The organism is Pelagibacterium mangrovi (assembly GCF_036662815.1).
In the GTDB taxonomy this organism is placed as follows: domain Bacteria; phylum Pseudomonadota; class Alphaproteobacteria; order Rhizobiales; family Devosiaceae; genus Pelagibacterium; species Pelagibacterium mangrovi.
In genome coordinates this window covers 165,588-222,426 of sequence record NZ_JBAFXA010000007.1, presented here as the reverse complement: position 1 = coordinate 222,426, position 56,839 = coordinate 165,588, and the positions used below count along the sequence as shown (strand labels likewise).

Sequence of the window (56,839 nt, the reverse complement as noted above, 5' to 3'; positions counted from 1 at the left end):
CCATTCGTCGCGCCCTGCGTATTGCTTTCGGGCGGGGAAACCACGGTGACGCTCAGGCCCGAAGCGATCGGGCGGGGTGGGCGCAACACGGAATTCCTGCTCGCACTCTATCTGGCCCTCAAATCGCACAGCGAAGTGGCGGCCATTGCCTGCGATACCGACGGCATCGACGGCACCGAGGACAATGCCGGGGCGTGGTTCGACCTTTCGCAGGGTGCTATCGGCAATTCCGACGTCGCGTCCTTTCTGGATCGCAACGACGCCTACAGCTATTTCCGGCAGACCGAGCGGCTTGTGGTGACGGGCCCCACCTATACCAACGTCAATGATTTCCGGGCGATATTCGTGCGCTGATCGGTCGTGCTTTGCACCTTTCACTCTCGTGATATGCCAACAGCCGCCAAATCTGATAAATTCCAAAAAACCGGCATTTCGGGGGTTTGATGACGGATATCGATCCGCGGACGTTTCTGACCGCTTTGTTTAGCTGTGCCGTCAAGGCGGCCGATCCGCGCGACGCCATCGCCGCCCATCTTCCCGAACGGCCGAAGGGACGTACTGTCGTCATCGGTGCCGGCAAGGCGGCCAGCCGCATGGCGGCGGCGCTCGAAAGCCTCTGGGATGGTCCGCTCGAAGGCGTCGTCGTCGATCGGCACGGCAAGATCACGCCTACCGAAAAGATCAAGGTTCTCCAGGCGGCCCATCCGGTGCCTGACAGGGCCGGACTTCTGGGCTCGCGCGCCCTGCTCGATGCCGTTGGCGGCCTGATCGCCGACGATCTGGTGATCGCGCTCATCTCGGGCGGCGGCTCGGCGCTTCTACCATTGCCGGGCGGCGATTTGAGCTTTGACGACGAGATCGCCGTCAACCGCGCGCTGCTGAGTTCGGGCGCGCCTATCCAGGCGATGAACACCGTCCGCAAGCACGTTTCCGGCATCAAGGGTGGACGGCTGGCCAAGGCGGCCGCGCCGGCGCGGGTGGTGTCGCTGCTGGTTTCCGACGTGGCCGGAGACAACCCGGCCATGGTCGCCTCGGGTCCCACGGTTCCCGACGCCATGACTCCCCAGGATGCTCTCGATATCATCGCCGAATACCGGATGACTTTGCCTCCTGCAGTAATGGCGCATCTGGCGTCGCCGGCCGCGATTGCCCCCAAGCCCGACGACCCGGACCTTGCGCGCAACAGCGCCGTCATCATCGCCTCGGCGCGCACATCGCTGCACGCCGCCGCCGATCTGGCACGCTCGATGGGGATCACCCCCGTGGTGCTTTCAGATGCCATCGAGGGGGAAGCCAAGGATATCGGGCGCATGCACGCCGCCATTGCGCGCGAAGTCGTCCGTTTCGACCAGCCGTTCGCAAAACCGGTCGTTGTCCTTTCGGGCGGGGAGACCACGGTGACGCTGGCAGAAGGACCATATGGCCGTGGCGGCCGCAACGGGGAGTTCCTTTTGTCGCTAGCGCGCGGCATAGAAGGCTGCGAGGGAATTCATGCCCTTTCCGCCGATACCGATGGGATCGACGGATCCGAGGACAATGCCGGCGCCTTCGCCGATGGGCAGAGCTTTTCGCGCATGCGGGCAGCGGGTATCGATCCCAAGAAGGCACTTTGCCAGCATGATGCATGGACGGCGTTTTCGGCCATAGGCGATCTGTTCGTGACCGGCCAGACGGGGACCAATGTCAACGACTTCCGGGCCATACTGATCCGCTAGGGTGAGGCTTTGACCGAGCGGTCTCCGCGCGCCCAGGGTTCGAGCACCTCGCGGGCGGCCTGTCGTCCTTTTTCGGTCAGCGTTAGTCTTTCGCCCGAGCGCGTGACGAGGCCATCGGAAAGACTTTTGGCGAGTATCGTCCGGGATTTCGCCTCGCTCCAATGCAGATGCTCGCGTAGCGCATCGGCGACGTTTTCCTCGCTGGCTTGGGGATCGTCCTCGTGGTTGAAAAGGTGTACCGCCAGCGTCCGCGCCGCGTTGTCGCCCAACCGGGCGCGGCGCCGCGCCCATTGGGCCAGAATGCCATAGCGCGGCCCCAAGGCCAGGGCGAGCGTGAAGCATATGCCCGTCATCACCGCCATCATGCCGCCGATTGAAACGTTGAGCCACACCGCGCCCCAATACCCGGCGACCGCCGATACGATCGAAATAACAACACCGATCACCAACATGACCGAGAGCCTGTCGGTCAACAGATAAGCGGCCGAAGGCGGGACGATGACGAAGGCGATGAAAAGGATTGCCCCCACAGAGTCGAACGCCGCTACCGCAGTGCCACTCAAAAGCGCCAGCAGGCCGTAAGAGAGCAGGGCCGGCGCGAAACCCAGCGCGCGCGCAAGCGCGGCGTCGAAGGTCGCAAGCTTCAATTCCTTGAAGAACAGCGTGACGAAAGCCAGGTTAAGCAGCGCCATCGCCCCCATCCAGATCACAGCCTGGGGCACCAGATAGCCGCCGATCTCATAGGTATCGAGCCAGACGAAGCCGATCTCGCCCAGAAGCACCGTGTGCTGGTCGATATGCACGTCACGGGCGAAGAGATTGATGAGCAGCACGCCGATGGAAAACAGCGCCGGGAATACCAGCCCGATCGCCGCATCGGCCTTGACGCGGCGGGTTGCGGTGAGCAGTTCGGTCAGGAACACCGTCAAAAGCCCGGTCAGCGCAGCCCCGATGATCTGCACAGGTCCCGAGGCCTGCCCGGTCAGCATCCAGACCACGATGATGCCGAAGACGATGGAATGGGAAATGGCGTCCGAAAGCATCGAGGCGCCGCGCAGGATGAGGAAGGTGCCCAGCAGCGATGCGGCGATGCCGACGAGCGCACCGGTGAGCATGATCATCGCGTCGGGGCTGTTAAAGAAGGCCGAGAGCATGGCGATCATTGGGCACTTCCTCCGGGAATGCGATCGGCCTCGGCTGCTGTGATGCCCTTTTCGGTCAGCACCCAATGCGGTGTCGGCTCGGGATGGTGGTGCGTCGCTGTGACGAGCCCACGATCAGCCAGCCGCCTCAACGCGCCGGCGGTGCCTGCCCCGTGATAGGCGTCCAGCATCGTCTGCTCGGCGGGATAGGCGGGGTCGTTATGCTCGGCGGCGAGGCGGTAGAGCGTCGAGAGCACGCGGCGGCCGCGCAATTGGCGCGAATTCTCGCGTTGGCGCAGTGCGGCAAACACCAGTCCGCGTCCCGGAGCGAACAGCAGGGAAAAGGCGACGATGGCCGAAACGGCGAGAACGATCAAAGGCCCGGTAGCCAACCCACGTCCCGTCGCGCTGATCAGGGCTCCGAACAGGCCCGAGATCATCCCGAAGAGAGCCGCGAGCCCCACCATCACGCCCAGCCGGTTCGTCCATTGCCGGGCGGCGACGGCAGGGGCGATGATCATCGCCGCCATCAGCACGACGCCCACCATCTGCAGGCCCACGACGACGGCGAGCGCGATCATCGTCGTCAACGCCGCTTCCAGCGCCAGCACGGGCAGGCCCATGGTGCGCGCGTAAGCGGGGTCGAAGGTCACGAGCTTGAATTCCTTCCAGAACAGGCAAACCAGTGCCAGCGCGACCAGGGCGATCGCGCCCATGACGTAGAGGTCCGAGCGCAGGATGGCGGCAGCCTGCCCGAAAAGGAAGGATTCGAGCCCGCCTTGCGCGGCGCTGCCGGCGTTCTGGATGTGGGTGAGCAACACGATACCGAGAGCAAAGAAGATCGAAAGCGCGATCCCGAGGCTCGCGTCGGTCTTGAGGCGTGTGGTGCGCGTCAGCGCCAGAACGATCAGCGCCGCCAGCGCGCCGGTGAGCAGCGCGCCGATGAGAATGGCCGGCAGGCTCCGCGTGCCGGCAACGAGAAACCCGATGCAGATGCCGGGCAGGGCGGCGTGGGAGAGCGTGTCTCCCAAAAGCGATTGCTTGCGCAAAACGGCAAAGCTGCCCAGGACGCCCGAGACGATGCCGAGCAGCGCCGCGCCGATCATCACGTTCTGGATGGTATAGTCTGCGAGCAGGGCGAACATGGTCAGTCCGCCGCTTGAAGGGTGGCGTCGCTGTCGATCAGCGCGATCTGTCCACCATAGGCCCGGCGCAGGTTTTCGGGCGTATAGACCTCCGAGACCGGTCCCTGCGCGATCACCCGCACGTTGAGGATCACCATCCAGTCGAAATAATCGCGCACCGTCTGGAGGTCATGGTGCACGACGATCACCGTCTTGCCCGCGTCGCGCAGCGCGTGGAGGATCTTGACTATGGCCCGTTCGGTGGTGGCGTCCACCCCCGCCATGGGTTCGTCGAGGAAATAAACGTCGGCGTCCTGCACCAGCGCGCGGGCGATAAACACCCGCTGCTGCTGGCCGCCCGAGAGCTGGCTGATCTGGCGGTCGGCGAAATCGTCCATTCCGACGCGTTCCAGAGCCGCCATAGCGCGTTCGCGCTCTGCTTTTCCGGGCCGACGCAGCCAGCCGAGCTGGCCGTAGAGCCCCATGGTTACCACGTCGAGCGCGGTGGTGGGGAAATCCCAGTCGACACTGGAGCGCTGGGGCACATAGCCCACCTTGCGCCGTTGACGCGCGTAGGGGCGGCCATGGATGGTGACATGCCCGGCGGTGGGTTTGACCAGATCGAGGATCGATTTGATGAGGGTGGATTTCCCCGCCCCATTCGGCCCGACAATCGCTGCCATGACACCGGGCGGGATATCAAAATCGATATCCCAGAGCACCGGGTTCGATTGGTAGGAAACCGTCAGGTCCTCGACATGGACCGCAAGGCCCGGCTCGTGCAAACCGTTCTCAATCTGGGGAACCATTTCTGCGCCTATCGGTCGAGTTCTGCCGGCAGATCGGGCAGCGTACCGCCCAAGGCCGAGGTGATGGAAGCGGTGTTGGAATGGATCATGCCGATATAGGTTCCCCCCGGCGTCCCCGGATCGCCCATGGCATCGGAAAAAAGCTGGCCGCCGATCTCGACGTCCTGCCCGGCCTGCCGCGCCGCCTCGATCACCGCCTGGATGGTGCGCGGATTGATCGTGGATTCAACGAAGATTGCCGGCACGCGCCGCTCGACGATCAGATCGGCCGTCTGCCGGATATCGGCGATCGCCGCTTCCGACTGGGTGGATATCCCTTGGATGCCGGCGACTTCGATGCCATAGGCGCGGCCGTAATAGGCAAAGGCGTCGTGGGCGGTGACCAGAATGCGCTGATCCTCGGGGATCGATGCTATCGCATCCTGCGCCCAGCCATGCAGCGCTGCCAGCTCGGCCTCGTAAGCTTTGGCATTGGCCGCGATGGTAGGCCCGCAATCGGGGAGCAGGGCTACGAGTTGATCGGCAATCGCCGGAACCGTCTGGGCCCAGAGCGAAACGTCCATCCACAGATGCGGATCGACCCCATAGGCATCGTCTGTCGCAATGAGATCGTCCTGGGCGATGCCCGCTTCGGCCACGGCCAGCGTCGGCACGCGTTCGGCATAGCGGGCGAAGACGTCGCCGAGCTGACCTTCGAGGCCATAGCCGGAATAAAGGATCAGGTCGGCGTGGTTGAGCGTCTGAACGTCGCGGGCCGTCGCCTGATAGAGGTGAGGATCGATCCCTGGCCCCATCATAGTCTCCACCGCTATGCAATCGCCTCCCACTGTCTGGGCTATGTTGCCGATCATGCCTACGGTGGCGACGACCGTAAGCGGGTCCTGAGCCTGGGCGGGCATGGCGATGATCAGGGCTAGGCCGGCGGAGAGGAGGGGTCTGACTGTCATGGGACTTTCACGGTCGGTGGGATATTGGGTTGAATATGACAATCATTCGCAAATGCGTCAAGCTAGTTGCGAATGATTTGCAATAAGTACGAACCAACCGCCCAAGTTCTTGGCCATGCGACGATTTCGCTTATCGTGGCGCCGTCGGCACGCGCCTATTTACGAAAGGAAGCGAGAGGTCACGCATGGGCAGACAGGACATCCACAATTCCGACGTGCCGGTTCTGTGCCGCAGTTGCGAGGTTCGCCATCGCGGGCTGTGTGGCGCGCTGGACCCCGACCAATTGCTGACGCTTTCCAGGCACACCCGCATGGTGCGCCGCCCGGCCGGCGACGAATTGATTGCCGACGACACCGAGGTCACCCGCTATGCCAATGTCATGCGCGGCGTCGTCAAGCTCTCGAAAATGCTCGAAGACGGGCGCCAGCAGGTGGTAGGGCTGCAATTCGCGCCTGATTTCCTGGGCCGTCTTTACGGCGAGCAGAGCCGGATCACCGCCGAGGCGGCGTCCGAGGTGGAACTGTGCATGGTGCCGCGCGAGGCCCTCGAAAAGCTCGTTGCCGAGCATCCGGCTCTCGAGCGTCGTCTGTTGGAACAAACGCTGCGCGAACTTGACGACGCGCGCGAATGGATGGTGACGCTCGGCCGCAAGACGGCGGCAGAGAAGGTCGCGAGCTTCCTCCATATGGTGGCGCTGCATATCGAGCCGGAAGTCGGACCCGGCGAAAAAACGCGGGCCGAATTCGATTTGCCGCTCAGCCGGGCCGATATCGCCGATTTCCTCGGCCTCACCATCGAAACCGTCTCGCGCCAGATCACGCGGTTGCGCAAGGATGGGGTGATCTCGGTCGAAAGCTACCGCAGCTTCGCCATCCCCGATCTCAAGCGTCTCGAAGCCCGCTGCGGCTGACCTCTGTAAGCCTGCCCGAGACCAGTTCGAGTTCGCGCGCCACCGCCCCTTTGGGCAGCACCGCATGGGTTGCCAGCAACACCGTGCGCCCGGCCAGTGCGTTGGGCATGTCGGAAAGAAACGCCGCTTCTGTTTCCCGGTCCAGTCCCGCCGTCGGCTCGTCGAGCAGCACGATTTGAGCAGGCGAGAGTAGCGTGCGGGCGAGGCACAGCCGCCGGGCCTGTCCGGCCGAAAGCGTCGCCCCGGTTTCCCCCACAACCGTATCGAGCCCCGCCGACAGGCCGCGCACTGTCGCTTCCAGCTTCGCCTTGGCGAGCGCGGCATAGAGCTCGGCATCACTCGCCTCGGGTCGGGCGATCAGCAGATTGTTGCGGATCGTATCGAGAAACACCGAGCTTTGCTGGCCCAGCAATGCCACATGGGCGTGGAGATCGGCCTGGGTCATGTCGCGGATATCGACATCGCCGATGCGGATCGCGCCCGCTTTTGGATCGGCGAGACGCAACAGCAGATGCAGCAGGCTCGATTTACCCACTCCGCTCACCCCGGAAATCGCGACGTGCTCGCCGGGCGCAACCGAAAGATTGAGTCCGGTCAGCACCGGCTCCCCATCGCCATAGGCGAAAACCACGCCTTCGAAAGCGACGGTGCCGTCATTGGGGCAGGGCACCGGGCGAACGGGGTCGCGCACCAAAATGGGCGTCGTCGCGATTTGCCTTAGCCGTTCGGCCGAGGCCAGCGCCGACCCCAGCTTGCCGATCGAGCGGATGATCACGGCGGTCGCCTCGAAACTTCCCAGCGCTGCGAAGACGATGCCCGCAAGGATCGGTCCTTCGATGGCACCAGCCTCATGGGCATCCAGCCCGACAAGAACAATGGCGATCAAGGCAATGCCGGTCAGCGCCTGTACGCAGGCCGCGGCAACCGATGTCGCAAGCCCTTGTCGCCGGCGCAGGCGCGAGAGCGTTTCGCTGGCCGCCTCGAAACGGCGGGAGACGAAGGCGGTTTGCCCGAAGGTGACGATATCGTCGTGGCCGGCCACCGCGTCGAGGACATGAGCCCGCAGTTCCGCAGCGGCTTCGACGGTTTCGATACCCGCCCTGCGGGTGGAAAAGGCAAGGATCGCGGGGACCACGAGCACCGACAGGACGATTGCGCAAAGATAGATCCACCCCGCCTGCGGCAGCAGCACCAGCAAAACCGCCGTTACGGCGCCGCCCAGCACCAGCGCGGCAACCAGCGGCCCGATGGCGATCAGAAACAGCGTATCGAGCGCATCGATATCGGAGGTCAGCCGCGTCACCAGATCGCCATGGCGCATCGAGCGGTCGGGCAGGGGGAGGCGCGGGAAGAGGGCGGAAAACAGCCAGCGCCGCAAATCGGACAGCAGGCGCAGCGTCGCGTTGTGACCCACCAGCTTTTCGAAATAGCGCGCGAGGATGCGGATGAAGGAAAAGCCGCGCACCGCAGCGGACGGGGCAAAGAGGTTGAACGAAACGCCCAGCGCGGTCAGCGCCGTCGCCGTCAGGAACCAGCCGGAAACGCCGAGCAGTGCCGTTCCGGCGGCCAGCGTCACCAGCGAGAGCACCAGCGCGAGCAGCAGCCCCCGCCAGTGCGGCCGGAACAGCGGGGCAAAGAACGCCAGCGCCTTCATGCCCGATCCTCCTTGCGTGTGCTGGCCGAGGCGGCGCGACGCGGCGTCGGCAGTAGCTTGCCGCCCGCCATGCGCATCACCTTATCCGCCCGCGCCGCGACGGTGCGCGAATGGGTCATGAGGATCAGCGTCCGGCCGGCGCTGAAGGCGAGCACCGCGTCGAGCGCCCCCGCTTCGGTCGTCGGATCGAGATGGGCGGTGGGTTCGTCGAGGATCACCAGCGCCGGGTCGGTAAGGAACAACCGTGCCAATCCGATCCTCTGGATCTGGCCGCCGGACAATCCATAGCCACCTTCGCCCACTAGCGTATCCAGCCCCTCGGGCATTGCATCGGCGAAGGCGTTGACCTGCGCGAGTTCCGCCGCCTTGCGGATACCCTTACGGCTGGCTGTGGGATCGGCAAGGGCGATGTTTTCGGCAATCGTGCCGGCAAAGATGTGTGGCTTCTGGCCGATTAACGCCACGCCGCCGCGCAGTTCCGCCTCGCGCCATTCGGCGAGCGGTGTGCCCCCAAGCCTGATTTCGCCCTCGAACGGAACGAGCCTTGCGATAGCGCGGGCCAGGGTGGATTTCCCGATGCCGCTCGGCCCCATGATGGCAAGGCTTTCCCCCGCCCCAAGCGCGAGATCGAGCCGGTCGAGCACCGGTTCGCCCTGCGCCATGACCGACAGGCCGTCGATGACGAGCGGCAATTGGCGCTTGCCTGGCTTGGTCTGGGCCTGCTCGGGCGCCGCCAGTGCATCGGGGTCGGCGACGATGGCCTCGATCTCGGCAAGCGCCGATTTGGCGGCGGCGCGGTCGTGATAATGGGCGGCCAACTGGCGCAGCGGAGCATAGACCTCCGGAGCCATGATCAGCGCGAACAGCCCGGCGGTGAGCGTCAGCCCCGGATTGATGCCGAGGAAACCCAGAAAGGTGAGGCCCACATAAAGCGCGACGCCGGCCACCCCAAGGGCGGCGAAGAATTCAAGGATCGCCGAGGACAGAAAGGCTATGCGCAAAACCGCGTTGGTGCGCCGGCGCAGAGCCTCACTGGCCGCATGGACTTCGCTCACCGCGTCGGCCTCGCGCCCGAACAGTTTGAGCGTCAGCAGTCCGCGCAGCCGGTCGGCGAAATGGGCCGATAGCCGCGAGAGCGCGGTTGCCTGCCTGTCGGTCGCTGCCTGCGCGCCCCAGCCGGCCAGCGCCATGAACAGCGGTATCAATGGCGCGGTGACGATGAACAGCAGCCCCACCACCCAATCGACGGGGAACAATACGACGGCAAAGGCGATGGGCAGGATAGTGGCCGAGATCATCGCGGGGAGATAACGGGCAAAGAAATTTTCCAGCCCTTCGACCTGATCGATCAGCGCGGCGCCCACAGCGCCCGATGCCGGCTTGAGATCGAGCGGATGTCGCTGGGCCAGGAGGTGCCCGAACAATCCATCGCGCAAACCCGATTTGATGCGCTCGGCCCCGATCGTTCCCGCCTGTTCGCCCAGCAATGCCAGCAACGCCCGAACGAGAACGATCGCGGCGAGAACGCCGATCAGCGGCATCACGGCGCCAAGCGATTCGCCCCCTTCGATCGTCCTCCCCAGCACCTGCGCCAGAAGCGCGGCATAGACGACGAGCATCACGCCCGAAACCAGCGGCGCGCCGATCGCGACGATCAGCGCGCGCCCGCCCATGCGCCGCAATCCCATGAGCTTGCGGGAGTTGGCGCGGTCGGCGATGGGGTCGATGGAAGAGGCCATGAGTTTACATTACCGCAAAGTGTAACGATCAGAGTGCGATATCCGGACGCGCGGCGCCTTGATCCAGGTCAAGTCAATCGCGCTATGATAGGGTATAGATCGAGAACTGTGTCGTCCTATGGCCGTGGCGTTCGACCCGGGCGACTTCATTGACCCAGGGGCAGATCACCGATGATCGACGAAACCGTCGTAAACCTCTCACGGCTGCAATTCGCTGCGACCGCGCTTTACCACTTCCTGTTCGTCCCGCTCACGCTCGGGCTCTCGTTCATGATGGCCATCATGGAGAGCACCTATGTGATGACCGGGCGCGAGATCTGGCGCAAGATGACCCTGTTCTGGGGCACACTGTTCGGCATCAATTTCGCCATGGGGGTCGCCACCGGCATCGTCATGGAATTCCAGTTCGGCATGAACTGGTCTTATTACAGCCATTACGTTGGCGACGTGTTCGGGGCCCCGCTGGCCATCGAAGGGCTGATGGCGTTCTTTCTCGAAGCCACCTTCATCGGGCTGTTCTTTTTCGGCTGGGACCGGCTTTCGAAAGTCGGTCATCTGGCCGTCACCTGGCTCGTGGCACTGGGGGCCAATTTCTCGGCGCTGTGGATTCTGATCGCCAATGGCTGGATGCAGTATCCGGTCGGGGCCGTCTTCAACCCCGATACGATGCGCATGGAAATCACCGATTTCATGGCGGTGATTTTCAATCCCGTGGCGCAGGCCAAGTTCGTCCATACGGTATCGGCGGGCTATGTCACCGGCGCGGTCTTCGTCTTCGGGGTCAGCGCGCTCTTCATGCTCAAGGGCAAGCACCAGGAGCTCGCCAAGCGCTCGATGGTGGTCGCGGCAAGCTTTGGCCTTGCCTCGGCACTGTCCGTCGTGGTCCTGGGCGACGAAAGCGGATATGCGGCCACTGAGCACCAGGTGATGAAGATCGCGGCCATCGAGGCGATGTACGAGACAGAAGCGGCTCCGGCCGGGCTCAGCCTCGTGGCCTTCCCGCTGCCCAATGGCGAGCGGTTCGATATCAAAGTTCCCTGGGTTCTGGGGCTCATCACCACCCGCTCGTTCGATACCGAAGTCCCCGGCATCCACGAGCTGGTCGAACACGCTGAGGTCCGCATCGCCAATGGGCTGCGCGCCTATGAAGCAGTGGCCGCGCTCGAAGAGAACCGGCAGGACCAGGAAGCCCGCGCGGTGATCGCCGAGGCCTGGCCCGATCTTGGCTATGCGCTCCTCCTCAAGCGCTATCGCACCGATATCGAAAACGCGACGCCCGAGGAAATCTCCATGGCCGCCGCCGATACGGTGCCCGATGTCTGGCCGTTGTTCTGGGCGTTCCGGCTCATGGTCGGGGTGGGCTTCTTCTTCATCGCCTTCTTCGCCCTGGCGTTCTGGAAGGCGTCGCGCGGCACGCTCGAGACGCACCGCTGGTTCCTCTGGGGTGCGGTGGCCGCGCTGCCACTGCCATGGCTGGCCATCGAAGCGGGCTGGATCATCGCCGAATACGGCCGACAACCATGGGCGATCGAGGGCGTCCTGCCGACCTTCTATGCGGCGTCGGGCCTGACGGTCATGGATCTGGTCCTCAGCCTCACCTTCTACGTCAGCCTCTATACGGTTCTGGCGGTCATCATGGTGTTCCTGATGGTCAAGGCCATCAAGGCCGGCCCCAAGGATTACGTCGCCCTGCTCAATGGCGAGCCCGATCCGCTCGCCACTCCCGAGCCGATGTCGGGTCGGCCCCCATCGACCGAATCCGAAGCGCACCCTCGGCCCGCCGAATAAGGAGAGCGGAAATGGATTACATTCCCATCGATTATGAAACCCTGCGGCTCATCTGGTGGGCGCTGCTCGGCATCATCCTCATCGGCTTCGCCATCCTGGGCGGCCGGGATCTGGGCATCGGCGCGATGCTGCCGGCGGTCGCCCGCACCGACGACGAGCGCCGGGTGCTGCTCAACCTCGTCGGGCCGACCTGGGAGGGCAATCAGGTTTGGCTGGTTCTGGGGGGCGGCGCGATCTTTGCGGCATGGCCACCGCTCTATGCTGTGAGCTTTTCGGGCTTCTACCTCGCCATGATCGTCATCCTTTTTGCCCTGATCCTGCGACCCGTGGGTTTCAAATATCGCGGCAAGGTCACCGATCCGCGCTGGCGCTCGACCTGGGATTGGGTGCTGTTCATCGGCGGCTTCGTGCCCGCTCTCATCTTCGGCGTGGCGATGGGCAACGCTCTCCTGGGCGCGCCGTTTAATCTCGACACCACTCTGCGCCCCTCATATCTGGGCAATTTCTTTGGGCTCCTGACCCCGTTTGCCCTGCTGTGCGGGCTCGTCAGCCTTTCTATGGTGGTCACCATGGGCGCGGCGGTCATCGCCGCGCGCACCGAGGGCGAGATTGCCGCCCGCGCCAAGCGCTATGGGGAATGGGCTGCGCTCGCCTCCATCGTGCTCTTTGCGCTGGGCGGTGTCTGGATTGCCTATGGCATTGAAGGCTATGTGGTCACCAGCACCGTCGAAACCGCGCTCCCCTCCAACCCGCTCTCCAAAACCGTCGAGCGCGAGGTCGGCGCGTGGCTGGCCAATTACGCCGCGCAGCCATGGACGATGATCGCGCCGATCCTGGGCTTTGCCGGCATGGCGGGGGCGTTTTTCGGGCTGCGGATGAAGCTCAAGACGCTCGGCGTCCTTTCGGCCGGGGTCGGGATATTCGGCATCGTCGCCACTGCTGGCGTTTCGATGTTCCCGTTCCTCCTGCCGTCCTCGCACAATCCCGGCGTCAGCCTCACGGTCTGGGATGCCTCATCGAGCCATCTCACGCTGTTCATCATGCTTGTCGTGACCGCATTCTTCCTGCCCATCATCCTGGCCTATACCGGCTGGGTCTATAAGGTGATGAGCGGGCCGGTCACCGGCAAATCGCTGTCCAAGAACCCCAACGCTTATTAGGAGGCTGACCCCGATGTGGTATTTTTCCTGGATACTCGGCGTCGGCCTCGCCTGCGCCTTCGCCATCCTCAACGCCATGTGGTTCGAGATGCGCGAAGACCGGCGTGAGGCGGAGAAGACCGACTAGGCCCCCGACATGCGCTCTGAAAAGCGGATGGTGTTGCCGAACGGATCGATGACCGTCACGGTCCATGCGTTCCACGGTGCTTCCTCGATGCCGGGGCGCAGGTTCGGATAGGCCTTGCCCGACAGCTCGGCATGAAACTCGCGCAGTCCGGTCGTTTCGACGAAGATCGCCGAGCCCGGCGTTCCGTCGCCGTGATGCTCGCTGATGTGCAGCACGAGCCCGTCGCGCGAGACCTGCATGTAGAGCGGCATGCCGGGCTCGAACCGATGCTCCCAGTCCACTGCGAAACCGAGATAGTCGATATAGAACTCGCGCGCCTTGGCTTCGCTGAACGAGCGCAGAATCGGAACCGTCCCGATAAATCGCGTCATGAATTCTCTCCCCGGTCGGATGTTTGACCGAGGTTATAGCAGGTGGGCGCCGTCAGGCGAACTTCTTGCGCGCCAGATGCACCGATGGCGGCGGAGGAACCTCACCCGGCGTCTTGCCGTCTCCCATCGGCGCGCCGAGCCCGGTGACGATGGGGATCACTCCTGCCCAGATCGGCAGGGCGTGATCCTCCTCCTCATCGACGGGCGGCCCCTGCCGCACCTTGGCCGAAGCCGCCTCGATCTCGAGCGCCAGAACGCCCGTGCCCTTGCGCTCCTTGTCGTGCATGGGCCGCACTTCCCCCCAGCGAAACGGCAGCAGGTGCTCGGTGATCAGCTTGAGCGCCTCCTCGACCTCGCCCAGATCGTCCACCATTCGCGCGTGACCATGCACGATGGCCGCGCGATAGTTCATCGAGTGATGGAACCCCGACCGCGCCGCGACGATCCCCTCGAGCAGGGTCACCGTCATGGTCAGCGGGTCGCCTTCCGCGTGCATGGCGACGATCCGCGCCTTTGACGAGCCGTGCAGGTAGATAGTCCTGCCCGATCGCGCATAGGCCATCGGGATGACCATGGGCCGCCCATCGGCGATGAATCCCACATGCCCCACCAGCCCGCAATCGAGGATGTCGTTGATGGTTTCCTCATCATAACGGGCGCGCTTGGGGTTGCGGGCCTTGGCATAGGGCGGGGGCGTGTGGATGGTCATGGCAGGTGTTCCCGGTTGCGATGAGGCCAGTATGCGCATAAACTGGTCCTTCAAAAGTTCCACTTTATTGAAAAAGAACAGTTCCAGATGATCGAAGGACTGATCGTTCTCGAACCCGGAGCCGGGCCGCTGCCGGAACAGATCTATCGCGCCATCGGAGATGCGGCGCGATCGGGGCGGCTCAAGCCGGGCACCGCGCTGCCCAGTTCCCGGCAAATGGCGGAGGGGCTGGGCATTTCACGCAACAGTGTTAATGCGGGGTATGAACTGCTGCGCGCCGATGGCGTGGTGGCGGTCAGGCAGGGCGCCGTGCCGCGTATCGTCGCGCGCGGCGAACTTGAAAGCGCCAATCTGGGCGGCGGTGCCGCCGAAGGGTGCCTTTCGGAGCGCGGCAAGGCGATCGCAGTCAATTTGCGGCCCGCGCTCGGGGGGCGCCATAGCGGCCATCTCGAGCCGGGCGCCCCCGATGAGGCGCTGTTTCCCGCCGATCTCTGGGCGCGCACTCTTCGGCGGGCGGCGCGGCTCAAATTCGGGGCCTCGGCTATTTACGGTTCAACGGAAGGGCTGCCCAAGCTCAGAACCGTGCTCGCCGATTATCTGGCGCGTCAGCGCGGCGTCAACGCCGATCCGGATCAGATCCTCATCATTCCCTCGACGCAATCAGGGCTGGCTCTGGCGGCGCGATGCCTCGCCGATCCGGGCGACACGGCGCTTGTCGAATCCCCGGGATATTTCGGTGCGCGAACGGCGTTTGCCGGAGCGGGGCTGGCGGTCCAGCCTCTCGAAGTCGATGCCCAGGGCGCCGATCCGGCGGCGATCGGCCAAGGCGCGCCGCCCCGTCTCATCTATGTCACCCCATCGCACCAATATCCCACTGGCGCCCGCATGCCGCTGCAACGGCGCATGGACTTGCTCAAGGCTGCCCGCCGGGCGGGTGCGCTGGTCCTCGAGGATGATTACGACAGCGAATTTCTCTGGCAGGGCAGGGGCATCGCCGCTCTGCAGGGGATAAGCGAGGGTTCGGAAGTGATCTATATGGGCACCACTGCCAAGAGCCTGCTGCCCGGCCTCCGCCTCGCCTATATGGTGGTGCCCCGCGCGCTTTCGGCGCCACTTGTGCAGGCCCAGCGCAATCTCGGGCTCAGGGTCAATATTCATACGCAGGCCGCTTTTGCCGAACTGATTGAAAGTGGCGCGCTCCTCACCCATTTGAAACGGATTGCGCGGATATATGAACAGCGTGGCAGACTGCTTGTCGAAACGCTGCGCGATCGGCTTTCCGGCGCCGTCGCGGCGGATATGCCCATGGGCGGGCTGCAAGCGGTCGCGCGCTTCGTCCAACCCCGCGACGATGTGGCGATTGCCGCAGCGCTCACTGCGGAAGGCTTTGAAACGCCTTCGCTTTCGAGTTATTGCGCTGGGGAGAAGCGCTTGGGCCTGATCATCGGCTTCGCCGATGCGACAGAGAAGCGCGTTACCCGTTTCGCTGATCGGTTGGAACGGCTTCTGGTTTGACATAAAGATATCTTTATGTCTTTGTATTTCTCTTCTGCGCGGTTTGATTGGAAACGCTATGTGCAACGCTCCCGGATGTACCCACGGCCACACTCATGCTCCCGCCGACGGACGCATGGGCGGCATGGCGGGTGAAGCGATTGCCGTCGAGGCCCTTCGACCCGGCAGTGGCCCCGTCCGCACCGCCAGGGAAGGCGATGAAATCCTCGCCGCGCTGACCGAAGCGGCGCGCCAGCGCATCCTCATTCTCGACGGCGCCATGGGCACCATGATCCAGCGCGAAAAGCTCACGGAAGAAAATTTCCGGGGGCAGCGCTTTGCCGATTGGCCCAAGCCCCTCCAGGGCAATAACGACCTTCTGGTTATCACCGAGCCGAAAATCATCGAGGACATCCACTACGCCTATGCCATGGCCGGCGCCGATATTCTCGAAACCAACACGTTTTCGGGCACGACCATCGCCCAGGCCGATTACGGCATGGAGGCACTCGCCTATGAGCTGAACGTCGCAGGGGCACAGGCTGCCAAGCGGGCCGCTGTTCGCGCCGAAGCGGAGGATGGCAAGCGCCGGTTCGTCGCCGGCGCGGTGGGGCCGACCAACCGCACCGCTTCGATTTCGCCCGACGTCAACAATCCCGGCTATCGTGCCACCAGCTTCGACGATCTGCGCATCGCCTATGGCGAGCAGATCGAGGGGCTGATCGATGGTGGCTCGGACATCATCCTGATCGAAACCATCTTCGATACCCTCAACGCCAAGGCCGCCGTCTTTGCCATCGAGGAGGTGTTCGAAAAGAAGGGCATCCGTCTGCCGGTGATGATTTCAGGCACCATCACTGACCTTTCGGGCCGCACCCTTTCGGGCCAGACGCCCACGGCTTTCTGGTATTCCCTGCGCCACGCCAAGCCCTTCACCATCGGGCTCAACTGCGCACTGGGCGCCAACGCCATGCGCGCGCATCTCGCCGAAATCTCCGACATCGCCGACACCTTCGTCTGCGTCTATCCCAACGCCGGCCTGCCCAATGCGTTCGGCGGTTATGACGAGACGGCCGAATTCATGGCCGAGCAGCTCGAAGGCTTTGCGCGCGACGGGTTTTTGAACGTCGTCGGCGGCTGCTGCGGCTCGACTCCCGATCACATCGCGGCCATCGTTGCGGCGGTCTCCAAATATCCGCCGCGTGCCATCCCCGAAATCGAGCCGCGCCTGCGCCTATCGGGCCTCGAACCCTTCACGCTCACCGACGATATTCCTTTCGTCAACGTGGGCGAGCGCACCAACGTCACCGGTTCGGCGCGCTTTAAAAAGCTCATCAAGTCGGGCGATTACGCCGCGGCCCTCGATGTGGCTCGCGATCAGGTCGAAAACGGCGCGCAGGTCATCGACATCAACATGGACGAGGGCCTGATCGACAGCCAACAGGTGATCGTCGAGTACCTCAACCTCGTCGCCTCCGAGCCCGATATCGCGCGCGTGCCCATCATGGTCGACTCCTCGAAATGGGAGGTGATCGAGGCGGGGCTCAAGTGCATCCAAGGCAAAGCTATCGTCAACTCGATCTCGATGAAGGAGGGCGAGGACAAGTTCCGCGAGCAAGCCCGCCTCTGCCGCCTCTATGGCGCCGCCGTGGTCGTCATGGCGTTCGACGAGACCGGGCAGGCCGACACCCAGCAGCGCAAGGTGGAAATCTGCACCCGCGCCTATCGTATCCTTGTCGATGAAGTGGGCTTTCCGCCCGAGGACATCATCTTCGATCCGAACATCTTCGCCATCGCGACGGGTATAGAAGAGCACGACAATTACGGTGTCGATTTCATCGAGGCGACCCGCGAGATCGTTGCCACCCTGCCGCACGTCCACATTTCGGGCGGCGTTTCGAACCTCTCGTTCTCGTTCAGGGGCAATGAGCCGGTGCGCGAGGCGATGCACGCGGTGTTCCTCTACCACGCCATCAAGGCGGGTATGGACATGGGCATCGTCAACGCCGGCCAGCTTGCGGTTTACGAATCCATCGATCCCGAACTGCGCGAGACCTGCGAGGACGTGGTCCTCAACCGCCGGTCCGACGCCACCGAACGCATGCTCGACCTTGCCGAACGCTACAAGGGGCAGGGCGGCAAGGAAGCGAAAGCCAAGGACCTCTCCTGGCGCGAAAAGCCGGTGGGCGAGCGCATTTCGCATGCGCTGGTCAACGGCATCACCGAATATATTGTTGCCGATACCGAGGAAGCTCGCCAGAGCTTCCCCCGCCCGCTTCACGTCATCGAAGGCCCATTGATGGACGGCATGAATATCGTGGGCGAGCTGTTCGGCTCGGGCAAGATGTTCCTGCCCCAGGTGGTCAAATCGGCCCGCGTTATGAAGCAGGCCGTCGCCTATCTCCTTCCCTTCATGGAGGCGGAGGCCGATGGCGCGCGCCAGAGCGCGGGCAAGATCCTTATGGCAACCGTCAAGGGCGACGTGCACGATATCGGCAAGAACATCGTCGGCGTGGTCCTCGCCTGCAACAATTACGAGATCATCGATCTGGGCGTCATGGTGCCCAGCCAGAAGATTCTCGAAATCGCGCGCGAAGAAAAGGTCGATGTGATCGGGCTGTCCGGCCTCATCACCCCCTCGCTCGACGAGATGGCCCATGTCGCCGCCGAAATGGAGCGCGAAGGCTTCGATATTCCCCTGCTGATCGGCGGGGCGACGACCTCGCGTGTCCACACGGCGGTCAAGATCAACCCGCGCTACAATCGCGGCACCACGGTTTACGTCAAGGACGCTTCGCTGGCCGTCAACGTGGTCTCCAAGCTGCTCTCGAAAGAAGCGGCCAATGATTACGTCAAGACCATCAAGCAGGAATACGAAACCGTCGCCGAAAAGCACAGAAAGGGCGAAGCCGCCAAGCAGCGCACGAGTCTGCAAGCGGCGCGCGACAATTCCTACAAGCCCGATTGGTCTGGCTATACGCCCAAGGCGCCGAGCTTTCTGGGCACGAAAGCCTATCAGGATTGGGATTTGGCCGAGCTGGCCCGCTATATCGACTGGACTCCGTTCTTCCAGGCCTGGGAGTTCAAGGGCACCTATCCCAAAATCCTCGACGATCCCCGTCAGGGTGAGGCTGTGCGCCAATTGTTCACCGACGCGCAGGCCATGCTCAAGCGCATCATCGATGAAAAGTGGTTCACGCCCAAGGCGGTGGTCGGCTTCTGGCCCGCCAACCGGTCGGGCGACGATATCGCGCTGTTTACCGACGAAACCCGCACCGAAGAACTGGCCAAATTCTTCACCCTGCGCCAGCAGCTTTCCAAATCCGGCGACAAGCCCAATGTCGCGCTTGCCGATTTCATGGCCGAGGCTGGCATGCCCGACTATCTGGGCGGCTTCTGCGTCACCGCCGGTTTCGAGGAAATCGAGATCGCCGACCGGTTCGACCAGGAGAACGACAATTACTCCTCGATCCTGGTCAAGGCTCTGGCAGACCGCTTCGCGGAAGCCTTTGCCGAGCGGCTGCACGAAGTGGTGCGCACCGAACTCTGGGGCTATTCGCACGAAGCCTACGCCCCCGAGGAGCTGATCGCCGAACCCTATGACGGCATCCGCCCCGCGCCCGGCTATCCCGCCCAGCCCGACCACACCGAAAAGACCACGCTCTTCAAGCTGCTCGACGCCGAAAAGGAAATCGGCGTCAAGCTCACCGAAAGCTACGCCATGTGGCCGGGCTCCTCGGTTTCCGGGCTCTATCTTGCCCATCCCGAGAGCTATTATTTCGGCGTCGCCAAGGTCGAACGCGATCAGGTTGAGGACTACGCCGCCCGCAAGGGCATGGTCATCGAAGAGATCGAACGCTGGCTCGGCCCGGTGCTCAACTATATCCCGGGCGCGGAAAAGGCGGCGGGGTAGGGGAGTAACCTTTGCCCCAAACCGAGTGTCATTCCGGGACTTGTTCCCGGAATCCAGCCCTAGCGCCTGCCAGGGCAACCAACCTCCGCGCCCATCTCGACATCGCCCGTCCAACTCACTATGAAGCCATGTATATTTACATGACCTCATGGTTGATATGCCCAGTTTCATCCTGACCCTGTCCTGCGCCGACAAGCCCGGGATCGTTGCCGGCGTGACCAGCGAATTGTTCTCCCTTGGCGCCAACATCGCCGAATCCAACCAGTTCTGGGACCGCGACACCGGCAAGTTCTTCATGCGCATCGCCTTTACCGCCCCCGAAGGCGTGGATAAGGACGCTATCGAACGCGCGCTCAAGCCCGTCACCGCGCGCTTCGATATGAAGACCGCCATCGCCGACGAAAGTCGTCCGCCGCGCATGGTGATCATGGTCTCCAAATTCGACCACGCGCTGCGGCATCTGCTCTACCAGATCAAGGTGGGCTGGCTGCATGCCGAGGTTGCCGCGATCATTTCCAATCATGAAGAGGCCCGCGCCATTGCCGAGGCCGACGGTATCCCGTTCCATTACCTGCCCATGGCCAAGGGCGAGAAGGCCGCGCAGGAAGCGCAGGTGCTGGGCATCGTTAAGGCCGCCGATGCCGATCTCGTGGTCCTAGCGCGCTACATGCAAATCCTCTCAGACCAGCTCTCGACGCGCCTGTTCGGCAAGGTGATCAACATCCACCATTCCTTCCTGCCGAGCTTCAAGGGCGCCAAACCCTATCACCAGGCGCATGAGCGGGGCGTCAAGATCATCGGCGCGACGGCCCATTACGTGACGCCCGATCTCGATGAAGGCCCGATCATCGAGCAGGAAACGGCGCGCGTCACTCACGCCATGAGTCCTGATGACCTGATCGCCGTCGGCCGCGACATCGAAAGCCGGGTCCTGGCCCGCGCCGTGAAATCGCATCTGGAAAACCGCGTCATGCTCAACGGCCACAAGACGGTGGTTTTCGCCTAAAGGAACTCGCCATGACCGCAAAAATCATCGACGGCAAGGCCGTCGCCGCTTCGGCCATCGAACGGATCAAGGCTGGCTCTGCCGCCTTCACCGCCACAAACGGCACCCCGCCGGGTCTTGCCGTGGTGCTGGTGGGCGAAGACCCCGCCAGCCAGGTCTATGTCGCTTCCAAGGGCAAGATGGCCAAGGAATGCGGCTTCCACTCGGTCCAGCACACATTGCCCGCCGATACCACGCAAGCCGATCTCCTGGCTCTCATCGCGCAATTGAACGCCGATCCCGCCATTCACGGCATCCTCGTCCAGCTCCCACTGCCCGCCCATCTTGATGAGCGTACCACAATCAGCGCGCTCGATCCCGCCAAGGATGTGGACGGGTTGCACGATATCTCCATCGGCCGGCTCGCCTCGGGCCAGATTGACCGCACGTTGGTGCCCTGCACGCCCAAGGGCTGCATGGAACTGCTGGCCACAATCCACCCCGAAGGCCTGTCCGGTCTCGACGCAGTGGTCATCGGCCGCTCAAATCTGGTCGGTCGCCCCGTTGCTGCGCTGCTCCAGCACGCCAATGCTACGGTCACCGTCGCCCATTCGCGCACCCGCGACCTGCCGGCTCTCGTCGGCCGCGCCGATCTCGTCGTTGCCGCCATCGGCCGTCCCGAATTCATCAAGGGCGAGTGGGTCAAGCCCGGCGCAACGGTGATCGATGTGGGGATCAACCGTATCCCGGCGCCCGAAAAGGGCGAGGGCAAGACCCGGCTGGTGGGCGATGTCGAATTCGCAACCGCCGAAATGCGGGCAGGGGCCATTACCCCGGTTCCCGGCGGCGTCGGCCCCATGACCATCGCCATGCTCATGGATAACACGCTGCTTGCCGCCCGCCATGGCGACAAAAGCTGAATCGTTTGATCTGGATCAAATTCGTCCAGCCGAAACAGGAGCATAACGGTCCCGTCAATCAGTGATGGAGACCCAAATGCCTGTTGAAACAATCATCGCGGTCGTCGGCGTCATCGCCATTTTCGGTCTCTTCGGCGTGGCCGTGGGCTATGCCAGCATCGTCGGCAACGATAGGGCGATCACGCTCGAAGAGGAACGCGCCGCGCGCGTTTAGGAACGGCCTATTCGCGCGCCGGCCGGCTCATCGCCATCGGCGTGCGCAATCCGATACGCTGGGCAACATAAAGGTGCTCGATATCTGGCGCCGCGATCTGGGCTTGAGAAGGTGGTCGCGAAGCGGTCGGATGAGGGGTGCGCAGCCTTTGCAAAACCCGCCAGAGCCGGCGAAGCACCCTCTACCGCCCCAACCCCGCCCCCGGCATCAGCGTCTGTATCGCCATGAACCGCCCGAAATCCTTATCCTCCCGCCGCGACCACGCCGTTTCCGCGATCGCCGACAGCCTCGGATAGACCAGATGGTCGAACAGCTTCCGGTCGGCCAGATTTTCGCTCCACAGACACGATTGCACGCCCATCAGCTTGTCCTGCACCGTCGCCGGCCAGTCATGGGCTGGATCGAACGCATAGCAGGTCTCGACGCTCACCGTCCCCGCCCAACTCGCGCCCGGCTCCCACCATTCGTCCGATTGCGCCATGTCGAAATATGCGTATTCCGCCGGGGCTAACACCACGTCATATCCGGCCAGAGCCAGATCGCGCCCGCTTTCCGATTTCTTCCACGCCACGAGATAGGAGCGTTCCGCATTGACCCCGCCGCCCAGCGCCGCCTCTTCCCAGGCCCCGGTCTGCTTGCCGTATTTTTCCAGCAGCGACTGAATGCGCTTCAAGAAATACGATTGCAGTTCGAACGTCCCCTGCCACCCATTTGGCCCCTGCATGGATTTGGCTTGCGGCGAGCCAGACCACGCGTTGTCGGCCACCTCGTCGCCCCCGATATGGATCCACGGCGCAGGAAACAAATCCACCAGCGTCCGGATCACCGCATCGAGAAACCGATAGGTTTCCTCGAGCGCCGGGTTGAGCGCGTTGTTGGGAAAATACTGCACTGAACGGTAGATGCCGGTTTCCTCTGGGTCGGCCAGTTGCGGCAGCGCCTTGATCACGCAATAGCAATGGCCCGGAATGTCGATTTCCGGGATGGTCTCAATCCCCAGCGCCAGCCCGTATTCGACAAACTCCCGCATGTCGTCGGCCCGATAGACCATCCCGTGCTTTTCGAACGGGCTGCCCAGCAGCGGCGGCAGCAATTCGCCCGGCCCGCGCCAAGCGGCCTTTTCCGCCAGCTCGGGATATTCGAGCACGTCGAGCCGCCAGCCCTCGTCGTCATTGAGATGGATATGGAAACGGTTGAGCTTGTTCCACGCCATGGTGTCGAGGAATGCCTCGATCTCAGCGACCGTATAAACCTGCCGCGCCACGTCGAGATGGCTGCCCCGCCAGCCAAAACGTGGCGCGTCTGTGATCGTGCCCCCGGCTGGAAACACGAAATCTTCGGGATGCTCCCGCGCGCCCCGCAGCATCTGTGCGAGCGTGATGAAGCCATGCCGAAACCCATGCTTATCGCCGGCCGAAAGCGTCACGTTCTCCCCGAACGCAATCTCGTAACCACCCGCCATCAGTCCGGTCTTTTGGGTGCAGGCAACGTCCAATCCCTCACCCAGCAATTTCTCTCCGGGGAACAGTCTGCCGGCCAGCGCCGAAACCGTTTCATAGGCCGTTCGCGCCATATCCGGCCCGCTGCCGAACCCGATCGCCTCCGGCAGGTCGCGACTGCCTGTAACGCTGATCCCGGCGGGAAAGGGGATGACGCTCACCGTCGTTTCCCCGTCAGGCAATGGCCGGCGTTCAGGATGCGCGATGGTCGGGTTTCCCGCCTCGCCCCTCAGCGTCATCGGCGTGTTTTCCGGGATCACCATCGTCCCATCGTCCAGCGTCACCGCCGCCGATTTCGGCCCATAGGTGTAGTGCCGCAGCGTATGGCTGATCTGGGTCGCGACGATTTCCCACCGCCCGCCCGGCTCCAGCACGAACCCATTCTCGGGCGCCAGCACATGGTTGTTGGAAAGCTGATCGACCAGACGCGCGCCCTCGATGGGACTGCCGGGTTTGATCCTGAACAGCGAGGTCACGGTGAGCGTAAAGCCGGAAACCGGCACCTCCCCGGTATTGACCAGCGTGATCGCCAGCCGTCCGGGCGTCGCGATTTCGGGGTTCCAATCCGCTTGGAGGCGGAACGAGGGCGTGGGCATGGTTGAGCAACCTTGATTTTGGTGTTCGGAAATTTGGAGAAAAGTCAGGCGTCCTGGACGTCCGAAGGTTCGGTTTCGCCGCGTGGCTTGGGCAAGATGTGCTCGCGTACCAGATCGCGCAGTCTCTGCGCGGCGGTGCGCAACTCGGCGTATTGCGCCGCCAGCTCCGCATTGCCCGCTACGGCGTCTTCCTCGTCAGCCAAGACGAATTCCGCCGTCTGCACCACGTCGCGCCAGCGCGGATTGGCGGGCAGGGTCTCGATCAGCAGATATTTGTCCAGTGTCCGCGCCTGCAGAGAAGAACGATCCAGATTGACGCGCCAGACCCCGCTCTGCTCGGCAAAATCGATCTTGGACCCGCCCTTGACCCGCCGCCAGAGCGCCATCGATTGCGTCATCACGCCGACGATCGTCTCGCGATAGGCTTCCTTGCCGGGTGCCGGCTCCGCCCCGACGTCCTCGGCCTGGGGCAGGGCGGCGCGCTGTTCCACCAACGCGGGCCCGACAGTGTCGAGCACGCCGCGCACCGAGCGCACCAGACCGTCGCTCGATTGTCGCGTCTGGGCCGTGTCGGGGGTGATGACCAGAGCGAACCCGCCCCCCGCATCGGCTTCCAGCTCGAACCCGTTGAGCAACACCGGGCTTGCCGTCCGCCCCAGCGGAACCTCGTCGAGCGACACGCGCCCCTCATCGCCAATGGTCCGCATCATCGCATCGACGATGGTCGGCGTCAGAAGGTCGGAGAGCAGTGTCGTCCCCGGATCGATCACCCGCCCGGCCAGCAAGGATGCTGCCTGATTGGCATAGGTGATCTTGCCCGTATCGCTGACGCATACCAACCCAGCCTCCAGCGTATCGAGCAGCCGCGTCATGCGTTGCTGGGACAGCCGCAACGCATCCTCGACCTGCACTCGCCGCTCGATCTCGGATTTGAGCTCGATATTCTCCCGCGCCGTCCCCCGCGCACGCCCGGCTTCGAGCAGGGTCGCGATCCGCGCCAGCAATTCGTCCTTCACGAAGGGCTTGACCACATAGTCATTTGCCCCATGCTCGAACCCGGCGATCACGTCGCGGGTCCGCGAGCGGGCCGTCACCATGATGATCGGCAGCTCCAGCAGCCCGAACCGGTCTCGCAACCGCCGCGCGACCTCCAGTCCACCCATATGCGGCATCATCACGTCGAGCACCACCAGATCGGGCTTGTTCTTTTCGATTGCGGCCAGCGCATCCATTCCGTTCTCCGCCGCCTTGATGACGTAGCCCTGCGGTGCCAGCACGTTGCGCAGCACCTGGATGTTGATCGGTTCGTCATCGACCACCAAAATCACCGGCGCATCGCTGCCGGTCGGCAAGACCATCTCTGTCGCCTCGCCAACCATCATGCCCACGGTTTCGCGCAGCCCCTCGGTCCGTTCGCCATAGGTCAGAAGCTCGGCCTCGGCCGCCTCTGTCTCGGCCACCGGCACCGCGAAGACGAAGCGCGATCCCCGACCCAGCTCCGATTGCGCCGAGAGTTTCCCATGCATGGCGCTCGCCAATTGCCGCGCAATGGTCAGCCCCAGTCCCGCACCGCCCGGCTTGGCGATCACTTCGGGGCTTTCCCCGCGTTCGAGCGGTTGGAAAATGCGTTCGAGGCTGTCGGGCGCGATCCCCACGCCGGTGTCGGTCACCGCCACCGCCACCGCATCGCCGGCCCGCCATGCGGTGATCGCGATCGAACCCTGGTCGGTATATTTGATGGCGTTGCCCAGCAGATTATAAAGCACCTGCTCGAACCGCACCGGATCGGCCATCACATAGGGCAGCGTCTCGGGAATATCGACGTCCAGCGTCACCGGCTCGCCGCGCAGCAGCGGTTCGGAGAGCTGCATGACGTTGCGGATCGAGGTCGCCACATGCACCGGGTGGATGTCGAGCCGCATGCGCCCCTGCCGGATGCGGTAGATATCGATCAGATCGTCCACCAGCCGGCTCAACCGCCGCGCCGAAAAAGTGATGAGATCGAGCTGGCTGCGCTGCGGCGGCGTCAATTCCCCCACGGCCCCCGCCGACAATGTCTCGGAAATCCCGATGATTCCGTTGAGCGGCGTCCTCAATTCGTGGCTCGTATTGGCCACGAACGTATCCTTGAGCCTGTCCGCCTCCTCCAGCGCGGCGTTCTTTTCCTCGATCAGCTTCACGTGCCGTTCGAGCTCGACATTCTTCTGCCCGATCAGCGTCAACTGCGCCCGCACCGCGTCGCGCATGCGCTTGAAGCTCTCGGCCAGCCGCCCCAGTTCTGTGGGCTTTTCCACCGCCGGGATCGTGCGTTCGAGATCGCCGGCCGCTATCGATTCGGCCACATCGGTCAGCTTTTGCAGCGGCGCCGTCATCGTGCGCGAGAGAAGATAGGCCACCCAGGCCAGGATCGGCAGCGCGATTGCCGCAAGCATCAGGACGAATCGCGTCAATGCTTCTGAATTGGCGAAGGCCACACGCGTGGGCACTTCGGCGGCCAGCGTCCATTGCGTATCGCCGAAAGCCACCGGCCCCCAGGCCGCCAGCACCGTCTCGTCCGAAAATCCGCCCTCGATCAGTGCCGTGTCGATCGCCTCGCGTTCGATCTGTGACGCGGGCATCTGGCTTCCGATCGGTTGCGGGAAACCGGCCGGCGCCGAAACCAGCCGCCCATTGCCCGCGATCATGTAGAAATTGCCGGTTTCCTCTTCTTGCGCCTGGACGATGGAATCGATCCCAGCCGCCGGCAGGCGAAAGATCGCCACGCCGCGCGGCCGTTGGTAGAATTCGACCCGCACTGCGACATAGGCCGAAAAGGCGCCCGAAACCGGGTCGGTGGTGAAATCGGAAACCCGGATGGCTTCGCCCCCGGCCATGGTTTCGGCGGCGAGGCGCCCCAGCGCCGTATCGGCCATTTCGCCATCCAGATCACCGCCCAGATAGGCGTCCTTTTCCACCGAATAGACAACGCGCCTCTCGGTGTTGACGAGGTAGAGATTGTCGAATTCGGCCGAATGGATGAAGCGCCGGTATTCCTCCTGGAAGCGCTGGTGCGCGTTGGAATATTCGAGCGCGTTGGCGAACATCGCGTCGGTATCGGGCGAAAACTCGCCGTCGCTGGCCGGCGCCTGCCCGTTGATGCCGAAGATGCGGTGGAGAACGTTGCGCGCCTCTTCCGGATCGGGATCGATCCGCCGGAAGGCATAGGAAAAGCCGTAGAAATCGCCGATCGAGTAGCGCACGGCGTTCGATTTCGCCAGCGAATCCGCCTGCCGGAAGGCAAAGGACAAATACTGCTCGACTTCCGAGCGTTTCGCATCGCGCACGAAGGTGAGCCGCGCGAACGTCTCGTCCTCGACATTGGCGTTGAGGATGGAAAAGAACGCATAGGCCGTCAGCACAAGCGGCAGGGTGGTGATGGCGATGAGGATCAGGAACAGCCGGCTGCGGAAGCCCTTCGGCGCAAGCCCGGTCGGCACCATGAGCGTTCTCCCTCCTCAAGGCCGCGCCCCTCGCGCCGCCCATCGTCAAGCAATATTCATATGCCCATGATAGGCTGCAGAAAACCGGCCCTACGCTTTATCGCCGATTTTGACGGTTTTGCCGGTTTTGGGTGCGCATTTGACGGAAAAGCACCCGTGACGCCCAATCCCTCTCCTCCCACAATGCCCGCTACGCTCGGCGTCTATCTTGGCCGGGCATTGGGAACATCCCGCAGCGAAGGGGCTGCGGGTCAAACGGAGGGAGTCCAACCACCATGTGCACCAGATTGATCAAGGGCGCGCTTCTGGCTAGCGCCCTGGCGTTGCCGGCCATCGCCACGGCGACCGCGCAGGACGATCGCGCCATTCTCACGGCCGTGCCGCAGCAATTGACCGCTTGGGTCGAAAACTACAATCCGTTCAATTCGACCACCGTGCTGCCCACCATCATCGATTTCATGTACGAGCCGCTGGTGGTTTTCAACGCGCTCCAAGCTGGCGAACCCGCCTATCGCCTCGCTGAATCCTACGAATATTCCGACGATCTGCTCTCGCTGACCTTCGTGCTGCGCGAGGGCCTCACCTGGTCGGATGGCGAACCGATCACCGCCGACGACGTGGTCTTCACCTTCAATCTCATCAAGGAATTCCCTGCGCTCGACACCCGCGCCGTGTGGCCCAAGCTCGCCGGCGTCGAAGCGGTGGACGAGCGCACCGTCCGCCTCGATATGACCGAGGTCGATGCCGGCCTCATCTATCAGCTCGTCCAGGTCTATCCCGTCCCCGAGCACATCTGGGCCGATGTGACAGACCCCGTGACCTTCACCAATCCAGGCCCGGTCGGTTCGGGCCCGCTCACCGAAATCGAGCGGTTCACGCCGCAGGAATATATCCAGTGCCGCAATCCCAATTACTGGGATGCGGAAAACCTGCACGTCGATTGCATGCGCATGCCCCAGCTAGCCAACAATGATCAGGTGCTGACGGCGGCCGCCAACGGCGAGCTCGACTGGTTCGGCTCGTTCCTGCCCGATATCGAGCGCACCTATGTGGGCACCGATCCGGACAATCACGGCTATTGGTTCCCCTCGGGCTCGCCGGTCTATTTCTCGCTCAATATGCAGACCGAGGAACCCGGCCTCGCCGAAGCTTTCAACGACGTCAATTTCCGCCGCGCCTTCTCAATGGCGATGGATCGCGACGCGATGGTCGATATCGCAGGCTACGGCTACCCGACCGCCAATGATTATCCCTCCGGCCTTGGCCGTGCCTATCACTCCTGGAACAATCCGGAAGTGGAAGCCCAATACGGCCAATACACCGAATTCGATATCGAAGGCGCCCGCGCGCTTCTTGAGGAGGCCGGCTATTCGGACGCCAACGGCGACGGCTTCATCGAGAGCCCGAGCGGGGAGCCGATCGCTTTCGACATCATCGTCCCCAATGGGTGGACCGATTGGGTCAACACCGTCCAACTCGGCGTTGAAGGGCTCAACGAACTGGGCATCAACGCCACCATGCAGACCCCGGAAAGCCCGGCCTGGACCGACCAGTTGATCGCCGGCGATTACCAGGCCGCCATCAATTCGGTGACCACCGGCGTTAGCCCGCACTATTTCCTCGATCAGGCGCTGCATTCGCGCCATATCGGCCAGTCGCGCTTCCAGTCGGCGCGCTATTCCAATCCAGCGCTTGATGAAGCGCTCGATGCGTTCAACACCACCATCGATCCGGACGAACAGCAGCAATACATGAACGAGATCCAGATGTTGGTGGCCGAGGATATGCCGGTGATCTGGGTGTTCGATAACCCGCTCTGGTACGAGTACAACACCTCGCGCTTCACGGGCTTCTTTAACGCCGACAACCCCGTGGCGCGCCCGGTGGTCTACTCCGGCGTCCCCGAACGCCTGCTGCACCTGCTCGCCCTGCGGCCGGTGGAAGAGTAACACTTGAACGCGGTGCTTCTGGCGTCCGCTGCACTGGACCCCGGGAATAAATCCCGGGGTGACAGGCTGGTGGGTAAAGCAAGCCTTTCCTCATAATCCCCCTGTCATTCCGGGACTTGTTCCCGGAATCCAGCAGCAGCTTTTCCGCGAGCGCTGCTTCGGCAAGGAGAAAACAATGGCCTTCGTCCTGCGCCGTCTGGGCTTTTACATCGTCGCCTTCTTCGTGGCCGCGACGATCAATTTCATCCTGCCGCGTCTGATGCCCGGCAATCCCATCGACATGATGTTCGCCCAGTCGCAAACCACGATCCCGCCAGAAGCCCGCGCCGCGCTGATCGAAACTTTCGGCTTTGCCACCGGCCCGCTGCACGAGCAATATTTCGCCTATCTCAAATCGGTCTTCACAGGCGATCTGGGCTATTCGATCCGCTTCTATCCCCAGACGGTCAACGACCGGCTCGGCTATGCGCTCCCCTGGACGCTGCTGCTGGCCGGCTGTGCCACGGTCCTGGCATTCGCCATCGGAACCTTCATGGGCGTCTTTGCCGCCTGGAAGCGCGGCGGCGCGTTCGATGCCGTAATCACGCCCACTTCGCTGGCGCTCCAAGCCATTCCCCCCGTGGTCATCGCGCTGGTTTCACTCTTCGTCTTTGGCGTTGCCCTGCGCTGGCTGCCCACCGGATACGCCTTCAATCCAAGCCTCGATGCGGCGTTTTCATGGGCTTATCTCAGTTCGGTCGTCCTACACGCCCTGATGCCCGTCTGCTCGCTGATGGTGGTTTTCGTCGGCGGCTATCTCGTCACCATGCGCAACAACATGATCGGCCAGTTGGGCGAAGATCACGTCATCATGGGGCTGGCCAAGGGCCTTTCCGAACGCCGGGTCAAGTTCAACTATGCCGCCCGCAACGCGCTGCTGCCCTCGGTCACCTCGCTTGGCCTCACGCTCGGTGCCATCCTGGGCGGTTCGCTCGTCACCGAAGTGGTCTTCAACTATCCCGGCCTGGGCCAAACCCTCTATATCGGCATTGTCACCCGCGACTATCCGCTGATCCAGGGCCAGTTGCTGATCATGACGCTGGCCATCCTCACCGCCAATCTCATCGTCGACCTGCTCTACGTGCTGCTCGACCCCCGGCTGCGGAGGGCTTGATCCATGGTTGAAACGCTCAAGGTTTTCCTGCGCAACCGCAAGGCCGCCTTCGGGCTCGCCATCGTGCTGTTTTATGTGGCCGTCGCCATCTTTGGCCCGATGCTGCTTGGCGTCGATCCCATGGATCGTGTCGGTCGCCCGCATGTGGCGCCTGATGGGGAAACCATCCTGGGCACCACCCGCATGGGCCGCGACGTCTTCGCCCAATTGATCTACGGCACGCGCACCTCGCTCGCGGTGGGCTTCTTCGCCGGGCTGCTCGTCGTCCTGATCGGCACGGTGCTCGGCATTACGGCGGGCTATCTCGGCGGCATTGTCGATGAGATCATCAATTTCTGCACCAATATCGTCCTGGTCATCCCCCAGCTTCCGCTGCTGCTGGTGATCGCCGCTTTCGTCGGCCAGACCTCCCCAGTGGTCATCGCCATGATCATCGGCGTCACCTCATGGGCCTGGGGCGCCCGCGTCACCCGCGCCCAGACTATGACGCTGCGGCAGCGCGAATATATCCAGGCCTCTGAGCTGATCGGAGAGCCCGCCCACCGGATGATCTTCGTCGAGCTGTTGCCCAATTTGCTCTCGATCATCGGCTTCAATTTCATCGGCTCGGTGACCTATACGATCATCACCCAGGCCACCCTCGAGTTCCTCGGCCTGGGCAATCCCATGTCGGTTTCCTGGGGCACCATGCTCTATCACGCGCAGAATTCCTCTGCGATCACGGTCGGGGCATGGTGGGAAGTTCTTGCCCCCGCACTCGCCGTGGCCGGGATCGGCATCGGGCTGTCGCTTCTGAATTTCGGCGTCGATGAAATCTCCAACCCACGCCTCAGGACGCTGGGTACCATCGCCGCCGCGGCAAAGGCGCAGGAAAAGCTCGACCGCCAGCGCGCCGCCGGCAAGCTCAGGGAGGCTGCTCAATGACCGCACTCGTTTCCGTCCGGGGCTTGCAGGTCGATTACCTTACCGGAAAGGGCCTGTTTACCGCCGTCAAGGGCGTCGATTTCGATATCGGGCAGGGCGAGATCATGGGGCTGGCCGGGGAGTCCGGCTGCGGCAAGTCCACCATCGCTTTTTCGCTCATGCGCCTGCACCGCCCGCCGGCCATCATCTCGAAGGGCTCGATCATTGTTGATGGCGAGGACGTGTTGGCCATGCCGCCCGCGCGGCTGGAAAAATGGCGCTGGTCCACGGTTTCAATGGTGTTCCAGAGCGCCATGAATTCGCTCAATCCGGTTTTGACCCTGTTCGAGCAGTTCCGCGACATGCTGGTGCGCCATACCTCCATGAGCAAACCTGAAGCCCGGGCTCGCGCCGAAGAACTCCTCAAACTCGTCGGCATTCCGGCCGCCCGGCTCGACGATTATCCGCACCAGCTTTCGGGCGGCATGCGCCAGCGCGTGGTCCTCGCCATGGCGCTGGCGCTCAATCCCAAGCTCATCATCATGGACGAACCGACCACCGCGCTGGATGTCGTCGTTCAGCGTGAGATCTTGCAGGAGATCATGGTGTTGAAGGCAAGGTTTAGTTTCTCGATTCTGTTCATCACCCACGATCTGGCGCTGATGAGCCAGTTCGCCGATAGGATCGCGGTGATGCTCGAAGGCCGCATCGTCGAGCACGCGCCCACCGCCGAGATCGTCTCCGATCCGAGCCATGCGTACACTCGGAAACTCTGGGGCGCCATGCCTCGTCTCGGCCCGGCATAGGAGGAAGACATGTCCGATATTCCGCTTCTCGAAATCGACAACGCCAGCAAGATATTCCATCTCAAGCCCATGCTTGGCGCGGCCAAGGAAGTGGTCGCCATGCGCAATGTCTCCCTCTCGGTCAAAAAGGGCAGGGCGCTTGCCATCGTGGGTGAATCGGGCTCAGGAAAATCCACCATCGGCCGCTCGGTCACGCGCCTGTTCCAGCTTTCGGAAGGCGAAATCCGCTTCAAGGGCAAGAATATCGCCGATATCTCCGGCCGGGCCGAAGAGCTCGCCTATGCTCGGGCCGTGCAGATGGTCTTCCAGGACCCCTTCGCCGCCCTTAACCCGGCCCACACCATCCGCCACCACATCGAACGGCCATTGAAACTGCACAAGAAGCTCTCGGGCTCCGATCTCGCCGCAGCCGTCCGAAGCGTCCTCGCCGATGTGGAACTCGATCCCGACGTCACGCTGGAAAAATATCCGCACGAACTTTCCGGCGGCCAGCGCCAGCGCGTCAACCTCGCCCGAGCCCTCGCTGTAGGCGCCGAGCTGATCGTCGCGGACGAACCCACCTCCATGCTCGACGTCTCGATTCGCAAGTCGGTCCTGGGGCTGATGGAGCGGATGAAAACCGAGCGCGGCATCACCTTCCTCTACATCACCCACGACATCGCCACGGCCCATTATCTGGCCGAGGAGACCGCCGTGATGTTCGCCGGGCAGGTCGTCGAATGGGGGCCGTCCACAATGGTGGTCGCAAACCCGGCACATCCATACACAAAAGTTCTCCTAAACGCCGTACCCGACCCTTCTATGCATTTTGTGCAAGACCAAGACGGCGGCCGGGCCTTTACCGAAGGGGTTGAGAAAGTCCGCGCATTGGCCCGCAAACCGGCAGGCTTGCCGGTCGAGGTCGAACCGGGCCATTTTGTCCGTCACCGTTTCCAGGACATGGATGCCGCCTGATGGCCGACCTTCTCATCCGTCTCTATGATTTGCCCGAATATGACTATAAACGCGTTACCGATCAAGGTGTTACCATCCGTCGGGCCCTGGCGCCCGAACGCCTGACTGTCTGCGATTGGGTTGAAACCCATTTCTCCCGCCATTGGCGCTCGGAGGTCGAAACCGGCTTTTCCCACCAGCCCATCGACGTCTGGATCGCTCATGATTCCAACGCCTTGCTGGGCTTTGCCTGCGGCGACGTCACTGCCCGCGGCTTTTTCGGCCCCACCGGGGTTTCCGAGGCGGCACGCGGGCGCGGAATCGGCGAGGCGCTGCTGTTCGGAACCTTGCAAGACCTTGAAAACAAAGGCTTTGCCTACGCCATTATCGGCGATCCAGGGCCGGTCGAATTCTACCTCAAAAAGCTCGACGCCATCGAAATTCCCGGCTCCAAACCCGGCATTTACAAGGGCATGCTGAAATAAAATGGACCTTTATGCCCTCAACCCGTTCGCGGGCGATCCTGACCGCCATGCCATCTGGGAGATGCTCGTTGCCCGCGATATCGAGGCGTTCCTTGCCTGCGACTGGTCGATGGTCGAACCCGATTTCGCTGCCGATCGGTTTCACGGGATCGATGGAAAATCCTCAGCAAATCCGGACGATTGGCGCATCAGCTTCCCCACGCTCGAGGCTTATCGCGAATCCTGGTTGGAGGGAGCGTGCGATTTCGCGCGCAGAGTAGTCTCCGCCACGGCGCGAGAAGGTATCTTCAATGCCACGCGACTCGATGAGATCGAAATTGCGGGGGATCGGGCACTTGCCCACAAGAAATTCGACGGTCGGGTCGAGATGAGGGACGGAAGCGCCGATATCCTCAACTGGCAGTCGGTCTATACGCTGGCCCGCACCGCCAGCGATTGGAAGCTCACGGGGTTTATCGGTTATTTACCCAATCCGATGGGTTGACGAATTTGGAACAAAAGGGGTACGATTATTTTTGCCGTCTCAGGGTGGCCATCCCAGTCTCGATCTATAGGCTGGGGACGCATATGACCTGAAGCCAGATCGGAGAACCCCAGTGCGTTTCCTCAAAAGTTTTGCTGGTGCGGCCATTATGGCGGCGCTGGCCTCGGCCGCCTCAGCTCAAGTCGTCGTCTCGTCCAAGATCGATACCGAGGGCGGTGTGCTGGGCAACATCATCGTCAAGATGCTCGAGGCCAATGATATCCCGGTCGAAAGCCGTCTCCAGCTCGGCGCCACGCCCATCGTGCGCGAGGCGATCACGGCGGGCCAGATCGACATCTATCCCGAATATACCGGCAACGGCGCCTTCTTTTTCAACCTGGGCGATGAGCCAGTCTGGAACGATGCGCAATCGGCATATGAGCGCGTCGCCGAGATGGATCTGCAGGAAAACGGCATCGTCTGGCTCACGCCTTCGCCTGCCAACAACACCTGGGCCATCGCCCTGCGCTCGGAAATTGCTGAGGAAAACGGGCTGGCAACGCTTACCGATTTCGGCGAGTACGTGGCCGGAGGCGGTGAGATCGTCCTTGCCGCTTCGAGCGAATTCGTGACCTCGCCCGCCGCCCTGCCGGCCTTCCAGGAGGCTTATGGATTCGAACTCGCCTCCGATCAGCTCATCCAGCTTTCGGGCGGGGATACGGCGGCAACCATCGCGGCAGCCGCCAACCAGACGTCCGGCGCCAATGCCGCCATGGTCTATGGCACCGATGGCGGCATTGCCCCTTCGGGCCTCGTGGTCATGGAAGACGACAAGGGCGTGCAGCCGGTCTATGCACCGGCCCCCATCATCCGTCAGGCGGTGCTTGAGGAATATCCGCAGATCGAGGAGATTTTGGCTCCGGTTTTCGAAGGCCTGACGCTCGAAGTGCTTCAGGACCTCAATGGTCGCGTTCAGGTGGGCGGCGAACCGGCGGACGCGGTCGCCGAGGCCTATCTCACCGAAAACGGTCTGCTCTAGGATGGAGTGAAGCCGCCGCAAGGCGGCTTCGTTCGCCCCGTGACGACGTTCATCCACACTGCGCCGAAATCGACAGGCATCGACAAGCTCGGCGTGGTCGTCGCGGCCCTGGGCCTGTTCGCCCTTGCGTTCCAACCTTTCCTCTCCTTCCGCGCCAACCGGATTGTGCCGGGCGAGGCTGTTCCGGCATGGGAGGCGCTGGGGCCAGCCGGGTTCGCGCTCATTGCCGGGCTCGGCCTTGCCTTGGTCATCCTGCTTCTGCGCACGCCACTGATCTGGCGGCTTACCGTTTCGGCTCTCGGGCTGGCGACGCTGGCCATAGGCGTGGGTATCGGTGCGACCGGCCTCATTCCCGAGGGCGACACTTATGCGCGCGTTTCCCCGGGATCGGGGGTGTGGATACTCGTCTTCGCCTTCGCGCTGGCGGCCACCGATGCGTTGGCGCGCTTCAACCTCAAACCCTTGGCGCGCGTGGGTGTATTGGTCGGGGTAATTATTGCTCTCGCGCTTATCCTCATGTCCGGCCTCTGGGACGATCTTGCGGTGATGCGCGAATACCAGAGCCGCCAGAGCGCTTTCCTGCGCGAGGTCGAAACCCATCTGCTGCTCGCCTTCGGTTCGGTCGCTGTCGCGGTGGTCGCCGGCGTGCCGCTGGGCATCGTTTGCTATCGCATTCCCAAACTCCGCGCCGCCATTCTGGGCGGCCTCAACGTCGTCCAGACCATCCCCTCGATCGCGCTTTTCGGGCTGTTGATCGCTCCCATGGCCTGGATCGGGGCCAATATTCCCGGCGCGGCGGCAATCGGGATTGCTGGCATCGGCTTTGCGCCGGCTTTCGTGGCGCTGTTCGCCTATTCGCTTTTGCCCATCGTCTCCAACACCGTCGTCGGGCTCGATACAGTGCCGCGCGATGCCAATGACGCGGCGCGCGGCATGGGCATGACCGACGGACAGCGCATGCGCAAGGTGTTGTTGCCGCTCGCCTTCCCCGTCATCCTCACGGGCATCCGCATCATTTTGGTCCAGAATATCGGGCTTGCCGTCATTGCCGGTTTGATCGGCGGCGGGGGGCTGGGCACGTTCGTGTTTCAGGGCATCACGCAGACCGCGATGCCGCTGGTGCTCTTGGGCGCCATTCCTGCCGTCGCCATGGCGTTTGCGGCAGCAATCGTGCTCGATGCCGGCGTCGAACTCAGCCGCGGCCGCAACAGGGGCACGCCATGATCGAACTCGAAAATCTCACCAAGACTTATGACGGCCGGGCGGCGGTGGACGATGTCACGCTCACCATACCCTCGGGCGAAATCGCCGCCATCGTGGGTACGTCCGGGTCGGGAAAAACCACGCTGTTGCGGATGATCAACCGGCTGGTCGAACCCAGTGCCGGCACCATCCGCATCGATGGGCGCGACACCCGCGAAATCGCCCCGTTCGAGCTGCGCCGCCAAATTGGCTATGCCATTCAGGGGCATGGCCTTTTCCCCCATTGGGACGTGGCCGGCAACATCGCAACCGTTCCCAAACTGCTCGGCTGGGACAAGTCCAGGGTCGCGGCCCGCGTCGATGAATTGCTTGCGCTTTTCCAGCTCGAACCCGACCAGTACCGGCACCGTATGCCGCACGAGCTTTCAGGCGGGCAAAAACAGCGCGTCGGCGTGGCCCGGGCGCTGGCGGCGGGGCCGTCGGTGCTGTTGATGGACGAGCCATTCGGTGCCCTCGATCCCATCATCCGCGCCAAGGCGCAGGCCGATCTCGTCGATATCCAGCGCCGGTTGAAAACGACGATCGTTCTGGTCACCCACGACATGGACGAGGCGATCAGGCTGGGCACCCGCATCGCGGTGATGAGCGAGGGCAAGGTGCTGCAATACGCTTCGCCCGCCGAAATCATCGCCCGCCCCGCCGACGATTTCGTCGAGGCCATGCTGGGTTCGGGGGACAAGGCGTTCCGTCTCATGACGCTTTCCTGCGTGAGGGAGGTCGTAGAGCCGGGAACCGGCGAGGGACCGCCGGTCGAGGCCGATCTGTCATTGCGCGATGCCTATTCGGAAATGCTGTGGTCCGGTCGCGACGTCCTGCCGGTCGTCTCGGAAGGTAAGCCGGTCGGAATCGTGAGCCGGACAGCGCTCGACAAACGGGCGGCCCGTCCGCAATGAAGCTTTCGGCAATCATCCGGCTGGCCGTCCTCGTCCTGCTGGTCGCGTTCATCGTGACGCCGACATCGTTCGCTCCGCTTTTTGCGCCGCTCACCCGCTACGACGCCCCCGCGATCTATACGCAGACCTCGATCCTCTCTCTCACTCTGAGCCATTTGGGCATTGTTGCCCTAGCAACACTGCTCGCAACGGTGGTGGCGGTGGGGTTCGCTATCCTCGTCACGCGCCCCTTCGGCGAAGAGTTCTTGCCCCTCTCGCGCGCGGTCGCCAATATCGGCCAGACGTTTCCGCCCGTCGCCGTCCTTGCGCTTTCCGTGCCCATGCTCGGCTTCGGCAACGGTCCGACGCTGGTGGCGCTGTTTCTCTACGGCCTGTTGCCGATCTTCGAAAACGCCCTGACCGGTCTTCTTGGCCTTCCTCCATCGGTTCGGGAGGCGGCACGGGGTTCGGGGATGACAGGGTGGCAGCGGCTGGTGACCGTCGAATTGCCGCTCGCCTTCCCGGTGATCCTCGCCGGTATCCGCCTTTCGGTGGTCATCTCGCTGTCGACCGCGACAATCGGCTCAACGGTCGCGGCGCGCACGCTGGGCGAGGTGATCATCGCCGGCCTTCTTTCGGGCAACACGGCCTTCGTGCTCCAGGGCGGGCTGATCGTGGGGGCACTTGCCGTGCTGCTCTATGATGGTTTCGTGGTGCTCGAAAAACGCGTCGCCCGGCGCATGGGCAAAAGCTGAAGCGCTTTTGCGGTTCGGAAGCGCGATCAACAAGTCAGTAAATCCCCTTGTCCTTGCTCCCGGTTTACGGGAGAGGTTAGCGCTCATGGTTGGCTTGGCCGCGCAAAGGAGACCCCATGCTGTTGCACACCATCTTCGTCATCGCCCTTGCCGCAGAATCGATGACCGCGGCGCTCGCGGCGGGGCGGCGAAACATGGACTGGTTCGGGGTCTGCGCGCTGGGCTGTGTGACGGCGCTGGGCGGCGGAACGGCCCGCGATTTGCTGCTTGGGCACTACCCGCTGCTTTGGGTCAATGAACCGGCCTATCTGCTGGTCACCATCGGCGCGGCGCTGTTCACGATCGTCGTGGCGCGAATGATGGAGCGGCTCAAGCTGGTCTTCCTGCTACTCGATGCCGTGGGGCTCGTGGTTTTCACGATTTCGGGGTGCATGGTGGCTATGGAGATGGGGCAGCCGGTCATCATCGTCGTCGTGGCCGGGATGATTACCGGCTGCGTGGGCGGCGTTTTGCGCGACGTCCTTTGCAACGACGTGCCGCTGCTGTTCGCGGGCGAGCTTTATGCCACCGTGTCGGCGGCGACGGCCTGCATTTTCCTCCTCGGCATCCACGTCGGGCTTCCGCTCGAACTCGTCTCGATCATCGCCATGACGATCGGGTTCGGGTTCAGAACGCTGGCCATCGTCTTCAAGATCGAAATGCCACGCTTCGTCTATCAGCCGGTGCGCGATCAATCCTCGAGGAGATAGCCCTCGCGGCCCGCAAGAGGTTCGCTGCCCACGATCTTGGCGATCGAATTGCCTGGGACGACGAATTTGGACTGATTGCGTGAGATGACGCGCCCCGAGGTGCCGGCCAGCACCGGGGTGCGTTCGGTGAACGCCCCGAGGCCGTCGAGCGCGATCAGATCGGCGACGGGCTGACCTTTTTCCACGGTGTCGCCGAGTTCCACCCGATAGGCGAGAAGGCCGGCCTTATCTACACGCAGCATTTCGGTGGCGCTGAGGGGTAGCGGCGCCGGGGCGGGGTCGACGGCGGGCGGTGTTCCATCGATCAGCCCCTTGGCCTGGAAAAACGCAAAAAGGCGCGCGGCATCATCCTTCCCGAGGTCATCGAAGACGTCGGGCTGGCCGCGATATTCGAGTGTCGCCGCGCGGGCGGAAAAGGGGATGGGCTTATCGGGATGGGTGGCGCGCAGCCGCGTCCAGAGCGAAGGCCAGACTTCGTCGAACGAGCCGCCGCCCGAATCCTCGGCCGTCAGTTGCGCCACCGAGCCCATGTGATCGGCCAGTTCGGTCAGCTCGGCCATGGAATCGGGGGTGACGAACAAATGGACCAGCGCTTCGTTGTCGCAATGGAGGTCCAGCACGTAATCGGCGTCATAGGCGTGAGTCATCACGAAATGGCGCAGTTTCTGCATCGCCGTCTGGGGGCGCTGGGCGTCGAGCCAGTCACGCACCGCCGCGCGGATCATGGCCACATTGGCGTCCGCATCGTCGGTCAGCCGCCCGGCGACATCCGTCCCGACCGCCGCGAAGAGATCGGGCCAGCGGCGGTTGAAATTGGTGCCCGAGCGGAAATCGTAACGTCCAAGATGGCTTTCGAACAGAAGCTGGCCCATGCCCAGCGGGTTGACCATGGGCAGTATGGTGAATTTGGCGCGCAACGCGCCGTGGGCATCGGCCGTCTCCAGCATCGGCAGCAAATGGTGCAGCGCCATGATGCCCGGCTGTTCGTCGGCGTGCAGCGCGGCCTGGAGATAGATCTTTTGCGGTGCATCGGCCGGGCCTATTTCGAAAACCGTAAGCTCTGCCGATGTGCCCGGCGCGTCAGCGTCGATACGATGGGTGGTGCGGGTCAAGGACATGGGATCACCGGATATATTTGGGGCCGAAACGAAGGCGCGGGCGGGGTGTGGCGCGCTCTGGCGGCATGTGGCGCATCAGCCGTTTGTAAACGAGGCCGCTGAAAAAGAAGATCACCATGGTGATGGTCAAAAACCACATGGCCGCCACCGAGAAATGGAGGAACGCGTTATAGTCGCGCTCGAAAAGATACTGCGCGGTATTCATGATATCGCGCTGTCCGTCGATCACCGGCAGGGTGAAATAGACCAGCGCCGTGGCGTGGAACAGGAAGACCAGCTCATTGGTGTATGAGGGCCATGCGATACGGATCATGTTGGGCCAGGTGACCGTGCGGAACACCTGCCAGGGGCTCATGCCGAAGGCGCGCGCGGCTTCCAGTTCCCCGCGCGGCACCGTGCGCACCGCGCCGTAGAGGATTTCGGCTGTATAGGCCGTCGTGTTCATCACGAGGGCCAGCGGGCCGATGAAAAGCGGGTTCATCATCAGCCAGGAAAGCCCCATTGGGCGCCACCAGATTGGGTTGAGCGCCAGCATGATCGAATAGAACATGAAGAACTGGATAAAGAGCGGGGAGCCGCGAAAGGCGTAGATGTAGGCCGAGCACAGCCGGCTCAGCACCGGTATGCGCGCGTTCTTGCCCAGCGCCAGCAGCAGCGCGAACGCAAAGCCGACGGGCAGGGAGACGGCGGCGAAATAGATGTTGAACAGCGCCGGACGGACGTAGATCACGAAATCCGTCCAGATGGCGGAGAGGAGGTCCATGGCTAGCCCTCCACCGGCATGCCGCGCCGGGCCCAGAGCGTCAGCCGCCTGAAGACCTGCTCGGAGAGGAGCGTGACGAGGATATAAAAGACGAAGAGGACGACGTAATACGCCCAGCGCCAGTCGCCGTGCACAAGGCCGGCCTGGGGCAGGAAGTTGGGCGAACCGAGCTGGCCGGCCCACCAGACGATATCGGCGATCTGGAGCAGGGACAAAAGCGAGGTCGCCTTGATCAATAGCATCCAGACGTTGGAAAGGCCGGGCAGGGCATAGACCCACATCTGGCGGATATGGACGCGGGTGAGCACTTGGAAAGCGCTCATGCCGAAGGCACGGGCGGCCTCGAGCTGGCCCCTGGGCACCGCGCGCATGGCGCCGTGGATAACGTTTGCGGCGAAGGCGCCATAGATGATGCCAAGCGAAAAGCAGGCAAGGATTAGGTATTCGTTTGTGGACAGCAGCCAGTTGACTTCCGGGCAAGGCGGCCAGCTTGCCTGGGTCGCCGCTATCGCTTCAGGCGTGCACACCTGCAGCGACCATACCCATTCCACGCCCTGTTCGAACGCAAGCGGGAAAAACAGGAAGAACAGCACATCGGGAATGCCCCGCACCATGCCGATATAGACAGTGCCGATGGCGCGCAGGGGCGCAAAGCGCGAGGCTTTCGCCGTCGCTCCCAGAATACCGAAGATCAGGGCGAGCAGGGCACCGAAGATCGCGGCCAGAACCGTGAAACGGAAACTGGCGTACCAATTGAGGTGCTTGCCATTGGTCAGATAGTCGAACCAGAAGGCGAAATCTTCGCCCAGCCAGGCAAAAAGCCAAAAGGCTTCTGAGTCCACGTCGTTGTTCCCCAGAGCGAACAGGGCCGTGTCCGGCAGCGGTGCCGCCGGAAACGGGTGTTGCGATTATTCGGTATAGGCGGGTTCGACCCCGTCGAACCATTCGGCGCGCAGGGCATCGACGGTGCCGTCGGCCTTGAGGGCGGTCAGCGCCTCATCGAGCGTGGCGAGCAGTTCGGTGTCTTCCTTGCGCACCCCGGCGCCCACGCCGCCACCCACGCGGACGTCTTCGCCAAAGAACGCCAGCGCGCCGCCGGAATTGGCGACCACCGGTTCGAGCGAGGAGCCGTCCGCCAGAACGACATCGACATTGCCCGCGGCCAGATCGGCGATCGACTGGTCGAAGGTCGCGAATGCGATGATCGTGTTGCCGTCACCGAAGTTTTCTTCGGCATAGGCTGCCTGAATGGTGTTTCCCTGCACGCCGATCCGTAGCCCCGAGGGGTTTTCGAGATCGAGGTCGGCGTCGGCCAGGGCGATGTATTTGGACGGATCGACCGGGAAATAATCCTGAGTGAAATTGATGGATTCCAGCCGTTCCTCGGTGATCGACATGCCGGCCATGATCGTATCGTAATTGCCGGCGACGAGGTTGGGGATGATCGAATCCCAATCGTTCTGCACGATCTCGCAGGTCATGCCGGTCTGTTCGCAGATCGCGTTGGCGAGGTCGATTTCAAAGCCCGCGAGCTCGCCAGCGTCGTTGACGAAGTTCCAGGGCGCGTAAGCCCCTTCTGTTCCGACGCGCAGGACCTCCTGGGCCGATGCCGATGTCGAAAAGGCCGCGAGCGCGGCAAGGGTGAGTATCGCCTTTTTCATTATGGAGTTCCCTCTGATGTTATGGTTAGTGGAAAGCGACCGGGTCCCGTCTTGCATGATGGTTGCCGCCCCGGTCAGGCGTGACCGGCGGCGCTCAGGAACTGGCGCAGCCGATCGGATTTGGTGGCGCCGAAAACCTCCGCGACGGTTCCCTCTTCCTCGATCCTGCCGAGGTGGAGAAAAACCACGCGGTCGGAGACTTCGCGCGCAAATTTCATGTCATGGGTGACCAGCAGCATGGTGCGCCCTTCGTCGGCCAGCATCTTGATGACGCGCAGCACCTCGGCTTCGAGTTCGGGGTCGAGCGCCGATGTGGGCTCGTCGAACAGCATGATCCTGGGGTTGATGCACAGCGCCCGAGCAATGGCGGCGCGTTGCTGCTGGCCGCCCGAGAGTTGGGCGGGGAAGGCATCGGCCTTGTCGGCGATGCCGACCTTGTCGAGCAGGCTCATGGCCTGTTGCCTGACCTCCTCGCGGTCGCGCCTTTGCACATGGAGCGGTGCTTCCATGACGTTTTCGAGGATCGTCATGTGCGACCAGAGGTTGAACGACTGGAACACCATGCCGAGCTTGGAGCGGACGCGCTGAAGCTGGGCTGCATCAGTCGGGTGGCGGTGCGGTCCTTCAGGCGAGAGGGAAACATGCTCCCCATCGACGAAGACCGAGCCTTCATTGGGCACTTCGAGCATGTTGATGCAGCGCAGAAGGGTGGATTTTCCCGACCCCGAAGACCCGATCAGCGAGATGACGTCGCCCGCGCGTGCACTGATCGAAATGCCCTTGAGAACCTCAAGGTTGCCGAAGGACTTGTGGACGTCCTTGATCTCCAGAATCTGCGTCATCGTCAGCGGGTTTTTCCCCATCTCATTGTTTTTGCCCCAATCGGTGAGCCGCCTTCAAAGGCTTGCCGTGGCCCATCGAAGTTTACAGGAAACCAGAAACCACCGCCGTTAAAAAGCGAAAAGAAACGAAGGGGTAACTTTTCCGGACCAAACGGTAAAAATTGTGCGGTCACCCGATAAGGGTTTGGACACCAGTTGTCGAGGATGAACTCTACAGCGATACGCACAATGATATGGTTGTTGTGGACATCACTCAATTCGCCGGCGACATGGGTCTCGATTACAATTCCCTCCTGATGGCTTCGGGCGCTGCAGGCATAGCGCTTTGCTTTACCTTGGCGAGTTCGTGGCTGCGCCAGCGCAGGTCCGGTTTTCTTCTCACCTGGTCGCTGTGCATCGGCATGATCATCGCCGCGATCGTCGCGTTTTACGCTTTCCATGCCGGTGCCAGTGGATTTTATGCAGTGGCCGCCGGCGTGCTGCTGACCTCTGCCTATGCCACGAGCTATGGCGGACTTACCCAGTTTCGCGACGATCGTTTCGATTGGCGCAACGTCCTCATTCTCGCGCTTTGCGGGGCCATCCCGATCGTCGCCGCCGCTTCGATGGGGTTCGATGGCCTGAGCTTTATCTTCATCAATTTGATGAGCGCGATCCTGCTCAGCATTTGCGGCTACAACTATTGGACGGCGAGGGCGGAATCGCCCGGCCCGATCACCGCGATCGCGGTTTTGCACGCGATGCTGGTGGTGTCCTACGTCGCCTGCGTCATCGTGATGGCGCTCGAAACCCCGTTTTACCTGGGCGGACAACCGCCCGACAATTGGGCCGAAAGCGTCAATCTGTTCGTTTCGGTGGTGGCGATCACCGGGGTCGGCGGGTTGTTCGTCACCATCCATCAGGAGCGCATCAGCCGTCGGCATCAGGCGGAATCGCTGATCGATCCGCTGACGGGGCTCAACAATCGCCGCGCCGTCTATGAGCGCTTCCCCGATGGGATCGTGCCGCAGGATACGGGGCTGGTGGTTTTCGACCTCGACGATTTCAAGGGCCTCAACGACCGCCACGGGCACGCGGTGGGCGATCTGGTGCTGTGCAATTTCGGTGCGCTGCTCACCGAAAACAGCCGGGCAGGGGATGTCGTGGTTCGGTTGGGGGGCGAAGAATTCCTCGTCGTCCTGCCGGCCAGTTCATCGACCCACGCCCTTGCCCTCGCCGAGCGCGTTCGCGGGCACATGAGCCGCATGCGGCACGAGGCCGGCGACCAGACGGTGGCGTGCACCGTCAGCGCCGGCGTTGCGGTGGCCAACAAGCCCCAGACCAGCTTCGATACGCTGCTGCGCAAGGCCGACAACGCGCTTTATCTCTCCAAGCGCTCGGGCCGCAACCGCGTTTCCCAGAACGTCTCAAGCGCCGCCTGATCGCGCCGGACCGGTTTCAACAGGGGCGTCGTCGCGCCCACCCCATTCGGACCACGACCCGTCATAAAGCGCCACCTTGCGTGCGCCGATCGTATCGAGCGCCAGCGCCAGCACCGAGGCCGTTACGCCCGATCCGCAGGAGGTGATGACCGGGCGAGACGGATCGATGCCGGCTTCCCGGATCGCCTTTTCCAGTTCGGCATCCGATTTGAGGGCGCCGTTTTCGATGAGTTTGTCGAAGGGCAGGCTGCGACTTCCGGGGATGTGTCCGGATTTGAGCCCAGCACGGGGCTCGGGCGCTTCGCCGGTGAACCGGGCGGCGCCGCGGGCATCGACGATCTGATCGCCGGCATTGCTGGCAGCCAATACCCGTTCGAAATCGGCAACGGCGTCGGCATCGAGACGGGCCTCGAACCGGGCAGGGACCGCGTTGGCCTCGCCGACCGCAATCGGCCGGCCTTCGGCACGCCATTTTGGCCCGCCGCCTTCCAGGATCTTCACTTCGTGCGCGCCCATCACCTTGAGGGTCCACCACGCGCGCGGGGCGGAAAACAGGCCATGCTCGTCATAGACGACGACGGTGGTTAGGGAGGAAATGCCCAGGGCACCGACCATTTCGCCGAACTTTGCCGCGTCGGGCAGCATGTGGGGCAGGCCGGAACTGGTATCGGCTATTGCGTCGATATCGAAAAAGATCGCTCCGGGAACGTGCCCTTCCAGAAATTCGGCCCGGCCATCGCGGCCCGCATTGGGCATGTGCCAGGACGCATCGACGATCTGAACCTTGGGATCGTCGAGATGGGCGGCCAGCCAATCGGTGGAAACGAAATGGGTCATTGTGAAAACTCCTAAGGCAGGCGTGCAATCCGCTTGGTCAGCAGCGCGTAGAACGCGTCGGAATCGCCCGAGCGGATGAAATTGGCATTATGGGGACGGTCGGTCACGTGCCAATAGTCGGCAACAGTCATCCCGCGGGTCAAAGCGCTGGCCGTCTCGATCTCCACATTGCACGACCGGCCTTCGAATATCTCCGGCGCGAGGAGATAGGCGGTGACGCATGGATCGTGCAGCGGCGCACCGCGCCAGCCATATTTCTTAAGATCGAACCGCTCGGAAAAGCCCAGCATGGCGGCGACAGCCGCGCCCGAGCGGTTGCCGATGGCCGAGAAGGCCGCCACGCGCTCGGGTGTCCCCAGCATTTGGTGGGTGACGTCGAGCGGCATCATGGTGATGGGCGCGCCGCAGGTAAACACCGTCCGGGCGGCTTCGGGATCGACATAGATGTTGAATTCAGCGGCCGGGGTGATGTTGCCCACCTCGAAATAAGCGCCGCCCATCAGGACGATTTCCTCGATCTTCGCCGCGATGTCGGGAGCCTTGATCAGCGCCATCGCCAGATTGGTGAGCGGCCCAAGCGCACATAGCGTCACGGTCTTTTCCGGCTCGGCGCGCAGCGTGTCGATGATGAAATCGACGCCATGTTGGTCCTGTAGCGCAATCTTGGGCTCGGGGAGGTCGGGGCCATCGAGGCCGGTCTGGCCATGGACGTGCTCGGCGGTCACCAGATCTCGGATCATCGGCCGGGCGCAGCCGGCGTGGACGGGCACCTCGGTGCGGCCAGCGAGCTCGACGGTCTTGAGGGCATTCTTGGCGTTCCGGGCGAGCCCTACATTGCCGGCTACGGCGACGATGCCGAGCACATCGATCTCCTCGGGGCTGGCGAGCGCCAAAAGGATCGCGACAGCGTCGTCCTGGCCGGGATCGGTGTCGATGATGATCTTGCGGGCCACGAATTCCTCCGGATGGGTTGGTTGCGGGCGCGATCCTAGAGTGCGATCGGGAAAAGGGGTATCCCTCCTGCGGTCGCCGGCCGCAATGGGCCATTAATCCTGAAATATCCGGTCAGCTTTTCTTGACATAGTTTAGAATTGTTATAATCTTTGGACCTGTCGCGGCAGCCGATATGGCGAGTCGCGGTCCAATGTTTCCCGCGCATTCGCCTGCGCCAATCCAGGGTCCATGACGATGAGACTGACACGCCAGTCGAGCTATGCCGTACGCACCTTGATGTACTGCGCCATCAACGCGCCGGACCTTTCAAGGGTCAGCGATATCGCCAAGGCATATGGAATTTCCGAGTTGTTCCTGTTCAAGCTGATCAAGCCGCTCGTCGAAAATGGCCTGCTCGATACCGTTCGCGGCCGGCATGGCGGCATCCGCCTCGGGCGCCCGGCGGCCGAGATCACCCTGCTGGACGTGATCAAGCTCACTGAAGAAAATTTCGCCTTGGCCGAATGTTTCGAGAACGGCGAAACCAATTGCCCTCTGGTCGGCGGTTGCGAGCTCAACGCCGCGCTGCACGAGGCGCTCGAAGCCTTCTTTGCCGTCCTGCGCTCCTACACGATCGCCGATCTCACCGACAAACGCCGCGCCATGCGCTCGCGCCTCGGTATCGAGATGCTGGGCATGGAGCTCAACTAAACGCTTCCGGTGCTTTCTCCTTATCTGCTACGGCCGCCGTCTCGGCGGCCGTATGCGTTTGGATTCAGGAACAGATCAAAATCATGATCTTTACAGTCATGTTTTTATCGGCTAGAGAGAGTCTTGCAGGAGTGAGGCCTGCCCCTTGGCCCTGCAGGCGGAGCGCCAAAGCCGCTTGCAGGGCCTTTTTATTGCCGGGAACCGGACCGGCTGCCGCACTGTTCCTCGCCCATGACCTATGATCTTTTCTATTGGGGTGGCATCCCGGGCCGGGCTGAATTCGCTCGGCTGGCGCTCGAATATTCCGGCGCCGACTATCGGGAGATGAACCGTGAGGAGTCCGGGTCCGTGCCCGCGCTTCTCACCGATCCGGCCATCACCACGCCCAGCTTTGCTCCGCCCTATCTGCGCGATGGCGATGTCGTCATCGGCCAGACTGGCGCGATCCTGCACTATCTGGGGCCGCGTCTCGATCTGGCCCCCAAGGACGAAACCACGCGAAACTGGCTGCTGCAGATCCAGCTCACTATCGCCGACATGGTGGCCGAGGCCCATGACGTCCATCACCCGGTGGGCGTCGGTCGGTATTACGAAGACCAGAAGGCCGAGGCACTGCGGCGTGCCGAGGAATTCCGCGAGCAGCGCGTCCCAAAATTTCTCGATTGGTTCGCCCGCGTCCTCGCGCGCAATCTGCACGGCACCGGTCATCTGGTGGGGCAGGGCGTCACTTACGCCGATCTTTCCCTGTTCCACCTGATTCGTGGCCTGCAATACGCCTTCCCCAAAGCCATGAAGCGTCACGGCGCCGGGCATCAGGAAGTGTTCGATCTGGCTGACAGCATCGAGGCAGACGAAAGACTGGCCGCCTATCTGGCCAGCAACAGGCGGCTGGCGTTCAACGAAGATGGCATCTTCCGGCATTATCCAGAGTTGGACGGTTAGCCCTTTGGGCTCAGCCCATGCAGAAAGAGCCGGTCGAGAAAACGCGCGGCGTCCTCGAACCGGCCTTCACCGCCGCGTTCCGGCCCGAGCACGGCCCGCACCTGGATATCGAAATCGGCATAGTGCTGCGTGGTGGCCCAAATCGAGAAGATCAGGTGATAGGGATCGCATTTGGCGATCTTGCCCTCGGCCATCCAGCCCTTGATGATTTCGGATTTCTCCTCGACCAGCTCTTTGAGGTCGGTGTGCAGGATATCGTAAAATCCGGGCGCTCCGCGCAGCATCTCATTGGCGAACAGCCGGCTCTCGCGCGGGTAGTCGCGGCTCATCTCCAGCTTGCGGCGGATATAGGATTGAATCTCGGGCAGCGGGTCGCCCTCCGCGTCGAGTTCGCGCAGGGGCTCGAGCCAGATGTCGAGGATGCGCGCCAGAAGCGGGGCGTGAATGTCTTCCTTGGACTTGAAGTAATAGAGCAGATTGGGTTTGCTCATCCCCGCCGCCTCGGCGATCTGGTCGATTGTCGAGCCGCGAAAGCCGAATTGCGAAAAAACGTCGAGCGCCGCTTCGAGGATAACTTCCTGTTTTTCGCGCTGGATACGGGTCACCGGCCTGGGACTATCGGCGTCTGTGCTCATTTTCGGCAACTGCCTCCTCGACGGGTCTTCCCTGAATGGAAAACCCGGCCTTTTCTCGTACCAGAGCGGGCAGTGAATTATTACCCTTGAACCTTCGATCCAGAGTGCTAGAATTTTTCCAATCGGTCAAAAAAAATCTGACCGAAATCGACAACCGGCGTGCTTAAAATGCCGGGAAGGGAACATCGATGTCTCAGGGCGCGCCCTCGATCCCGAACGACCTCAGTGCGTTCTGGATGCCGTTTACGGCCAACAGGCAGTTCAAGAAAAGCCCGCGCATGTTCGTGGGCGCCACGGATATGCATTATACGACCGCCGACGGTCGGCAGGTGCTCGATGGCACAGCGGGTCTGTGGTGCGTCAATGCTGGCCATTGCCGGCCGCAGATTACCGAGGCGATCGCAAACCAGGCGGCCGAACTCGATTATGCTCCGGCCTTCCAGATGGGGCACCCCAAGGCGTTCGAGCTGGCCAATCGGCTGGTCGATCTGGCACCCGAGGGGCTCGATCATGTCCTTTACACCAATTCGGGTTCGGAATCGGTCGAGACGGCATTGAAGGTCGCGCTCGCCTATCAGAAGGCGATCGGGCAGGGCTCGCGCACGCGGCTGATCGGGCGCGAGCGGGGTTATCACGGGGTCAATTTCGGCGGCATTTCGGTGGGTGGGATTGTCACCAACCGCAAGATGTTCGGCACGCTTCTGGCGGGCGTCGATCATCTGCCGCACACGCATCTTCCCTCGAAAAACGCATTTTCGCGGGGGGAGCCGCAATACGGCGTGGAGCTTGCGGACGAGCTCGAGCGCATCGTCGCGCTCCACGACGCCTCGACGATTGCCGCGGTGATCGTCGAACCGGTGGCGGGATCGACGGGGGTTCTGATTCCGCCGCCGGGCTATCTCAAGCGTTTGCGCGAGATCTGCGACAAGCACGGCATCCTGCTCATCTTCGATGAGGTCATTACCGGCTTCGGACGGCTCGGCACTCCATTCGCCGCCGACTATTTCGGGGTGACGCCCGATATCATGACGGCCGCCAAGGGGCTGACAAACGGGGTGATCCCCATGGGCGCCGTGTTCACCTCGGCCAAGATCCACGACGCCTTCATGACCGGGCCCGAGCACCTGATCGAGTTCTTTCACGGCTATACCTATTCGGGCAACCCGATCGCCTCGGCGGCGGGGCTGGCGACGCTGGAGACCTACAAGCAGGAAGGTCTGCTCACGCGGGGCAAGGAGCTTGGGCCCTATTGGGAAGAGGCGCTGCATTCCTTGAAAAGCGCGCGTCACGTCATCGACATTCGCAATATCGGGCTGGTTGGGGCAATCGAGCTTGAACCGATGGCGGGCGAGCCGACCCGGCGTGCCTTCGCCGCTTTCGTCAAGGCGTTCGAAATGGGCGTGCTGATCCGGACGACGGGGGACATCATCGCCCTGTCTCCGCCGCTGATCGTGGAAAAAAGCCATATCGACCAGATCGTCGAAACACTCGCCCGGATTCTCAATGGCCTTGAGTAGAATGGAACGTATGTTCTATACATTCAGTAATGAAATAAACGTTCCATTTGTTGGGAGGATCGGGTGATGCAGATCATCGAAAATGCCGTGGGCGGCCAGCGGCGCGTCAGTTCGAGTTCGCGCCGGGCGCCCGTCTTCAACCCGGCAACCGGCGAGCAGATCGCTGAATTACCGCTGTCGACTACAGCTGAAATCGACGCGGCGGTCGCCGCCGCCAAGGCAGCGCAGCCGGCCTGGGGCAACACGCCTCCATTGAAGCGCGCGCGGGTGATGTTCAAATTCAAGGAACTTCTCGACCGCCATGCCGCCGATCTGGCCCGCGAGATTTCCCGCGAGCACGGCAAGACCCATGACGACGCGCTGGGCGAAGTGCAGCGCGGCATCGAATGCGTCGAATATGCCTGCGGTATCCCCGAGCTTTTGAAGGGCAGTTTCAGCCGCAATGCGGGGCCGGGCATCGACACCTATGCCGACCGCCAACCGCTGGGCGTCGTCGCGGGCATCACGCCGTTCAACTTCCCCGCCATGGTGCCGATGTGGATGTATCCCGCCGCCATTGCCTGCGGCAACGCCTTCATTTTAAAGCCGTCCGAGCGCGACCCTTCCGCGCCGATGCTCGCGTGGAATTTGCTGATGGAGGCGGGACTGCCCGAGGGCCTGCTCAATGTCGTCCATGGCGACAAGGAAGCTGTCGATCATATCCTCGACCATCCCGACATTAAGGCGGTGAGCTTTGTCGGTTCCACTCCGATCGCCGAATATGTCTATCAACGTGGCACGAAGGCCGGCAAGCGCGTGCAGGCGCTAGGCGGCGCGAAAAACCACATGGTGATCCTCCCCGATGCGGACCTGGACCAGGCAGCGGATGCGCTGATGGGGGCCGGGTACGGGTCCGCTGGGGAGCGCTGCATGGCCATCTCGGTCGCCGTGCCGGTGGGCGAGAAAACCGCCGACGCGCTGATCGAGCGGCTGAAACCGCGCATCGAAAAGCTCAAGATCGGCCCGGCCACCGACAAGGACGCCGAAATGGGCCCGCTGGTCACCGCCGCCCATCGCGACAAGGTGCTCTCCTATATCGACAAGGGCGTCGCCGAGGGGGCCGAGCTGGTAATCGACGGGCGCGGCTTTTCGCTCCAGGGCTATGAGAATGGCTATTACGTGGGCGGCACGCTGTTCGACCGCGTAACGCCGGAAATGACCATCTACCGCGAGGAAATCTTCGGCCCGGTGCTCTCGATGGTTCGCGCGCCCGACTATTCCGGGGCGGTCAAAATCATCAACGAGCATGAATACGGCAATGGCGTCGCGATCTTCACCCGCGATGGTGACGCGGCGCGCGATTTTTCCGACCGGATCGAAGTGGGGATGGTGGGCGTCAACGTGCCGATCCCGGTGCCGGTCGCCTATCACTCCTTCGGCGGCTGGAAGCGGAGCCTGTTCGGCGATCACGCGATTTACGGACCGGAGGGCATCCATTTCTATACACGGCTCAAGACGGTTACGACGCGCTGGCCGGCGGGCATCAAATCGGGCGCCCAGTTCACCTTCCCGACCCTCTGAGGACAAAGGAGCTCCAGAGCAATGGCCAATCTCGGTGACAACCTCCGGATCAACGGCGACAGGCTCTGGGACTCGATAATAGAAATGGCCAAGATCGGCCCGGGCGTAGCCGGCGGCAACAACCGCCAGACATTGACCGATGCCGACAAGGAGGGGCGCGAACTGTTCCGGCGCTGGTGCCAAGAGGCCGGGCTGGAGATGGGCGTCGACAAGATGGGCACCATGTTTGCCCGTCGCGAGGGCACCGATCCCGACGCGCTCCCAGTCTATGTCGGCAGCCACCTCGACACCCAGCCAACGGGGGGCAAATATGATGGCGTGCTCGGGGTTCTCGGTGCGCTCGAACTTGTGAGGACGCTCGACGATCTCGGGGTCCGGACCAAGCACCCTATTGTTGTCACCAATTGGACAAACGAGGAGGGCACCCGCTTCGCGCCCGCCATGCTCGCCTCGGGTGTTTTCGCCGGCGTTCACGATCTCGATTGGGCCTATGAACGTACCGATGCCAAGGGTTTCAAATTCGGCGACGAACTCAAGCGCATCGGCTGGGTGGGCGACGAGGAGGTCGGCGCCCGCAAGATGAAGGCGTTCTTCGAGCTCCATATCGAACAGGGTCCGATCCTCGAAGCCGAGGGCAAGGATATCGGCGTCGTCACGCACGGGCAGGGACTCTGGTGGTTGCAGGTGACGCTCACCGGCAAGGAGGCCCACACCGGCTCCACCCCCATGCCCATGCGCAAAAATGCCGGGCTCGGCATGGCGCGGATGACCGAGTTGGTCCACCAGATCGCCATGAGCCACCAGCCCGAGGCGGTGGGTGCCATCGGCCATGTGGACGTCCACCCCAATTCGCGCAACGTGATCGCCGGCAAGGTGGTCTTCACCATCGATTTCCGCTCGCCGCATCAGGATATTCTCGACGCCATGAAGGCGCGCTTCGAAGCGGAGGCCCCAAAGATTGCCGAAGAACTCGGCCTCACCATGGAGATCGAAACCGCCGGCCATTTCGATCCCGTCACCTTCGACGAAGGTTGCGTTTCCGCCGTCCGCAGCGCCGCCGAACGGCTCGGCTACTCGCATCGCGACATCGTCTCGGGCGCCGGCCACGACGCCTGCTGGATAAACAAGCTCTACCCCACCGCCATGGTCATGTGCCCATGTGTGGATGGATTGAGCCACAACGAGGCGGAAGAGATTTCCAAGGACTGGGCCACTGCAGGCGCCGACGTGCTGCTGCATGCGGTGCTGGAGACCGCGGAGATCGTCGATTAGCCGAAAGACAGGTTGGGCGCACACGGCAAATGCGCGTCCGTCCAGTACAAACAAGGGGAACCATCATGAGCACCGTCATCAAAAACGGCACGATCGTCACCGCCGACCTCACCTATAAGGCCGATATCAAAATCGACGGCGAGACCATCACGGAGATCGGCCCCAACCTCTCCGGCGACACCACCCTCGACGCGACCGGCTGCTACGTGATGCCCGGCGGCATCGATCCCCACACCCATCTCGAAATGCCCTTCATGGGCACCTATTCCACCGACGATTTCGAATCCGGAACCCGCGCCGCGCTCTCGGGCGGCACGACGATGGTTGTCGATTTCTGCCTCCCCAGCCCCAACCAGTCGCTCCTTGAAGCGCTCTCGATGTGGGACAACAAATCGGGCAAGGCGAGCTGCGATTATTCCTTCCACATGGCGATCACCTGGTGGGGCGAGCAGGTGTTTAACGAGATGGAGGAGGTGGTCAAAAAGGGTATCACCAGCTTCAAGCATTTCATGGCCTACAAGGGCTCGCTCATGGTCAATGACGATGAGATGTATGCCAGCTTCCAGCGCTGCGCAGCGCTCGGCGCCCTGCCGCTGGTCCACGCCGAAAACGGCGATATCGTCGCCGAAAAATCGGCTCGGCTGCTCGCCGAAGGCAATAACGGCCCCGAAGCGCACGCTTATTCGCGCCCGCCGGAAGTGGAGGGCGAAGCCACCAACCGAGCCATCATGATCGCCGATATGGCCGGGGTGCCGCTCTATGTGGTTCACACCAGTTGCGAGGATAGCCATGAGGCCATCCGCCGGGCGCGGCAGAAGGGCATGCGGGTTTATGGCGAGCCGCTGATCCAGCATCTGATACTCGATGAGAGCGAATATTTCGACAAGGATTGGGACCACGCCGCCCGGCGCGTGATGAGCCCGCCGTTCCGCAACAAGCAGCATCAGGATTCGCTCTGGGCCGGGCTGGCCGCCGGATCATTGCAGGTCGTCGCCACCGACCATTGCGCCTTCACCACGGCGCAAAAGCGTACCGGCATCGACGATTTCACCAAGATCCCCAACGGCACCGGCGGGCTGGAAGATCGGTTGCCGCTGCTCTGGACCTATGGGGTGAACACCGGCCGGCTGACCATGAACGAATTCGTGGCCGTTACCTCCACTAACATTGCCAAGATCCTGAACTGTTACCCCAAAAAGGGCGCGATCCTGGTTGGGGCCGATGCCGATCTCATCGTCTGGGATCCTAGGCGCAAGAAGACCATCCAGGCTAAATCCCAGCAGTCGGCTATCGATTACAACGTCTTCGAAGGTCATGAGGTCACCGGCCTTCCGCGCTTCGTCCTGAGTCGCGGCAAGGTTTCGGTACAAGAAGCGACGATGAAGCACGAGCCCGGCCACGGCCAATTCGTGCCGCGCGCCCCCAACATGCCTGTGAATACCGCTTTTTCGAAGTGGAAGGAGATCACCGCCCCACGCAAGATCGAGCGCAGCGGGATACCGGCGAGCGGGGTTTAGTGATCGATATGGGGACGGCAAGCCAGCCGGCGCCATTGGTCGGCGTTCTCGAAACGGCCGTCTATGTGGACGACCTCCATGCGGCAGAGGCCTTCTATGCCGGCGTTCTGGGATTGCCGGTCATCTTGCGTCGTGATGGGCGTCACATCTTTTTCCGCTGCGGATCGACTATCGTTCTGGCCTTCCTTCCAGAGCTGACGCGCGCGCAGGTGGCAGAAGGGCCGATGCCTATTCCTCCGCATGGCGCCGATGGCGCGTCTCATATCTGCTTTTCGGTGACGGGCGACGAAATGGAACGATGGATCGAAAAACTCGACGCGGCGGGCATCGAAATCGAAGCCGATTTCCATTGGGAGAACGGTGCCCGCTCGGTCTATGTGCGCGATCCATCCGGCAACAGTATCGAGCTTGCACAGTCCTGGCTCTGGGAGGTGGGACGATGAGTGCAACAAGCGTGGTCGAGGCACAGAACCTCGGCCTCACCTTCGAAACCGCCGACGGCCCCGTCCACGCCCTGTCGGGCGTGTCCCTCGCCATTTCCAAAGGCGAGTTCGTCTCCTTCATCGGCCCCTCGGGCTGCGGCAAGACGACATTCCTGCGGGTTATCGCCGATCTCGAAACGCCCACCGCCGGCACTATCACCGTCAACGGAACCACCCCCGAACAAGCCCGACGCAATCGCGCCTATGGCTATGTGTTCCAGGCCGCCGCGCTCTATCCCTGGCGCACCATCGAGCGCAATATCGCGCTGCCGCTCGAAATCATGGGCTATTCGAAGGCCGAGCAGAAAGAGCGCATCGACCGCACGCTGGAGATGGTCAATCTCTCCGGCTTTGCCAAAAAATACCCCTGGCAGCTTTCGGGCGGCATGCAGCAGCGCGCATCCATCGCCCGCGCGCTGGCCTTCGATGCCGATCTGCTGTTGATGGACGAGCCGTTCGGGGCGCTGGACGAGATCGTGCGCGATCATTTGAACGAACAGCTCCTCGACCTATGGGCGAAAACCGACAAGACCATCTGTTTCGTCACCCATTCGATCCCCGAGGCGGTTTATCTCTCCACCAAGATCGTGGTGATGAGCCCGCGCCCCGGTCGGGTTACCGACGTTATCGACTCCACGCTGCCTCGCGAACGGCCGCTCGATATCCGCGAGAGTCCCGAATTCCTCGAAATCGCCGCCCGCGTCCGAGAGGGATTGCGGGCCGGTCATTCCTATGAGGAGTAGGCGATGAAGCGGCTGGCCCAAGGCAGTCTGGTTCCCATAGCGGTGGTGGTGCTCGCCATCATCGTCCTGTGGTATGTCTTTACGGTCATCCTCAATACCCCCTGGCAGCAATCGGTCTATGCGCGCGGCGATGGCGCGGTGGTGCCGTTTACCCAGTTCCTCGCCGATGTTTTTTCCCAGCAACGCCCGGTGCTGCCCGCGCCGCATCAGGTGGCGATGGAATTTTATAATTCGGTGTTCAACGCGCCCGCCAATACCCCGCGCAGCCTCATTTTCCACGCCTGGATTACGCTGTCGGCCACGGGGCTCGGTTTCGTGTTCGGCACGCTGCTCGGCATCGGGCTTGCCATACTGATCGTCCACAACCGGGCGATGGATCGCTCGCTGATGCCGTGGATCATCGCCAGCCAGACCATCCCCATCCTGGCCATCGCGCCGATGGTGGTGGTGGTGCTTAATTCGGTTGGGCTGACGGGTTTGATCCCCAAGGCATTGATTTCGACCTATCTGTCGTTCTTTCCGGTGGTGGTGGGCATGGTCAAGGGCTTTCGCAGCCCGGAGGCCATTCAGCTCGATCTGATGCGGACCTATAACGCGTCGGGTGCGCAGGTGTTTGGGAAGCTGCGTTGGCCGGCGGCGATCCCTTATCTGTTTACCTCCATGAAGGTCGGCGTCGCCGCTTCGCTGGTCGGCGCCATCGTGGGGGAATTGCCCACCGGTGCGGCGGGCGGGCTGGGGTCGCGGCTGCTGGCGGGGTCCTATTACGGGCAGACCACCCAGATCTGGGCGGCTTTGCTGATGGCGGCGGCGCTTTCGGCGGGCCTCATCGTGCTTATCGGTGCCATCCAGAAGCTCACCCAGAAAGCCATGGGAGCGCCGGCATGAATTGGGGCTGGATCATTGCAGCGCTCGCCGTCTGGCTCGCCGGCTGGGGCATCAACGAATTCCTGGTGCGGATCAGAACGCGCGATCGCGCGGCCAATATGGCGATCAACATTGCTGTGCCGATCGTTTTCGGGGCATGCCTTTTAGTCATCTGGGAGGGGCTGGTGCGCGGCTTTTCCGTGCCCGCCGTGCTGTTGCCGCCGCCTTCGGTTATCTGGGCGCGGCTGGTGGCCTCCATTCCCAATCCGATCTGGCCCGATTTCCAGCAGACCTTTCTCAAATCGGTGCTGATCGGCTACGCCATCGGCTGCGGTTCGGCCTTCCTCGTGGCCAT

General features: G+C 62.7%; 53 protein-coding genes (2 of these 53 only partly in view). 34 read left to right on the top strand and 19 right to left on the bottom strand.

Features of this window, described 5'->3' with window-relative positions; genetic code table 11:
* Both V4T21_RS14105 and V4T21_RS14100 read left to right on the top strand, forming a co-directional pair.
* On the top strand, positions 1-354 hold the 3' portion of the coding sequence (locus V4T21_RS14105; RefSeq protein ID WP_332717890.1) for a glycerate kinase type-2 family protein. 912 nt of this gene lie to the left of the window's left edge; 354 of the gene's 1,266 nt are visible here — the last part of the coding sequence; its start codon lies off the left edge, out of view; it ends in the stop codon at positions 352-354.
* Positions 355-443: 89 nt separating this feature from the next.
* On the top strand, positions 444-1,715 hold the full coding sequence (locus tag V4T21_RS14100; RefSeq protein WP_332717888.1) for a glycerate kinase type-2 family protein: 1,272 nt from the start codon (positions 444-446) through the stop codon (positions 1,713-1,715).
* Here V4T21_RS14100 and V4T21_RS14095 read toward each other — a convergent pair.
* Genes V4T21_RS14095 through V4T21_RS14080 form a run of 4 tightly spaced genes read right to left on the bottom strand, consistent with a single transcriptional unit; the run spans position 1,712 to position 5,737 of the window.
* A complete protein-coding gene (locus V4T21_RS14095; protein WP_332717886.1) occupies positions 1,712-2,878 on the bottom strand; it encodes a metal ABC transporter permease in 1,167 nt (388 codons plus the stop codon). The genes V4T21_RS14100 and V4T21_RS14095 overlap by 4 nt on opposite strands.
* Positions 2,875-4,002: a metal ABC transporter permease gene (locus V4T21_RS14090; protein WP_332717884.1), complete on the bottom strand. Its 1,128-nt coding sequence runs from the start codon at positions 4,000-4,002 to the stop codon at positions 2,875-2,877. Before V4T21_RS14090 ends, V4T21_RS14095 begins: the two co-directional genes overlap by 4 nt.
* A gap of 2 nt (positions 4,003-4,004) precedes the next feature.
* On the bottom strand, positions 4,005-4,790 hold the full coding sequence (locus V4T21_RS14085) for a metal ABC transporter ATP-binding protein (protein WP_332717882.1): 786 nt from the start codon (positions 4,788-4,790) through the stop codon (positions 4,005-4,007).
* 8 nt (positions 4,791-4,798) lie between these two features.
* Entirely contained in the window at positions 4,799-5,737 is a 939-nt protein-coding gene (locus tag V4T21_RS14080; RefSeq protein WP_332717880.1) for a metal ABC transporter solute-binding protein, Zn/Mn family, read from the bottom strand.
* Positions 5,738-5,922: 185 nt separating this feature from the next.
* On the opposite strand from V4T21_RS14080, the gene V4T21_RS14075 reads away from it, so the two are divergent.
* Positions 5,923-6,648, top strand: a complete 726-nt coding sequence (locus tag V4T21_RS14075) for a Crp/Fnr family transcriptional regulator (protein WP_332717878.1) — start codon at positions 5,923-5,925, stop codon at positions 6,646-6,648.
* Here the strand turns inward: V4T21_RS14075 and cydC are convergent.
* Both cydC and cydD read right to left on the bottom strand, forming a co-directional pair.
* The gene (gene cydC, locus V4T21_RS14070; protein ID WP_332717876.1) at positions 6,620-8,302 is read right to left on the bottom strand and encodes a thiol reductant ABC exporter subunit CydC; all 1,683 of its coding nucleotides are present in this window, start codon (positions 8,300-8,302) and stop codon (positions 6,620-6,622) included. The two genes, V4T21_RS14075 and cydC, sit on opposite strands and share 29 nt — an antisense overlap.
* Complete coding sequence (gene cydD, locus V4T21_RS14065) at positions 8,299-10,041, bottom strand: thiol reductant ABC exporter subunit CydD (RefSeq protein WP_332717874.1); 1,743 nt, start codon at positions 10,039-10,041, stop codon at positions 8,299-8,301. Before cydD ends, cydC begins: the two co-directional genes overlap by 4 nt.
* Positions 10,042-10,212: 171 nt before the next feature.
* Here cydD and V4T21_RS14060 point away from each other — a divergent pair, with 171 nt between their 5' ends.
* Genes V4T21_RS14060 through cydX form a run of 3 tightly spaced genes read left to right on the top strand, consistent with a single transcriptional unit; the run spans position 10,213 to position 13,116 of the window.
* Positions 10,213-11,829 (top strand): cytochrome ubiquinol oxidase subunit I, encoded by a 1,617-nt coding sequence (locus V4T21_RS14060; RefSeq protein ID WP_332717872.1) that lies wholly within the window; start codon positions 10,213-10,215, stop codon positions 11,827-11,829.
* An 11-nt stretch (positions 11,830-11,840) separates the two neighbouring features.
* Positions 11,841-12,989, top strand: a complete 1,149-nt coding sequence (gene cydB / locus V4T21_RS14055) for a cytochrome d ubiquinol oxidase subunit II (RefSeq protein WP_332717870.1) — start codon at positions 11,841-11,843, stop codon at positions 12,987-12,989.
* A 13-nt stretch (positions 12,990-13,002) separates the two neighbouring features.
* Complete coding sequence (gene cydX, locus V4T21_RS14050) at positions 13,003-13,116, top strand: cytochrome bd-I oxidase subunit CydX (RefSeq protein ID WP_332717868.1); 114 nt, start codon at positions 13,003-13,005, stop codon at positions 13,114-13,116.
* Here cydX and V4T21_RS14045 read toward each other — a convergent pair.
* Positions 13,113-13,487, bottom strand: coding sequence for a glyoxalase superfamily protein (locus V4T21_RS14045; RefSeq protein WP_332717866.1), 375 nt, complete (start codon positions 13,485-13,487; stop codon positions 13,113-13,115). The two genes, cydX and V4T21_RS14045, sit on opposite strands and share 4 nt — an antisense overlap.
* Before the next feature lie 52 nt (positions 13,488-13,539).
* Positions 13,540-14,196: a pyridoxamine 5'-phosphate oxidase family protein gene (locus tag V4T21_RS14040; protein WP_332717864.1), complete on the bottom strand. Its 657-nt coding sequence runs from the start codon at positions 14,194-14,196 to the stop codon at positions 13,540-13,542.
* A gap of 87 nt (positions 14,197-14,283) precedes the next feature.
* Here V4T21_RS14040 and pdxR point away from each other — a divergent pair, with 87 nt between their 5' ends.
* From pdxR to V4T21_RS14015, 5 genes are all read left to right on the top strand, one after another.
* A complete protein-coding gene (pdxR, locus tag V4T21_RS14035) occupies positions 14,284-15,711 on the top strand; it encodes a MocR-like pyridoxine biosynthesis transcription factor PdxR (protein WP_332717862.1) in 1,428 nt (475 codons plus the stop codon).
* A gap of 58 nt (positions 15,712-15,769) precedes the next feature.
* On the top strand, positions 15,770-19,603 hold the full coding sequence (gene metH, locus V4T21_RS14030) for a methionine synthase (protein ID WP_332717860.1): 3,834 nt from the start codon (positions 15,770-15,772) through the stop codon (positions 19,601-19,603).
* 157 nt (positions 19,604-19,760) lie between these two features.
* Positions 19,761-20,609 carry a formyltetrahydrofolate deformylase gene (purU, locus tag V4T21_RS14025; RefSeq protein WP_332717858.1) on the top strand — a complete coding sequence of 283 codons (849 nt, stop codon included), beginning with the start codon at positions 19,761-19,763 and terminating at the stop codon, positions 20,607-20,609.
* A gap of 11 nt (positions 20,610-20,620) precedes the next feature.
* Complete coding sequence (gene folD, locus V4T21_RS14020; protein WP_332717856.1) at positions 20,621-21,508, top strand: bifunctional methylenetetrahydrofolate dehydrogenase/methenyltetrahydrofolate cyclohydrolase FolD; 888 nt, start codon at positions 20,621-20,623, stop codon at positions 21,506-21,508.
* Positions 21,509-21,584: 76 nt separating this feature from the next.
* Positions 21,585-21,722, top strand: a complete 138-nt coding sequence (locus V4T21_RS14015; RefSeq protein ID WP_332717854.1) for a hypothetical protein — start codon at positions 21,585-21,587, stop codon at positions 21,720-21,722.
* A 181-nt stretch (positions 21,723-21,903) separates the two neighbouring features.
* Here V4T21_RS14015 and V4T21_RS14010 read toward each other — a convergent pair whose 3' ends face one another.
* Both V4T21_RS14010 and V4T21_RS14005 read right to left on the bottom strand, forming a co-directional pair.
* Complete coding sequence (locus tag V4T21_RS14010) at positions 21,904-23,817, bottom strand: beta-N-acetylhexosaminidase (RefSeq protein WP_332717852.1); 1,914 nt, start codon at positions 23,815-23,817, stop codon at positions 21,904-21,906.
* A gap of 44 nt (positions 23,818-23,861) precedes the next feature.
* Entirely contained in the window at positions 23,862-27,296 is a 3,435-nt protein-coding gene (locus V4T21_RS14005; RefSeq protein WP_332717850.1) for a hybrid sensor histidine kinase/response regulator, read from the bottom strand.
* Positions 27,297-27,571: 275 nt separating this feature from the next.
* On the opposite strand from V4T21_RS14005, the gene V4T21_RS14000 reads away from it, so the two are divergent.
* From V4T21_RS14000 to V4T21_RS13945, 12 genes are all read left to right on the top strand, one after another.
* Positions 27,572-29,245 (top strand): ABC transporter substrate-binding protein, encoded by a 1,674-nt coding sequence (locus tag V4T21_RS14000; protein ID WP_332717848.1) that lies wholly within the window; start codon positions 27,572-27,574, stop codon positions 29,243-29,245.
* A 175-nt stretch (positions 29,246-29,420) separates the two neighbouring features.
* Positions 29,421-30,398: an ABC transporter permease gene (locus tag V4T21_RS13995; RefSeq protein ID WP_332717846.1), complete on the top strand. Its 978-nt coding sequence runs from the start codon at positions 29,421-29,423 to the stop codon at positions 30,396-30,398.
* A gap of 3 nt (positions 30,399-30,401) precedes the next feature.
* A complete protein-coding gene (locus tag V4T21_RS13990; protein ID WP_332717844.1) occupies positions 30,402-31,322 on the top strand; it encodes an ABC transporter permease in 921 nt (306 codons plus the stop codon).
* Positions 31,319-32,107: an ABC transporter ATP-binding protein gene (locus V4T21_RS13985; protein WP_332717842.1), complete on the top strand. Its 789-nt coding sequence runs from the start codon at positions 31,319-31,321 to the stop codon at positions 32,105-32,107. The genes V4T21_RS13990 and V4T21_RS13985 overlap by 4 nt, the downstream gene beginning before the upstream one ends.
* Positions 32,108-32,116: 9 nt before the next feature.
* On the top strand, positions 32,117-33,061 hold the full coding sequence (locus V4T21_RS13980; protein ID WP_332717840.1) for an ABC transporter ATP-binding protein: 945 nt from the start codon (positions 32,117-32,119) through the stop codon (positions 33,059-33,061).
* A complete protein-coding gene (locus V4T21_RS13975) occupies positions 33,061-33,525 on the top strand; it encodes a GNAT family N-acetyltransferase (protein ID WP_332717838.1) in 465 nt (154 codons plus the stop codon). Before V4T21_RS13980 ends, V4T21_RS13975 begins: the two co-directional genes overlap by 1 nt.
* Position 33,526: 1 nt before the next feature.
* A complete protein-coding gene (locus V4T21_RS13970) occupies positions 33,527-34,009 on the top strand; it encodes a hypothetical protein (protein ID WP_332717836.1) in 483 nt (160 codons plus the stop codon).
* 148 nt (positions 34,010-34,157) lie between these two features.
* Positions 34,158-35,027, top strand: coding sequence for a glycine betaine ABC transporter substrate-binding protein OsmF (osmF, locus tag V4T21_RS13965; RefSeq protein ID WP_332718001.1), 870 nt, complete (start codon positions 34,158-34,160; stop codon positions 35,025-35,027).
* Between the two features lie 51 nt (positions 35,028-35,078).
* On the top strand, positions 35,079-36,251 hold the full coding sequence (locus V4T21_RS13960; protein WP_332718000.1) for an ABC transporter permease: 1,173 nt from the start codon (positions 35,079-35,081) through the stop codon (positions 36,249-36,251).
* Entirely contained in the window at positions 36,248-37,183 is a 936-nt protein-coding gene (locus V4T21_RS13955) for an ABC transporter ATP-binding protein (RefSeq protein ID WP_332717834.1), read from the top strand. The genes V4T21_RS13960 and V4T21_RS13955 overlap by 4 nt, the downstream gene beginning before the upstream one ends.
* Entirely contained in the window at positions 37,180-37,917 is a 738-nt protein-coding gene (locus V4T21_RS13950) for an ABC transporter permease (RefSeq protein WP_332717832.1), read from the top strand. The genes V4T21_RS13955 and V4T21_RS13950 overlap by 4 nt, the downstream gene beginning before the upstream one ends.
* 116 nt (positions 37,918-38,033) lie before the next feature.
* Entirely contained in the window at positions 38,034-38,666 is a 633-nt protein-coding gene (locus V4T21_RS13945; protein ID WP_332717830.1) for a trimeric intracellular cation channel family protein, read from the top strand.
* Here the strand turns inward: V4T21_RS13945 and V4T21_RS13940 are convergent.
* The 6 genes from V4T21_RS13940 to V4T21_RS13915 form a co-directional block, all read right to left on the bottom strand.
* On the bottom strand, positions 38,648-39,784 hold the full coding sequence (locus V4T21_RS13940) for a succinylglutamate desuccinylase/aspartoacylase family protein (RefSeq protein WP_332717828.1): 1,137 nt from the start codon (positions 39,782-39,784) through the stop codon (positions 38,648-38,650). The genes V4T21_RS13945 and V4T21_RS13940 overlap by 19 nt on opposite strands.
* Positions 39,785-39,788: 4 nt before the next feature.
* A complete protein-coding gene (locus V4T21_RS13935) occupies positions 39,789-40,547 on the bottom strand; it encodes an ABC transporter permease (protein ID WP_332717826.1) in 759 nt (252 codons plus the stop codon).
* Positions 40,548-40,549: 2 nt separating this feature from the next.
* The gene (locus V4T21_RS13930) at positions 40,550-41,389 is read right to left on the bottom strand and encodes an ABC transporter permease subunit (protein WP_332717824.1); all 840 of its coding nucleotides are present in this window, start codon (positions 41,387-41,389) and stop codon (positions 40,550-40,552) included.
* Between the two features lie 66 nt (positions 41,390-41,455).
* A complete protein-coding gene (locus V4T21_RS13925) occupies positions 41,456-42,208 on the bottom strand; it encodes a transporter substrate-binding domain-containing protein (protein WP_332717822.1) in 753 nt (250 codons plus the stop codon).
* A 74-nt stretch (positions 42,209-42,282) separates the two neighbouring features.
* On the bottom strand, positions 42,283-43,050 hold the full coding sequence (locus V4T21_RS13920; protein ID WP_332717820.1) for an ABC transporter ATP-binding protein: 768 nt from the start codon (positions 43,048-43,050) through the stop codon (positions 42,283-42,285).
* A 2-nt stretch (positions 43,051-43,052) separates the two neighbouring features.
* Positions 43,053-43,490 (bottom strand): hypothetical protein, encoded by a 438-nt coding sequence (locus V4T21_RS13915; RefSeq protein WP_332717818.1) that lies wholly within the window; start codon positions 43,488-43,490, stop codon positions 43,053-43,055.
* Here V4T21_RS13915 and V4T21_RS13910 point away from each other — a divergent pair.
* A complete protein-coding gene (locus V4T21_RS13910) occupies positions 43,452-44,471 on the top strand; it encodes a GGDEF domain-containing protein (protein WP_332717816.1) in 1,020 nt (339 codons plus the stop codon). The genes V4T21_RS13915 and V4T21_RS13910 overlap by 39 nt on opposite strands.
* On the opposite strand, the gene sseA is transcribed toward V4T21_RS13910, so the two are convergent.
* Positions 44,457-45,308 carry a 3-mercaptopyruvate sulfurtransferase gene (gene sseA / locus V4T21_RS13905; protein WP_332717814.1) on the bottom strand — a complete coding sequence of 284 codons (852 nt, stop codon included), beginning with the start codon at positions 45,306-45,308 and terminating at the stop codon, positions 44,457-44,459. The genes V4T21_RS13910 and sseA overlap by 15 nt on opposite strands.
* 11 nt (positions 45,309-45,319) lie before the next feature.
* Complete coding sequence (locus tag V4T21_RS13900; protein WP_332717812.1) at positions 45,320-46,261, bottom strand: nucleoside hydrolase; 942 nt, start codon at positions 46,259-46,261, stop codon at positions 45,320-45,322.
* Between the two features lie 235 nt (positions 46,262-46,496).
* Here V4T21_RS13900 and rirA point away from each other — a divergent pair, with 235 nt between their 5' ends.
* Positions 46,497-46,952, top strand: coding sequence for an iron-responsive transcriptional regulator RirA (gene rirA / locus V4T21_RS13895; RefSeq protein ID WP_332717810.1), 456 nt, complete (start codon positions 46,497-46,499; stop codon positions 46,950-46,952).
* Positions 46,953-47,183: 231 nt separating this feature from the next.
* Positions 47,184-47,894 (top strand): glutathione S-transferase, encoded by a 711-nt coding sequence (locus tag V4T21_RS13890; protein ID WP_332717808.1) that lies wholly within the window; start codon positions 47,184-47,186, stop codon positions 47,892-47,894.
* On the opposite strand, the gene rutR is transcribed toward V4T21_RS13890, so the two are convergent.
* Positions 47,891-48,529 (bottom strand): HTH-type transcriptional regulator RutR, encoded by a 639-nt coding sequence (rutR, locus tag V4T21_RS13885; RefSeq protein WP_332717806.1) that lies wholly within the window; start codon positions 48,527-48,529, stop codon positions 47,891-47,893. The genes V4T21_RS13890 and rutR overlap by 4 nt on opposite strands.
* Positions 48,530-48,717: 188 nt before the next feature.
* On the opposite strand from rutR, the gene aptA reads away from it, so the two are divergent.
* From aptA to V4T21_RS13845, 8 genes are all read left to right on the top strand, one after another.
* A complete protein-coding gene (gene aptA / locus V4T21_RS13880; RefSeq protein ID WP_332717804.1) occupies positions 48,718-50,046 on the top strand; it encodes an omega-aminotransferase AptA in 1,329 nt (442 codons plus the stop codon).
* Between the two features lie 66 nt (positions 50,047-50,112).
* Positions 50,113-51,606, top strand: coding sequence for a CoA-acylating methylmalonate-semialdehyde dehydrogenase (locus V4T21_RS13875; RefSeq protein WP_332717802.1), 1,494 nt, complete (start codon positions 50,113-50,115; stop codon positions 51,604-51,606).
* Positions 51,607-51,627: 21 nt separating this feature from the next.
* Positions 51,628-52,878 (top strand): Zn-dependent hydrolase, encoded by a 1,251-nt coding sequence (locus V4T21_RS13870; RefSeq protein WP_332717800.1) that lies wholly within the window; start codon positions 51,628-51,630, stop codon positions 52,876-52,878.
* 65 nt (positions 52,879-52,943) lie between these two features.
* Positions 52,944-54,395: a dihydropyrimidinase gene (hydA, locus tag V4T21_RS13865; protein WP_332717798.1), complete on the top strand. Its 1,452-nt coding sequence runs from the start codon at positions 52,944-52,946 to the stop codon at positions 54,393-54,395.
* Positions 54,396-54,403: 8 nt separating this feature from the next.
* Positions 54,404-54,838, top strand: coding sequence for a VOC family protein (locus V4T21_RS13860; protein WP_332717999.1), 435 nt, complete (start codon positions 54,404-54,406; stop codon positions 54,836-54,838).
* Entirely contained in the window at positions 54,835-55,620 is a 786-nt protein-coding gene (locus tag V4T21_RS13855) for an ABC transporter ATP-binding protein (RefSeq protein ID WP_332717796.1), read from the top strand. The genes V4T21_RS13860 and V4T21_RS13855 overlap by 4 nt, the downstream gene beginning before the upstream one ends.
* 3 nt (positions 55,621-55,623) lie before the next feature.
* On the top strand, positions 55,624-56,505 hold the full coding sequence (locus V4T21_RS13850) for an ABC transporter permease (protein WP_332717794.1): 882 nt from the start codon (positions 55,624-55,626) through the stop codon (positions 56,503-56,505).
* Positions 56,502-56,839, top strand: the 5' portion of a protein-coding gene (locus V4T21_RS13845) for an ABC transporter permease (RefSeq protein ID WP_332717792.1). Its footprint extends 538 nt past the window's final position; the window shows 338 of its 876 coding nt (coding positions 1-338); it begins with the start codon at positions 56,502-56,504; its stop codon lies beyond the right edge, outside the window. The genes V4T21_RS13850 and V4T21_RS13845 overlap by 4 nt, the downstream gene beginning before the upstream one ends.

What these genes read in the sequence shown, in the direction of transcription:
- rirA (WP_332717810.1), top strand. Translation starts at nt 46,497, where the DNA reads ATGAGACTGACACGCCAGTCGAGCTATGCCGTACGCACCTTGATGTAC.
- V4T21_RS14015 (WP_332717854.1), top strand. Translation starts at nt 21,585, where the DNA reads ATGCCTGTTGAAACAATCATCGCGGTCGTCGGCGTCATCGCCATTTTC.
- purU (WP_332717858.1), top strand. Translation starts at nt 19,761, where the DNA reads ATGCCCAGTTTCATCCTGACCCTGTCCTGCGCCGACAAGCCCGGGATC.
- V4T21_RS14085 (WP_332717882.1), bottom strand. Translation starts at nt 4,790, where the DNA reads ATGGTTCCCCAGATTGAGAACGGTTTGCACGAGCCGGGCCTTGCGGTC.
- V4T21_RS14045 (WP_332717866.1), bottom strand. Translation starts at nt 13,487, where the DNA reads ATGACGCGATTTATCGGGACGGTTCCGATTCTGCGCTCGTTCAGCGAA.
- V4T21_RS13920 (WP_332717820.1), bottom strand. Translation starts at nt 43,050, where the DNA reads ATGACGCAGATTCTGGAGATCAAGGACGTCCACAAGTCCTTCGGCAAC.
- V4T21_RS13850 (WP_332717794.1), top strand. Translation starts at nt 55,624, where the DNA reads ATGAAGCGGCTGGCCCAAGGCAGTCTGGTTCCCATAGCGGTGGTGGTG.
- V4T21_RS13855 (WP_332717796.1), top strand. Translation starts at nt 54,835, where the DNA reads ATGAGTGCAACAAGCGTGGTCGAGGCACAGAACCTCGGCCTCACCTTC.
- V4T21_RS14000 (WP_332717848.1), top strand. Translation starts at nt 27,572, where the DNA reads ATGTGCACCAGATTGATCAAGGGCGCGCTTCTGGCTAGCGCCCTGGCG.
- V4T21_RS14090 (WP_332717884.1), bottom strand. Translation starts at nt 4,002, where the DNA reads ATGTTCGCCCTGCTCGCAGACTATACCATCCAGAACGTGATGATCGGC.
- V4T21_RS13985 (WP_332717842.1), top strand. Translation starts at nt 31,319, where the DNA reads ATGACCGCACTCGTTTCCGTCCGGGGCTTGCAGGTCGATTACCTTACC.
- cydC (WP_332717876.1), bottom strand. Translation starts at nt 8,302, where the DNA reads ATGAAGGCGCTGGCGTTCTTTGCCCCGCTGTTCCGGCCGCACTGGCGG.
- V4T21_RS13970 (WP_332717836.1), top strand. Translation starts at nt 33,527, where the DNA reads ATGGACCTTTATGCCCTCAACCCGTTCGCGGGCGATCCTGACCGCCAT.
- folD (WP_332717856.1), top strand. Translation starts at nt 20,621, where the DNA reads ATGACCGCAAAAATCATCGACGGCAAGGCCGTCGCCGCTTCGGCCATC.
- cydX (WP_332717868.1), top strand. Translation starts at nt 13,003, where the DNA reads ATGTGGTATTTTTCCTGGATACTCGGCGTCGGCCTCGCCTGCGCCTTC.
- pdxR (WP_332717862.1), top strand. Translation starts at nt 14,284, where the DNA reads ATGATCGAAGGACTGATCGTTCTCGAACCCGGAGCCGGGCCGCTGCCG.
- V4T21_RS14080 (WP_332717880.1), bottom strand. Translation starts at nt 5,737, where the DNA reads ATGACAGTCAGACCCCTCCTCTCCGCCGGCCTAGCCCTGATCATCGCC.
- V4T21_RS13870 (WP_332717800.1), top strand. Translation starts at nt 51,628, where the DNA reads ATGGCCAATCTCGGTGACAACCTCCGGATCAACGGCGACAGGCTCTGG.
- metH (WP_332717860.1), top strand. Translation starts at nt 15,770, where the DNA reads ATGTGCAACGCTCCCGGATGTACCCACGGCCACACTCATGCTCCCGCC.
- cydD (WP_332717874.1), bottom strand. Translation starts at nt 10,041, where the DNA reads ATGGCCTCTTCCATCGACCCCATCGCCGACCGCGCCAACTCCCGCAAG.
- V4T21_RS13950 (WP_332717832.1), top strand. Translation starts at nt 37,180, where the DNA reads ATGAAGCTTTCGGCAATCATCCGGCTGGCCGTCCTCGTCCTGCTGGTC.
- V4T21_RS13890 (WP_332717808.1), top strand. Translation starts at nt 47,184, where the DNA reads ATGACCTATGATCTTTTCTATTGGGGTGGCATCCCGGGCCGGGCTGAA.
- V4T21_RS13990 (WP_332717844.1), top strand. Translation starts at nt 30,402, where the DNA reads ATGGTTGAAACGCTCAAGGTTTTCCTGCGCAACCGCAAGGCCGCCTTC.
- V4T21_RS13915 (WP_332717818.1), bottom strand. Translation starts at nt 43,490, where the DNA reads ATGGAAAGCGTAAAACGCGACGATCGCGGCGATGATCATGCCGATGCA.
- V4T21_RS13955 (WP_332717834.1), top strand. Translation starts at nt 36,248, where the DNA reads ATGATCGAACTCGAAAATCTCACCAAGACTTATGACGGCCGGGCGGCG.
- V4T21_RS14100 (WP_332717888.1), top strand. Translation starts at nt 444, where the DNA reads ATGACGGATATCGATCCGCGGACGTTTCTGACCGCTTTGTTTAGCTGT.
- V4T21_RS14005 (WP_332717850.1), bottom strand. Translation starts at nt 27,296, where the DNA reads ATGGTGCCGACCGGGCTTGCGCCGAAGGGCTTCCGCAGCCGGCTGTTC.
- V4T21_RS13980 (WP_332717840.1), top strand. Translation starts at nt 32,117, where the DNA reads ATGTCCGATATTCCGCTTCTCGAAATCGACAACGCCAGCAAGATATTC.
- V4T21_RS13945 (WP_332717830.1), top strand. Translation starts at nt 38,034, where the DNA reads ATGCTGTTGCACACCATCTTCGTCATCGCCCTTGCCGCAGAATCGATG.
- V4T21_RS13925 (WP_332717822.1), bottom strand. Translation starts at nt 42,208, where the DNA reads ATGAAAAAGGCGATACTCACCCTTGCCGCGCTCGCGGCCTTTTCGACA.
- sseA (WP_332717814.1), bottom strand. Translation starts at nt 45,308, where the DNA reads ATGACCCATTTCGTTTCCACCGATTGGCTGGCCGCCCATCTCGACGAT.
- V4T21_RS13995 (WP_332717846.1), top strand. Translation starts at nt 29,421, where the DNA reads ATGGCCTTCGTCCTGCGCCGTCTGGGCTTTTACATCGTCGCCTTCTTC.
- V4T21_RS14060 (WP_332717872.1), top strand. Translation starts at nt 10,213, where the DNA reads ATGATCGACGAAACCGTCGTAAACCTCTCACGGCTGCAATTCGCTGCG.
- cydB (WP_332717870.1), top strand. Translation starts at nt 11,841, where the DNA reads ATGGATTACATTCCCATCGATTATGAAACCCTGCGGCTCATCTGGTGG.
- V4T21_RS13875 (WP_332717802.1), top strand. Translation starts at nt 50,113, where the DNA reads ATGCAGATCATCGAAAATGCCGTGGGCGGCCAGCGGCGCGTCAGTTCG.
- V4T21_RS13940 (WP_332717828.1), bottom strand. Translation starts at nt 39,784, where the DNA reads ATGTCCTTGACCCGCACCACCCATCGTATCGACGCTGACGCGCCGGGC.
- V4T21_RS13975 (WP_332717838.1), top strand. Translation starts at nt 33,061, where the DNA reads ATGGCCGACCTTCTCATCCGTCTCTATGATTTGCCCGAATATGACTAT.
- V4T21_RS14095 (WP_332717886.1), bottom strand. Translation starts at nt 2,878, where the DNA reads ATGATCGCCATGCTCTCGGCCTTCTTTAACAGCCCCGACGCGATGATC.
- V4T21_RS13935 (WP_332717826.1), bottom strand. Translation starts at nt 40,547, where the DNA reads ATGGACCTCCTCTCCGCCATCTGGACGGATTTCGTGATCTACGTCCGT.
- hydA (WP_332717798.1), top strand. Translation starts at nt 52,944, where the DNA reads ATGAGCACCGTCATCAAAAACGGCACGATCGTCACCGCCGACCTCACC.
- osmF (WP_332718001.1), top strand. Translation starts at nt 34,158, where the DNA reads ATGGCGGCGCTGGCCTCGGCCGCCTCAGCTCAAGTCGTCGTCTCGTCC.
- aptA (WP_332717804.1), top strand. Translation starts at nt 48,718, where the DNA reads ATGTCTCAGGGCGCGCCCTCGATCCCGAACGACCTCAGTGCGTTCTGG.
- V4T21_RS13910 (WP_332717816.1), top strand. Translation starts at nt 43,452, where the DNA reads ATGATCATCGCCGCGATCGTCGCGTTTTACGCTTTCCATGCCGGTGCC.
- rutR (WP_332717806.1), bottom strand. Translation starts at nt 48,529, where the DNA reads ATGAGCACAGACGCCGATAGTCCCAGGCCGGTGACCCGTATCCAGCGC.
- V4T21_RS14075 (WP_332717878.1), top strand. Translation starts at nt 5,923, where the DNA reads ATGGGCAGACAGGACATCCACAATTCCGACGTGCCGGTTCTGTGCCGC.
- V4T21_RS14040 (WP_332717864.1), bottom strand. Translation starts at nt 14,196, where the DNA reads ATGACCATCCACACGCCCCCGCCCTATGCCAAGGCCCGCAACCCCAAG.
- V4T21_RS13860 (WP_332717999.1), top strand. Translation starts at nt 54,404, where the DNA reads ATGGGGACGGCAAGCCAGCCGGCGCCATTGGTCGGCGTTCTCGAAACG.
- V4T21_RS14010 (WP_332717852.1), bottom strand. Translation starts at nt 23,817, where the DNA reads ATGCCCACGCCCTCGTTCCGCCTCCAAGCGGATTGGAACCCCGAAATC.